Below are 53,977 nucleotides of genomic sequence, written 5' to 3' on the forward strand. Positions count from 1 at the left end.
CGGCAGCCCGGCCGCGGCCAGGACGGTCTTCATGTGGGCCTTGTCCATGCCCACCGCGCTGGCCAGCACGCCGGAGCCGACGTAACGCACGCCGGCCATCTCCAGCAGGCCCTGGATGGTGCCGTCCTCCGCGTACGGGCCGTGCATCACGGGGAACACCACGTCCACCGAGCCGAGCTCCACGGGGATACTGCCGGGGTCGTAGGCCACCAGCGGGCCGCCGCCCGAGGGCAGCGCCAGCGCCGCACCCGTGGTCTCGACGACGGGGAGCTCGCCGGCCTCGATGGCGTAACGCTGGCCGGAGGCCGCGAGCACCCATCTGCCGTCCTGGGCGATCCCGATGGGGACCACCTCGTACTTGCTCCTGTCGATGGCGTCCAGCACGCTGCCCGCGCCCATGAGGGACACGGCATGCTCAGAATTTCGGCCTCCGAAAACGACGGCGACGCGTGGCTTGCTCATGGTGTCCGAATCTACCGGGGTGTCCCGGTCACAGCGAGCCAAGCACGCCGTAGTCAGGTCTTTCTCACACCCCGTAACGCTCCGGCTTGGGCGAACGGGACATGAGCAGCATGCCCGCCTCCGCCGGTGACATGCCGTCGTGTACGACGCCGACGACGACCTCGGTGATCGGCATCTCCACGTCGTGCTTCCTGGCCAGCTCCAGGACGGACTCGCAGGACTTCACGCCCTCGGCGGTCTGCTTGGTGGCGGCGACGACCTCTTCCAGGGTCATGCCCCTGCCCAGGTTTTCCCCGAACGTACGGTTGCGCGACAGCGGCGACGTGCACGTGGCCACCAGGTCGCCCATCCCGGCCAGCCCCGCGAACGTGTGCGGGTCGGCCCCGAGCGCGGCGCCCAGCCGGGAGATTTCGGCCAGCCCTCTGGTGATGAGCATGGCGCTGACGTTGTCGCCCATGCCCATGCCGGCCGAGACGCCCACGGCCAGCGCGATGACGTTCTTCACCGCGCCGCCCAGCTCGACGCCGACCACGTCGGTGTTGGTGTACGGGCGGAACCACGGAGGCAGGTGGCAGGCCGCCTGGAGGCGTTCGGCGACCGATTCGTCCGTACAGGCCACGACCGTGGCGGCGGGCTGGCGGTGGGCGATCTCCTTGGCCAGGTTGGGGCCCGACACGACCGCGACGCGCTCCTCGGGGACCTCCGCGACCTCGCGGATCACCTCGCTCATCCGTTTGGTCGTGCCCAGCTCGATGCCCTTCATCAGGCTGACCAGGACGGCGCCGGGCGGGATGTGCTCGCGCCAGGCGCTCAGATTGGGCCGCAGCTGCTGCGACGGCACCGCGAGCACCACGAAGTCCGCCCCGTCGAGCGCTCGCGCGGGGTCTGTCGTGGCGCGCAGCGCCTCGGGCAGCGTCACGCCGGGCAGGTAGTCGGCGTTCACGTGGTCACGGTCGATCGCCTCGGCCAGCTCCGGCCTGCGCCCCCACAACGTGACCTGATTGCCTGCCTCGGCCAGGATCATGGCGAACGTGGTGCCCCACGAGCCCGTGCCGAAAACGGCGACCTTCGTCATGCCGTCACCTCCCGGCTGGATCGTATGGGGTCTCGGGCGCCTTCTCACCACGGAGCTCGGCGAGCTGTGCGGTGATGGCCGCCATGATGTCGGCCGTCGCGTCGCGCAGCACGTCGCCCTGCGGGTCTTTGCCCGCGTACTTCGACAGGTCCACCGGCGGCCCCACCGTCACGTGGAACGTCTTGCGCGGGAACAGCCTGGGCTTCTTCTCACCGTACGGGAGCAGCTCCTGCGCACCCCAGTGGGCCACCGGGATCACCGGGGCGCCGCTCTCCAGCGCCAGCCGGGCCGCGCCGGTCTTGCCGGCCATCGGCCACAGACCCGGGTCACGCGTGCAGGTGCCCTCCGGGTAGAACAGGATCGCGGCGCCGTCCTCCAGCCGCTGGGCCGACGCGCTCAGCGACCTGGCCGCCTCGCTGCTGCCGCGGTCGACGGGGATGGCCAGCAGGGAGGTCACGGCATGACCGAGGAAGGGGACCCTGAACAGCGCGGACTTGGCCAGGATCACCGGCCAGCGGCCGTTGTTGTAGAGGAAGTGCGAGAGCAGGACCGGGTCGGACCAGGAGAGGTGGTTGGCCGCGATGATCACGCCCCCGGTGCGCGGGATGCGCTCGCCCTGGCGCCAGTCCCGCTTGATGAGGAGCCGGGACAGCGGTTTGACGATCACTACTGCCAGGGTCTCCCAGAAGCGCGATGGTCGCGTGGGGCGGCTCATGATCTCCTCCTCCGGTATGCGCCCCAAGTCTCCCGGTTGCCCGCCTGGGATGTCGAGGCGCGATGCTTAAGCGTATGAGCATCCGCTGGTCACTGGTCATTCCGGTGAAAACGCTGGTCGCGGCGAAGACCCGGCTGGCCGCCGCGACGGGTCCGCACCGTACGAAGTTCGCCGTCGCGGTCGCCAGTGACACCGTGTCCTCGGCCCTCTCCTGCCCTGTGGTGGCCCGGGTGATCGTGGTGACGGCAGATCCCGCCGCGGCGGGGCCGCTGGGCGCGCTGGGCGCCGACGTCGTGCACGACCCGGACCGCGGGCTGAACACGGCGTTGCGCGCGGGCGCCGCCCATGCCGTACGCCTCGCGCCCGGGGACGCGGTGGGGGCGCTGCAGGCCGACCTGCCCGCGCTGCGCCCGGCGGAGCTGGCGGTGGCGCTGGAGGCGGCGGCCGAGTTCGACCAGTCGTTCCTGCCGGACGCGCTCGACGTCGGGACGACCTTCTACGGGGTGCGCCCGGGGACGCCGTTCACGCCCAGGTTCGGCGGCGAGTCGCGGGCCAAGCATCTGGCGGGCGGGGCCAAGGAGCTGTGCGTGCCGGGCGTGGACTCGGTGCGGCGGGACGTGGACACGCCCGACGACCTGCGCGCGGCCATCGCGCTGGGGCTGGGCCGGCACACCGCCGCGGTGGTCGCGGAGCTGTGGCCGGGGTCGTGAGCGTGCCGGACCGGGGGCCGTGGGCGCGGTGGCGGGGTCGTGAGCGTGCTGGACCGGGGGTCGCGGTCGCCCTAGGCTGGTCCGCGTGCAGGCGACGGTACGCAGCTTCGACGAGGCCACTCGCTCGGGCACGGTCTTCCTCGACGACGGGACCGTGCTGGAGTTCGGCGCTCCCGCCTTCGACGCGGGGCCGCTGCTGCTGCTCCGCTCGGGGCAACGGGTCAACCTCGCGATGACAGGTGCGGAAATCACCTACATCACGCTCTCGACTTTCCCCGTTCCGCCCCGGTAAATGCGGACGCCCGGGCCGTGTGGCCCGGGCGCGATGGTCCGCTGGGTTTACTTCTTCTTTCCGATTTTCTTGCCGCCCTCATTGACCAGCTCTTTGAAATCGGAGCCGGGGCGGAACTTGGGCGCCCAGCTCTCCGCGACCTTGATTTCCGCTCCGGTCGACGGATTCCTGGCCGTGCGGGCGGGCTTGTGCACCATCTCGAACGCGCCGAAGCCCGTGATCGAGACCTTGTCGCCGGTGGCCACGGCCTTTTGGATGGCGTCGATGACGGAGTTGACGGCCTCCGTGGCCGTCTTCCTGTCGCCCACCCGATCCGCGATGGCCTCGACGAGTTCTCGCTTGTTCATGAAAGTTCTGCTCCCCCAGTAACGGCTCGGGGTTCCAGCTCACGAGTCCGACGTAGAAACCCCTTACGCGCTCGAAAGTAGGCGGGATTGCGGGGGAACTCAATCACCTAGCGTGTTTTTCTCATTGCGTGGCGTGTCGGCGGCGGGGCCGAGTGCGGCCAGAAAGGCGTCGAGACGGGCGGCGGCCCTTTCCGGATCTCGCTTGGCCAGGTCGCAAATGGTGAGGTAGCGGCGGGCCAGCCGCTCCCTTTCTGTCGCATTCGCACCCGCGGAGAGCATGCGGACGCGGCGGTGCGCCTCGCGCAACCGCCGCGCCAGTTCGTCGTCTTCTAGACGGTCGTCGGCAGCCATGGCTGCCGACCATTCTCGTACGCCGCCACATCCTCGGCATGACGCAGGGTCAGCCCGATGTCGTCGAGGCCCTCCATGAGCCTCCAGCGGGTGTAGTCGTCGATCTCGAAGGCGACGACCTCGTCCGCCCAGCGCACCTGGCGTTCGCCCAGGTCGACGGTGATCTCCAGCTTCGGGTCCGCCTCGACGGCCGACTGCAGGGCCTCGACCTTGTCACCGGGCAGGATGACCGGCAGCAGGCCCATCTTCGTGGAGTTGTTGCGGAAGATGTCGCCGAACCTGGCCGCGATCACGGCACGGAACCCGTACTGCTGCAGCGCCCAGACGGCGTGCTCGCGCGACGAGCCCGTACCGAAGTCGGGGCCGGAGACCAGGATCGAGCCGCCCTCGTACGACGGGTCGTTCAGCACGAACGTCGGGTCCTCGCGCCAGGCCGCGAACAGGCCCTGCTCGAAGCCGGTGCGGCTGACCTGCTTGAGCCAGACGGCCGGGATGATCTGGTCGGTGTCGACGTTGCTGCGGCGCAGCGGCACCGCCGTACCGGTGTGGGTGGTGAAAGCGTCCATCGGTCTTGTCTCTCCTTACAGGTCAGCGGGGGCGGTCAGGCGGCCGGTGACGGCGGTCGCGGCGGCGACCTGCGGCGACACCAGGTGGGTGCGGCCACCCTTGCCCTGGCGGCCCTCGAAGTTGCGGTTGGAGGTGGAGGCGCTGCGTTCGCCCGGCTGGAGCGTGTCGGGGTTCATGCCCAGACACATCGAGCAGCCGGCCTCGCGCCACTCGGCGCCGGCGGCCTTGAACACCTCGTGCAGGCCCTCCTGCTCGGCCTGCAGCTTGACCAGCATCGAGCCGGGCACGATCAGCGTGCGCGTCTTGACGTGACGGCCGCGCAGGATCTCGGCGGCCGAGCGCAGGTCCTCGATGCGGCCGTTGGTGCACGAGCCGACGAACACCGTGTCGACCTCGATCTCGCGCAGCGGGGTGCCGGCGGTCAGGCCCATGTACTCCAGCGCGCGCTCGGCGGCCGAGCGGGCCACCGGGTCGTCGAAGGACTCGGGGCTCGGCACGGCGTCACCCAGCGGCAGACCCTGGCCCGGGTTGGTGCCCCAGGTGACGTACGGGGTCAGCGTCGTGGCGTCGATCTCCACGACCTTGTCGAACACGGCGTCGTCGTCGGTGCGCAGCGACTTCCAGTATTCGACGGCCTGGTCCCACGCGTCGCCCTCGGGGGCGTGCTGGCGGCCCTTGAGGTAGTCGAACGTGGTCTCGTCCGGCGCGATCATGCCGGCGCGGGCGCCCGCCTCGATCGACATGTTGCAGACGGTCATGCGGCCCTCCATGGAGAGCTTGCGCACGGCCTCGCCGCGGTATTCGACGATGTAGCCCTGGCCGCCGCCGGTGCCGATCTGGGCGATGATCGCGAGGATCAGGTCCTTGGCGGTGACGCCCGCGGGCAGCTCGCCGGAGACCTCGATGGCCATCGTCTTCGGCCGGTAGGCGGGCAGCGTCTGCGTGGCCAGCACGTGCTCGACCTCGGAGGTGCCGATGCCGAACGCGATGCCGCCGAACGCGCCGTGCGTCGAGGTGTGGGAGTCGCCGCAGACGATCGTCATGCCCGGCTGGGTCAGGCCGAACTGCGGGCCGATGATGTGCACCACGCCCTGCCCGGCGTCGCCCATGGGATAGAGCCTGACGCCGAACTCGGCCGCGTTCTTGCGCAGCGTCTCGACCTGTTTCTTGGACACGGGGTCGGAGATCGGGCCGAGCACGGTCGGCACGTTGTGGTCTTCCGTGGCGATCGTGAGATCGGGCCGCCGCACCTTCCGGCCGGCGAGACGGAGCCCGTCGAACGCCTGCGGACTGGTCACCTCGTGGATGAGGTGCAGGTCGATGTAGAGCAGGTCCGGCTCACCCTCGGCGCGCCGGACTACGTGCTGCTCCCAGACCTTCTCGGCCAGTGTGCGGCCCATGATCTCCTCCTTGAGATTGCCTCCGACTTGCTTCTCATATGTCGAGACGGCAGTATCGGTGTATGGACAACTCTAGCGGAGTCGGAGTACTCGACAAGGCAGTTCTTGTACTCAATGCCCTCGAAGCGGGGCCCGCTTCACTGGCGCAGCTCGTCCAGGCCACCGGCCTGGCCCGCCCCACGGCCCACCGGCTGGCCGTCGCTCTGGAGCATCACCGCATCGTGACCCGCGACACACAGGGCAGGTTCGTCCTGGGACCGAGGCTTTCCGAGTTGTCCACCGCGGCCGGTGAGGACCGGCTGCTGGCGGTGGCCTCGCCCGTGCTGATGCAGCTCAGGGATCTGACCGGGGAGAGTGCCCAACTCTACCGGCGCCAGGGTGACGAACGGGTCTGCGTGGCGGCCGCGGAACGATCGAGCGGTTTGCGTGACACGGTCCCGGTGGGTTCGGCGCTGCCCATGACGGCAGGCTCGGCGGCGCAGATCCTTTTGGCATGGGAGGAGCCGGACAGATTGCACCGGGGATTGCGCGGCGCCAAGTTCACCGCCGCCACATTGGCCTCAGTACGGCGCAGGGGCTGGGCCCACAGTGTCGGCGAGCGCGAGCAGGGGGTGGCGAGTGTTTCCGCTCCTATAAGGGGCAGCGGCGGCAAGGTCATCGCGGCGGTTTCCGTCTCCGGACCCATCGAACGGCTGACCAGGGCGCCTGGTCGGCTGCACGCGGTGCCCGTGATGGCGGCCGCGGAACGCATCACAGAAGCCATGCGACGTACGTCATGATCAGCAAAAGGATGTATTTGGGGAGCCGACTGCCTCGCAGGCGCACTAGCCTGAGTGCGTGACAGATCGCATCGAGGTAGCCGCCACTGAGCTGCGACCCCTGCTCGAAGAGTTCATCATGTGGGCGCGCGTGAACGCCCCTGGGAGCGACCCCGAGCTCGTGGGGCCTGCCGCTCTGTGGCACCGTCTCGCCTTCTCGCAGGATCTCGGCACGTGGAAGCGCGCCGACCTGCGTAACCTGCTGCTCGACCGTATGCCCAAGGTCTTGGAGGATCCAGACGCCGCCGCGGACGGGATGCTCCCGGCCGTGGACGCGTACCTGACGTTCCTCTCGCAGACCGGCAGGCTGGCCGAGGGCTCGGACTCCCTCGCCGATCTGCAGGCCGAGCTCGACGACGTCGAAGACGAGTTCGTCGATCTCATGGAAGACCTGCTGGAGGATGCCGAAGGCGACGACGACGAGGAAGAGGCCGGCGACCTCGGCGATTTCGAGCCGTTCGCGGACGAGCTGGCCGAGCTCGACACGATCAGGCTGCGGCCCGACTCGGAGCTGGCCGCGGCCGCCCGCGCGGTGCCGCTGGTCGCCAAGGCCCGCGATCTGGCCCTGTGGGTCGGCTCCGGCCGCCGGGTGGGCGAGGACACGCTGCTCACCGACGAGGAGGTCGAAGAGGCGCTGACGGCCGTCGGGCTGCCCAGGCCGCAGGCCGACGGCCCGCTCGCCGAAGCTGTCCCCCAGCTCTGGAACATCTGGAACCTGGCCGTCGACCTCGAGTTCCTGGAGCCCGGCGACGCCAACACCGTGGCCGTGCAGGACGACACCTCGGAGTGGCCGTTCGACGACGACGAGGACGTTCTCGACGCCTGGATGCTCGGGCTGCACTCGGTCGACTACGGCGACCCCGAGCTGGCCGACGACGACCTGACGATGGCCCTGGCGGGCCTGACCCGCGGCGTCCTGGTCAGGCTGCTGCTGGGGGGCGGCTCGCGCGACCTGGAGGAGCTGGGGCAGGAGCTGGCCGAGGCCGCCGCCGATCTCGACGAGCTGGGCTCGGACGCGTGGGAGGCGGCGGGCGACCCGCTGGCCCCGGCGATCGACTGGCTGACCGGCTACGGCATGGTGGCGGTCGAGGGCAAGACGCTCAGCCTCACGCCGCTCGGCACCGAAGGGGTCGTCCACCTGGTGGACGACGCCGACATCGAGGTGGACGCCAGGCCGGCGATCGAGTCGATGAGCGCTCACGAGCTGCTGGCGCTGAGCGCGGAGCTGCCGGAGGACGAGGCCGACGCCGAGTTCGCGGCCTGGATGCGGCTGCGTGAGCCGGAGAAGGCGGCTGAGGAGCTGCTGGAGGCGGCGGGGGAGGACGAGAGCGACGCGCTGATCAGGGTGCAGGCGGCCAGCGTCGTCGGCACGCTGGGGCAGGCGGCGATCCCGGCCTGGCAGGCGGCGCTCAAGCAGCCGTCGCTGCGCCCTTACGCGGCCACGCATCTGAGCCAGCTGGAGGTCGAGGGCGCGCCTGAGCCCACGCAGGACGACACCCACTGGCTGATCCTGGACATGTGGACGATCTCGGCCGGTCTCGGGCGGTCGGAGTTCGTGAGCAGCCTGCAGGACATCGGGCCCGACATGGTCAACAGCCTGCTGGAGGTGATCTGGAAGATCCCGCACGCGCATGTGGAGGAGCTGCTGGATCTGATCTCGCAGGTGCACCCGGACAAGCAGGTGGGCAAGGCGGCGCGCCGCGCGCTCTTCAAGGCCCGCTCGGCGTGATCCGCCGAAAGCCCCCGCCGTTGCTCGGCGGGGGCTTTCGCGTCTTCTTTCTCTTTTACGCTCCCGACCGGGACGTCCTCCTTTTTCGTTACGCTCACGACCGGGAGGACCCACCCGCCGCACGGGGCCGGGCTCTGTCCAGGGAAACGCTCCTGAGGTTCACGGGGCCGGCCACCGCGACGTGCGCTCTGCCGGCCGTTCGCGGGGAGAGTCGTCAACCACCGAAGACGGGACAGCCGCCAGCCGCTGGAGACGGAAGAGTCGTCGGCCGCTGGAGAAATCGCTCAGAAACCGCTCGGAAAACGCGAAACGCTCCGGGCTGAGAGCACCGGAGCGGTTGTTGCAGATGTAGTCCCGACCGGATTCGAACCGGCGCTACCGCCTTGAGAGGGCGGCGTCCTGGGCCACTAGACGACGGGACCTTCGCGGGCTTGTGACAGTGGTAGTCCCGACCGGATTCGAACCGGCGCTACCGCCTTGAGAGGGCGGCGTCCTGGGCCACTAGACGACGGGACCTTCGCGGGCTTGTGACAGTGGTAGTCCCGACCGGATTCGAACCGGCGCTACCGCCTTGAGAGGGCGGCGTCCTGGGCCACTAGACGACGGGACCCTGTCCACAAGCTGCTGTGCCGGGTCTCCCCGGCAACGCAGGTAACTCTACCGCACCCCGCAGACCACAACCAAACCGCTTATCGGCCCATCAGATCGGGTCTGTGGCGCCGGACCCAGTCGCCCATCGGGCCTCGCTCCCACAACGGGTCGAACTCGCCCAGCGGAATCGCCACCTCCGGGCGGCCCGTGGCCGGGTCCACCGGTACGCGGGCCAGGCGGTCCCGCATCCAGCCCGGGACGCGGGACGGCACCGTCCGTTCACCCCAGCCGATGAGCCCGACCGAGCGCAGGGCCTGTGCCCGCACCTGTACGCCGCCGGGGCGGCCGATGCGCCTCGGGTTCGCGAGCTGGGTGTCCACGACGTCGATCCTGGTGATGTCCGGCCAGCGGAGGCGGGTGCGGAAGCCGTACGAGTCGGAGAGCTCAACCCCGTCCGGGGCGAAGCGGACGACGGTGCCCGAGGCCAGACGGCGGTGCTTGCCCACGAGGACGGCGAGCAGGGCGGCGGTGGCCAGCGCGCCGATGAGGACGCCGAGCGGGGTGCTGTTGGTGAAGATGGCGCCCAGGAGGAGGCAGACGGCGAAGAAGAGCACGAGTGGGGCGGCGAACGGAGCGGCGAAGCGCGGGAAGCTGCCCGCGCGGATACGAAATTCATCCATAAGTCGGGCGGACTCTACCCTCCACCCCCGTCCAACCGCACGTCACCAGGGCACCCGCCCAACCTCGGACGCCCGCCGCCACGGCACCCTGGACTCGGACGCACGGAGCGGCGGCACCGCCCAGACCCGGACGCACGTAGCGGCGGCACCACCCGGGCCCGGACACACCATCAGGGCACCGCCCAACTCCGACCACACATCACCACGGCACCACCCGGACCCAGACGCCCCGGAGCGGCACCGCCCAAACCGGACGCACGGAGGCGAACCGGACGCACGGAGGCGGAGGCGCCGTGGGGCGGGCGGCTGCCAGGCCCGGGGGCGTCAGTCGATCAGGCCGCGGCGGTAGGCCTCGCCGACGGCGGCGGCGCGGTCGCGGACGTCGAGTTTGGCGTAGACGTGCAGCAGGTGCGTCTTGATGCTGGCCTCGCTGATGAACAGGGCGGCCGCCGCCTCCCGGTTGGTGGCTCCTCCGGCCACCAGGCGCAGCACCTCCAGCTCGCGTTTGCTCAGCTGCCCCCTCGCGGGTCTGCGGAGGTGGTCGGCCAGGCGGGTGGCCACGGCCGGGGCCAGGACGGTCTCACCGCGGTGGGTGGCGCGGACGGCGCGGACGAGCTCCTCCGGGGGCGCGTCCTTCAGCAGGTAGCCGCTGGCTCCCGCTTCGAGCGCGGGCAGCACGTCGGTGTCGAACGTGGTGAGCACCAGCACCCTCGGACCCGTGCCGCTCAGCCCTGTCCGATCCAGCCCTGGGCCGCTCAGCTCGCGGATCGCGGCGACGCCGCCCATGCCGGGCATGCGCAGGTCCATGAGGACGATGTCGGGGTGGAGCTCGGCGGCCAGGCGTACGGCTTCCGCCCCGTCGGCGGCCTCTCCGACGATCTCGAAGTCGGGCTCGCTCCCGAGGGCCGCGCGCAGGCCGTCGCGCACGATGGGGTGATCGTCGGCTATCAGCAGCCTGAGCCGCATCGGTCCCCCTCCCCCGGATGATCGCCTGCCATCAGGGTCTCACCCCTCGCCCGAAGCCCGGAAGCGGCCGGGGCCGCCTTCACCGAGGGTGCCGTCCTCCTCATGAGCGGCGTCTCCCTCAGCGTCGGCGTCCCCCGCAGCGCCGGCGTCTCCGGCAGAGTCGACGTCTCCGGCAGGGTCGGCGTCGCCCATTGAGCCGGTGACCCCCGCAGGGCCGGCAGCTCCGGCAGTGGCGTCGCCGCCCGCAGGACCAGCGTCTCCCTCAAAGCCGGTGATCCCCGCAGAACCATCGTCCCCCGCAGGACCGGTGGCCCCCGCAGGACCGGTGGCCCCCGCAGGACCGGTGGCCCCCGCGGCTGCAGTGTCCCCCGCTGAGGCTGCGGGGGACGCCGGGGCAGCGTCAGTGGTAGGGGGTGTGTTCGGTGCGGGGATGGCGGGGACGGCGGCGGCAATCGCGGTGCCCTGGCCGGGCTCGGACTCGATCTCCAGGGTGCCGCCTACGCCGCGTACCCGGTGCCGCATGCTGTGCAGGCCGAAGCCGTCAGCGGGCCGCTGCGGGTCGAAACCGGTCCCGTCGTCGCGGACGTCGAGGAGAACGGTTTCGTCCGTGTAGGAGAGGGTGAGGCCCGTCCTGGAGGCCGTGGCGTGCTTCGCGACGTTCGCCAGCGACTCCTGGGCGATGCGGAACAGGGTGGCCTCCACATCCGCGGCCAGGGCGACGGGGGTGCCGGTGATCTCAAGCGTGAGCGGTACGCCGGCCGTCTCCGACCATGAGCGGGCCATTCGGCTGATGGCCTCGGGCAGGCGGGAGTCTTCCAGCGGCTCGGGGCGCAGCGCGCGTACGGATCGCCGGGCCTCCGAGAGGCTCTGGCGGGCGAGCTCGGCGGCCTGGTCGAGGTGGCGGCGGCGGGCGGCTTCCTGGGAGGTCCTGTCGGCGGCGTTGAGCTGGCCGATCAGGGCGATGAGGTCCTGGGCGACCGTGTCGTGGATCTCGCCCGCCATCCGGTGCCGCTCGTCCAGCACGCCCGCCCGCCTGGCCTGGTCGAGGAGCCTGGCGTGCAGGCCGGCGTTCTCGGTCATGGCGGCGCGCAGCCGTTCGACCAGGTGGCGGCGTTTGTCGTGCTCGGCTGAGACGTACCAGCCGGCCGCCACCAGGGGGACGGCCACGCCGGCGATCACGGTGAGGAGGGTGGCCTGGGCTCCCGGGCCGGCCTGGACCGCCACGTTGACGAGGGCGGTGAGCGTCACGCCCGCCATGATCAGCCGGGCGGGCAGCATGGCGATGGCGATCGGGTAGCCGGCCGAGGTGAACACCACGAAAGCGGTGCTCTTGAACGCCAGCGCGCCGGCGAGGGCGATGAGGATCAGGAAGTGGCCCACGACGAGCGGGCGGTGGGTGTCGCGGCGCGGGTGGAGCCAGGCGATCGGGGCCAGCCAGAGTGCGGCGGCCAGCGCCAGGACCGGCCATCCTGAGCCGCCGGCCGTCGGGCCCAGCTCCGCCAGCCAGGCCACCGCCGGTCCCGCGAGCCGGCGCACGGCCGTCCACGGTGCGACGCCCTCCGGAGCTTGCGCGAGAGCCGCCGCGGTCGCTGAGACGGCGAGCAGTCCGTAGGCGAGCGTCAGGTAGACCCAGCGCTCGCGTCCGTCGAGCCAGCTCATGGGGTCCACCCTGGCACGTCTCCCGGTGATCGGCAGAGCCCACGTGCGGTGTGGAGGCCGCCGGCACCGCACCGGCGGCATGCGGATTGCGGGGGGGTGGTGCGAGGGCGGGGTGGTGCGGAGGCGGGGTGGTGCCGGGGCCAGGCGGCCGGTGGGCAGGTGGTGGCGGGGCCAGGCGGTGCGGGAACGAGTATCAGCCGATTGGTGGATGGTGGGTGTCAGCCGGATGGCGAGCCGCTCGGGCGATGTGGAGCGGCGCTGAGCTGGGCGAGCATCGGGGCATGACCGAAACGAGCAGGAGAGCGATGTTCCAGCTGGCCGCCGCGGCAGGCGCGGGCACCTACACGGCCTCGGCCGCCGTCAAGCCCAAGAAGGTGACCACGTACGTCTTCGTGACCGGCGCGAACGGCGTCGCGTCGGCCGATCAGGGGCTGGCCCTGCGCGGGCACCGCACCGTGGGTGTGGAGCTCCCCGGGCACGGCCCCGCCGAGCAGTTCCAGTATGCCTACCAGGCTCCCCAGGACCTGGCGAAGCTGGCCACGGCTCCGTCGGCGGTGGCCGGGGTGAAGCTGGACGACTACGTCGAGGCCACGGTGGACGTCGTGCGCAAGGTCTCCGGCTACGGCCCGGTGATCCTGGTGGGCGGCAGCCTGGGTGGCGCGGCGATCACGAAGGCGGCCGACGAGGTGCCCGACCTGATCGACCGGCTGGTGTACGACGCGGCGTTCTGCTGCACGAAGCTGCGCTCGCCGGCGGACTACCTCCAGACGCCGGAAGGGCGCGAGAGCCTCGGGGCGAGCCTGGCGGCGGGCGTCATCGCCGACCCGGCGGCGATCGGGGCGATGCGGATCAACTGGCGGACGAACGACAGGAAGTTCCTGGCGGCGGCCAAGGCGGCGTTCATGGCGGAGGCGAGCGACGGCGAGTTCCTCGCGATGCTCAACGGGCTCCTGCCGGACGAGAGCATGCAGGTGTCGGGGGCCGACGCGCGCGGGCGCAAGGAGGCGTGGGGGCGGGTGCCCCGGGTGTACATCAGGCACGCGCGCGACCGGATGATCCCGCTCGCGCTGCAGAATCGGATGATCAAGGAGGCGGACGCGGCGACGCCGGGCAACGAGTTCGGGGTGTTCACGGTGGATTCGCCGCACGCGCCGACGGTCAAGGCGTTGGAGCAGATCCGGGAGATCCTGCACCGGCTCGCGAAATGAAAAAACGGACGTCTCCCGATGGAGACATCCGTTAAATGCTGGGGTACCAGGACTCGAACCTAGACTAACTGAACCAGAATCAGTCGTGCTGCCAATTACACCATACCCCACCGCAGCGCACTCCTTGCGGAGCGCGTTGGCGACGTCCGAAAGAATAGCCCAGCTCGGGGGGTAAGACCAAAACGTTTGGCAGACCGGTCCTTCGCCGCCCACAGCACAGGCTCGGTCGTGCCAAGCTGAAGGGGACAAAACACCACGTGGAGGAGCCCGAGCGTTGGCCGAGAATCCGTTCTTCGCCCCTAGCAATCTGCCGTACCAGTTGCCGCCCTTCGCGGACGTACGCGAGGAGCACTACCTGCCCGCGTTCGAGCGCGGCATGGCCGAGCACCTGGCCGAGGTCGACGCGATCGCGGGCAGCACAGAGCCGCCGACCTTCGACAACACGATCGCCGCACTCGAGCGATCGGGACGGATCCTCGAACGCACGGCCACGATCTTCTTCACCGTCGCCGCGTCCAACTCCACCGACGGCATCATGGAGATCGAGAAGCAGATCTCTCCCGAGCTGACCAAGCACAGCGACGCGATCCGGCTCAACAGGGCCCTGTGGGCGCGGATCAAGCAGATCACCACGGCGGACGCCGAGGAGTCCTGGCTGCTGGAGAAGTACCGCGACGACTTCATCAGGGCGGGCGCCGACCTGTCGGAGGTGGAGCAGGGCCGGCTGCGCGAGCTCAACGAGGAGCTGTCGAAGCTCTCGACGGGGTTCGCCCAGAGCCTGCTGAAGGCTTCGACCGAGTCCGCCCTGGTGGTCGAGGACCCCAAGGAGCTCGACGGCTTCGACGATGCCAGGATCGAGTCGCTGCGCAAGGACGGCAAGTACGTCCTGCCGCTGCTGAACTTCACCGCCCAGCCGGGGCTGGCCCAGCTCACCGACCGCGACGTGCGCCGCAGGCTCTACGAGCTGAGCATCCGCAGGGCGCCGGGCAACTTCCAGGTGGCGGCCAGGATGGCGGCGCTGCGGGCCGAGCGGGCGGCGCTGCTCGGGTTCCCCAGCCACGCCGCGTACTCGGTGGCCGACCAGACCGCCAAGTCCGTCGAGGCGGTCGAGGAGATGCTCGGCCAGCTCGTCGGCCCGGCCGTGCGCAACGCGGGCAAGGAGGCCGAGGCGCTGGCGGAGCAGGCCGGGTTCGAGATCGAGCCGTGGGACTGGTCCTACTACTCGGAGAAGGTGCGCCAGGCGCGCTACGAGTTCGACGGCGCCGCGATGCGGCCCTACTTCGAGCTCAACCGCGTCTACCGCGACGGCGTGTTCTTCGCGGCCACGAAACTGTACGGGGTCACCTTCACCGAGCGGACCGACCTGGGCGGATACCACCCTGATGTGACCGTCTTCGAGGTGTTCAACGAGGACGGGAGCCGGCTGGGGCTGTTCGTGCTCGACCCGTACGCGCGGGAGACCAAGCGCGGCGGCGCGTGGATGAACAACCTGGTCGACCAGTCGTTCCTGTTCGGCCAGCTCCCCGTGGTGATCAACAACCTCAACATCACCAAGCCCGCCTCCGGCCCGACGCTGCTGACGCACGACGAGGTGAACACGGCCTTCCACGAGTTCGGGCACGCGCTGCACGGGCTGTTCTCGCAGGTACGCTTCCCGCGCGTGTCGGGCACCAGCGTGCCGCGCGACTTCGTCGAGTACCCGTCGCAGGTCAACGAGATGTGGGCGACCTGGCCCGAGGTGCTGGCCAACTACGCCAAGCACCACGAGACGGGCGAGCCGATGCCGGCCGAGCTGGTGGAGAAGCTGACGGCGTCGGAGAAGTTCAACCAGGGCTTCACGACCGTCGAATATCTGGCCGCCACGCTGCTCGACTGGGCCTGGCACAAGCTGGCGCCCGGGGAGACGGTGGACGACGCGGAGGCGTTCGAGTCGGCGGCCCTGGAAGCCGCCCAGATCGCCGTCCCGCAGGTCAGGCCGCGCTACCGGACCAACTACTTCGCGCACATCTTCGCCGGCGGCTACAGCGCCGGCTACTACTCCTACATCTGGAGCGAGGTGCTCGACGCGGAGAGCGTGGAGTGGTTCAAGGAGAACGGCGGCCTCACCAGGGCGAACGGCGACCACTTCCGCCAGGAGCTGCTGTCCCGCGGCGGGAGCCTCGACCCGCTGACCGCGTTCCGCAACTTCCGCGGACGTGAGCCGAGCATCCAGCCGCTGCTCGCCCGCCGGGGCCTCGACTGATCGGTTCCACCGGAAGACGGATTGAGCGGCCCACCGCGCGAACGTGCGCGGTGGGCCGCTCCGCTGTCGCCCCGGCTACGCCTCCAGCTCCTCGATCCGGCGGCGCAGCCATTCGCGTTCGGCCTGGCTCGACGCGCGGGCGATCAGCAGCATGCCGCGGCGGTAGGGGTCGGGCTCGTCCTTGGCCCTGACGGGTTTGCCACCCTCGTAGAAGAAGCTCGCCGGAGCCTCCAGGAAGGCCAGCCGCCTGGCCAGCACCTTCGCCTGGTCGGCGGGGTCGGGCAGCGCCGACAGGAACGTCAGCAGCGCGAAGAACCTGGTCTGGTCGCTGACGTCCAGGTCGGCGGGCTCGCGCAGCCGTAGGAGCAGCTCCTCGCGCCCGGCGTCCGTGATCGTCAGCACCTGACGGCGCGCGGCGGCCGCGCCCGCCTCCTCGTGCCGCTCGACCAGGCCCTTCGCCTCAAGCCTGGAGATGGCGGGATAGAGCGCGCCGTCGCTGACCGGGCGCAGGTGGCCGGTGAGCGCGGCCAGGCGCGACTTGAGCTCGTAGCCGTGCATCGGCCGTTCGTTCAGGAATCCCAGGATGGTGAGGCTCAGGTCACCGCCGCTTGCCATGGGGTGCATCGTAACGCTATACCTCTAAACGATATATATCGAAGCGAGGTAATGACGATGCTCCGGCTGGCGCTGCCCATCTACGTGGAATTGCTCACCGCCGTGGTCGCGGTCGGCGTGATCGACCTGCTCTGGGTCTCCGGGCTCGGCGAGGCGGCGATCGCGGCCGTCACGGTGGGCACCACGGTCGAATACCTGGCCTACGGGCTGTTCCTGGCGGTTCCGACAGGGGTCACGGTGCTGATCGGGCGGCGCGACGGCACCGCGCCGCTGGCTCCCGTGATCAGGACGGGCTGGGCGCTGTGGGCGGTGCTCTCGCTCGCCATCGCCGTGCCCGGCGTGCTGCTGCGCGAGCCGCTGGCGGCGCTGTTCACCGACTCCCCCGCGCCGACCGCGGACTTCTTCCTGGTCTCGCTCGCGGGACTGCCGGTGTTCTTCGCCCAGACGGTCGTGGACGGCGTGCTGAAGGGCCTGGGGAACACGACGACCCCCATGCGCAACGCCCTCATCTGCAACGGCCTGGTGATCGCCCTGGACCCGCTGTTCATCTACGGCCTCGATCTGGGCGTCCAGGGCGCCGCGCTGGCCACGGTGCTGGCGCGCCTGATCACGCTGCTGATCGCCCTGCTGTCCGTCGTACGGCTCCGCTCCCCCGGCCAGGGCCTGGTCGCGGGCGAGGTGATCCGGACGGGGCTTCCGATGTCCGGAGATTTCCTGGCACGTTCGCTGGTGGGCATGGCGCTGGTGGCGATCGTGGCCGGGTTCGGGACGGCGGAGGTGGCCGGCTACGGGATCGGGCAGAAGATCATGCTGGCCGGGGTCATGGTCTTCTACGCACTGCGCCAGGCGGCGATGATCCGTACCGCTCGCTCGGAGACCGTCAGGTCGCCGCTCCTGCTCGGGCTCGGGTCAGGCGCGGTCGTGGCGATCGTCCTCAACGTGGCCGCGACGCCCGCCGCCGGGTGGTTCACCGGCGATCCGGGGGCGGCGGTGGAGTTTCTGCGCTGGATGACGCTGTATCTGGTGCCGTTCGGCGGGCTGATCGCCGTCGGCGGGGTGCTCCAGGCGAGCGAAAGGGGCAGCCGCCTGCTCGCCGCCACGCTGGCGGGCTTCGCCGTGCAACTGCCCCTCGCCTGTCTGCTGAGCTCGTGGCTCGGTGTCACCGGGGTGTGGCTGTCGATGGCCGCGGGGGCCTCGATCAGCCTCGCAGGCGCGCTAGTGCCGCGCGCAGGCGCTCCTGGGCGCGCTCGCGGCCGAGCACCTCGATCGACTCGAACAGCGGCAGGCCCACCGTCCGGCCGGTGACCGCCACGCGTACGGGGGCCTGGGCCTTGCCGAGCTTGAGCCCGTGGGCCGTGCCGACCTCCTCCAGCGCCTGCTTGAGCGACTCGGGGTCCCAGCTCACCGACTCCAGCCGGTCGAGGTAGCCGGTGAGGATCTCCTCAGGGGAGTTTTTCATCGCCTTGTCCCACGACACCTGGTCGAAGACCGGCTCGTCGAGGAAGAGGAAGTCGACGTTCTGCCGGATCTCGGACAGCACCGCGATACGGGTCTGCGCCAGCGACGCGACCTTGCTGAACAGCTCACGGTCCCAGGACGGGTCGAGGTAGGGCGCGCAGCGCTCCTCGAACGTCTCCAGCGGCAGCGCCCGGATGTACTCGCCGTTGAACGCGCGCAGCTTCTTCTCGTCGAAGAACGCGTTGGACGGATTGACGTCGTCCAGCCTGAACAGCGGGACCATGTCCGACCACGGCATGATCTCGCGGTCCTCGCCGGGGCCCCAGCCGAGCAGCATGAGGTAGTTGACCATCGCCTCGGGGAGGTAGCCCTCCTCGCGGTAGTCCTCCAGCGCCACCTTGTCGCGGCGCTTGGAGAGCTTTTTCCGCTGCTCGTTGACGATCACCGGCAGGTGCGCCCAGACCGGCGGCCGCGCGCCCAGCGCGGGCCAGAGCAGCTCCTGCCTGACGGCGTTGGGCAGGTGCTCCTCGCCGCGGGCCACGTGGGTGACGCCCTGCGTGATGTCGTCGACGGCGTTGGCCAGCACGTAGAGGGGCGAGCCGTCGGTACGCGCGATGACGAAGTCTTCCTGCGCGTTGTTGGGGAACTCCACCCGGCCGCGGATCACGTCGTCGACCACCGTGACGCCCTCGTCGGGCGTGCGGAAGCGGACCGCGCCGGCGCTCAGCCCGCGCTCGCGGCAGTGGCCGTCGTAGCCCTTGTCCTTGGAGCCGGTGCGCTCCTGGACCTGCTCGCGCGTGCAGTCGCAGTAGTAGGCCTTGCCGTCGGCCAGCAGCTTGGCCACGGCCTCGCGGTGCTGCGGCTCGTAGGCCGACTGGAAGTAGGGGCCCTCGAAGACCGGGTTGGTGCCGTTGACGCCGATCCAGTCGAGCGCCGAGATGATGCCCTCGGTCCACTCCGGGCGGTTGCGCGTGGCGTCGGTGTCTTCGATGCGCAGGATGAACCGCCCGCCGGTCTGCTCGGCGACGGCCCAGTTGAACAGCGCCGCGCGGGCGCTGCCCACGTGGAACATGCCGGTAGGAGACGGCGCGAACCGCACCCGTACGTCAGTCACGGGAGACCACCTTGTTCGTGAGTGTGCCGATGCCTTCGATGCCGACGCTGACCTCGTCGCCGATCTCCAGCGGGCCGACGCCCGCCGGGGTGCCGGTCAGGATGACGTCGCCGGGGATCAGCGTCATGACGGCGCTGACGTAGGCCACCAGCGCGGGGATGTCGTTGATGAGCTGGCTGGTGCGCCCGCTCTGGCGGATCTCGCCGTTGACCGTGGTCGTGAGCGCCAGGTCGCTCGCGTCGAGGTCGGTCTGGATCCACGGCCCGAGCGGGCAGAACGTGTCGAACCCCTTGGCCCGGGTGAACTGGACGTCCTTCTTCTGCAGGTCGCGCGCGGTGACGTCGTTGGCGCACGTGTAGCCGAAGATGACGTCCTTGACCCGCTCGACCGGCACCTCGCGGCACAGCCGGCCGATCACCACGGCCAGCTCCCCTTCGTAGTCGACGCGGTCGGACAGCGTCGTGGGGTAGGCGATGTGCTCGCCGTGACCGATCACCGTGGTGGACGGCTTGAGGAAGATGAGCGGCTCGTCGGGCACCTCGTTGCCCAGCTCGGCCGCGTGCTCGGCGTAGTTTCTGCCGATGGCGACCACCTTCGTCGGCAGCATCGGGGCCAGCAGCTTCACCTGGGACAGCGGATACCGCTCGCCGGTGAACTGCACTTGGCCGAACGGATGACCGGAGACGCCGGAGATGAACTCCTCCCCCGGGCCGCCTTCGACCACGCCGAACGACACGCCTTCGCCTGTGGAGAACCTCGCTATACGCACCTGACAAGGCTATCGCCGCCGCCGGAGGGGTCCGCCCACCCGCGCCGCCCGCCACGGAAGAGTCATTAATGCCCCTAAAGTCCGTTTTGTTGTGCATTAGGCGTGTCACAGCGGTTAGCTCTGTTTCTTAGCGAAGAGACGCAGAGGGGGGTGACGGATCATGTCGGACACGATGTCCAACCAGGCCACCGCGACTGGTCAGACCGGGACCGTACCGCGGGCCAGGACGCAGGACGGCGGCTCGGGGACCGCGCTGGTCACCGACAAGGGGACCACCAGCATCGACGACGGGGTCGTCGCCAAGATCGCCGGGCTCGCGGCCCGTGAGGTGTCCGGTGTGTACGCCATGGGCGGAGGCGCGGCACGCGCGCTCGGGAGCGTGCGCGGCATGGTCGGCGGGGATCGGAACCTCACGCAGGGCGTGTCCGTGGAGGTCGGCGAACGGCAGTCCGCCGTCGACCTCGACCTGGTGGCCGAGTACGGCACCGCGATCCCCGACCTGGCGGCGGCGGTGCGCAGGAACGTGATCGAGGCGGTCGAGCGGATGTGCGGGCTTGAGGTGACCGAGGTCAACATCAGGGTCGACGACGTGCACCTGCCCGACCAGGACCGCGACCGTGATCGGGATCGGGGTCAGGACGGGCACCGGCAGGACGCGGACGAGGAGCCCAGGGTCCGATGACCGGCGAGGCGGGCACCGCCACGTCGGAGGCGCAGGCGATCGCCGATCGGGTGCTGGCCTGCGCCGGGGTGGCCGGGCTCTCCGGCGGCCGCTTCGGGACGGTGGCCACCTATCTCCCGGGCGAGCGGCTGCTGGGGGTCTTGGTGAACGGCGCGGCGATCGAGATCGCCATCGTCGCCACGCTGGACCGGCCGCTGTTCGAGACGGCCGACGAGGTACGGCGATCCGTGCTGGACGTGGCCGGGGACCGGCGGGTCGACGTGCGCATCGACGACATCCGCGTCGACGACGCGCATACAGACGGCTCCGGCGCCGAGGACGTCCAAAGCCGCTGACGTACGAGCGCCCTTGCGACGAGAGCCCTTGCGACGAGAGCCGTTTCGACGAGAGCTAGGAGAGGCCATGAACAACACGCACTGGATGCCGATCGTCGGCATGGCGGCCGGCATCGTACTCGGGCTGGCGGGGGCGTTCGGCGGGCTGGGCGCGTTCCTGCTCGTCCTCGTGCTCGGAGCCGTCGGCTTCCTGGTCGGGCGGATCGCCGAGACCGGCGAGGTGAACCTGTCCGGCCTGACCGTGAGGCGCAAATGACCGCCGTCGGCTCCGAGCGCGAGGCAGGCGCGACGACGGTGCCCGCGCAGCGTCGCACGCCGCGGGAGCGGGGGCGTACCGAGGTCTCCGACCGGGTGGTCGTGAAGATCGCGAGCTGTGCCGCCAAGGAGGTGCCCGAGGTGCGCGGCGTGCGGATGGGCGGGCTGCCGTGGACGCGCTCGTCCGGGGCCGAGGTCCACGGGGACCAGGCCACGGTCAAGCTGAACGTGAGCATCGTCTACCCGTCGCCGGTGCACGCCGTGGCGGCGCGGCTCAGGGAGCACGTGATCCGCCGCGTCGCGTACCAGACCGGGTTGACCGTCACCCGCGTGGACCTGTCCGTCACCGACCTCGGGAGCGGCGATATGGACGGGGACCTGTCATGACGGCCGGCGAGCGTGCCGGTGAGGCCGAGGTGTGCGCCGTTCCCGCCGACGGCGGTGGCGGCGCGCATCGGGCGGGCGCCCGGCCGCCCCGCGACCGGTCCGCCGACCGGGCGGCGATGCGGGCGTTCCGTCCGCAGCGCAGGATTCCGGCCATCGTGGTCGCCCTGCTGCTCACGCTCCTGAGCCTGCTCGTGGCCGCGGAGACGATCTCGGCGCTGGTGGGGCGGCCGCTGCGGTGGCTCCCCTACGACAGGATGCTCGCCTGGGCGTCCTCCACGCTGTGGTCGAACCCGGTGTTCCTGCTCGGCTCGGCGATCGTGACGCTGCTCGGGCTGGCGCTGCTGGTCACCGCTCTGGTGCCGGGACGGCCGAGCATGGTGCCCGTACGCAGCGGCGACCGCGATGTGATCATCGGCCTGCGCCCCAAGAGCGTCACCAGGGCGCTGGCCCACGCGGCCGAGAAGGTGCCCGGGGTGCGCTCGGCCCGCGTCAGGATGCGCGGCCGCACTGTGGCCGTCACCTCCACGGGCGGCACAGGCGAAGAGCTCGGCGAGGCGGTACGCGGGGCCGTGCTCGGCAGGCTGGCGGCGCTGGACCTCGTGGAGCCGTACCGGGTGGCCGTGAACGTGAAGGAGCGCAGGTGAACAGGAAGACCGGGCGGGGCAACCGATGGGGGCTGGCGCTGGTCGGCCTGGCCCTGACGATCCTGGGCGGCGTCGCGCTGGCCAGAGGGCTGGGCGCGTTCTCGCAGAACTTCGCCGCGGCGCGGACGCCGATCGTGGACGGCAACGTGCGCGACTTCTTCGCCCGTACGAGTCCGTGGATCTGGTGGGCCCTGGCCCTGCTGTCGATCGTCGTCGCGCTGCTCGCCCTGCGCTGGCTGCTCGTACAGGGCCGCAGGGAGACGCACGGATCGTTGCGACTGGAGAGCGCCCCGACCGGCGTCACCGAGGTGTCGGCGGGCGGGATGGCGAACGCCGTCGCCGCCGACGTCGAGTCGAGCCCTGCCGTGCTGAGCGCCGACGCCGACCTGGTGGGCGGTCGCGGGCACCCAGAGGTACGGCTGCGCCTGGTCGCCGACGAGTCGGCCCCGATGAGCGAGCTGAGCGGCCACCTGTCGGGGGTGGCACTGCCGCACATGCGCGACGCGCTGGACCGGGATCACGTGCCGGCGGTGGCCCGCGTTAGCCTGGAGCCCTCACCTGCGCCGCACCGCGTGGTGCGCTGAGGCGCGTTCACGAGAGGGGTCCCTGTTGTCCGTCGTGAAGATCAACGTGCTGACCGTGCCCGCCGACATGCGCGAGGAGCTCGAACGGCGCTTCGCCAAGCGCGCGGGGATGGTGGACTCGGCCGACGGCTTCGAGTGGTTCGAGCTGCTGCGGCCGGTGGACGGCACCGAGCGCTACCTCGTCTACACGCGCTGGCGCAGCGAGGAGGACTTCCAGACCTGGCAGCAGAGTCAGGCGTTCCAGCGCGGGCACGCGCAGGCCGCTCAGGACGCCCAAGCTCAGGGGCAGGGACACGGGCACGGCCAGGGACACGGGCACGGCCAGGGACCCGCTTCGACGGGCTCGGAGGTGTGGTCCTTCGAGGTCGCGGAGAGCGCGGGCCCGGCTTCCTAGCCGTCCCCACGTGGGTCAGGCGTCCAGCGGGTTGCGGGCGATGCGGTCCGCGATCCCGCCCCGGACGAACTGGCCGGCGAAGCTCGACGGCTTGCGCGCCCCCTGCTCGGAGATGCACACGCCGAACTCCTTGGCGATCTCCAGCCGCGGATAGCGCTCCAGGACGTCCTTGCGCACCTCCGCGGGGATCTCGTCGGTACGCCGGCCCGAGATGTCCATGCCGGTCGAGAGCTCGAGCAGGTGCCCCTCCGGGTCCTGCTCCACCGGCACCTCCTCCCACATGTGCCGGATGATCACCTCGCAGGCGCGCAGCCTGCGCTCGGGTGACCATCCGGCCCCGGCGCAGAAGACCCAGGCCACGTGCCCGCCCGCCTCCTCGTACGGCACCGTGTGGCTGTCGAACTCGGCCACCAGCCCGATGTCGTGCAGCATGGACGACACGTAGAGCAGCTCCGCGTCGAACGCGATGCCGCTGTCCTGGGCGTAGGCCGCCGCCCACAGGTAGGCGCGGATCGAGTGGTTGAGCAGCGAGGGCGAGTGGTAGCGGGTCGCCACTTCGAGCGCGCCCCTGCAGGCGGGTGTGTCGGGGATCGCGAGATCGTCGAATTTCACGTACGTAAGCATGTCCCGAACGTACGGTCCCCGCCATCCCAAGGTGCCGGCGACGCATCGGGCGGCTAACGAATCCGGCACGCGGCTTGACCACTTGATCGCAAGTCGGAAAGCATGTCCCGCCCTCATCTTTTTTGTCCGGAAGGAACTGGCGTGCGCCGGCTCGCGATACCTCTTGCCCTCACGCTCGCAATCGGCGGGTTCGTGAGCCCCGCGCAGGCCGACAAGGTCACCCGCACCGCGGCGTGCCAAGGCGACTGGCTGCCCGGCACTCCGACGGCCGACGACGTCATGCGCGGTGAGATCTCGCTGGTCGGGCTGCCCGCGTACACGCTGGGCAAGAAGATCAACTGGAGTGCGAGCCCGTACAAGAACCGGTCGTGGGAGTTCGTCTTCCAGTCGTTGCGCTGGATGGGCACGCTGGTCGTCCAGTACGAGAACAGCGGCGAGCAGCGCTACCTGGATCGTGCCACCGAGATCGCCAAGGACTGGGTCGCGAGCAACAAGCGCGGGGCCGCCGGGACGAAGTCGTACGTGTGGAAGGACCACCCCGTCTCGCTGCGCACGCAGCCGCTGCTGTGCCTGAGCATGCACGTCAAGGACGCCTGGCTGAAGGACAGCCTGGCCGGCCACGCCAGGCTCCTGTCGGACTCGCGGCTCTACAAGAAGGGCCACAACCACGGCATCGACCAGGACATCGCGCTCATGGGCATCGGCTGCAGGTACGGCCGCAAGGACTGGTCGGCCCTGGCCTCCAAGCGCCTCACCGGCACGGTCAAGCTCGACGTCGACTCCCAGGGCGCGCTCATGGAGCAGGCCCCCCGGTACGCGGTCTATGTCTACGGCCGGCTGCAGGTGGCCATCACCAACATGAAGGCGTGCGGCAGGAAGGTGCCCGGCGACATCGCCGAGCGGGCCGAGGCGCTGAAGGACTTCATCGCCCACTCCACCATGCCGAACGGCTACATGGTGCCCATCGGGGACGGCAGCGCCGAGACCGAGCCCAAGATGGAGACCGGGACGCCGAAGCAGGAGGTCAAGGCGTACCGGGCCGGGTACGTCTTCGGGCGCACGGCCTGGGGCAAGCCCGACTCGGCGTACTACTCGATCAGGTACGGGCCGGGGATGAAGTTCCACGGCCACGAGGACCACCTGGGCGTCACCTATTACGCGCAGGGCCGCGACATCCTCGTGGACGGCGGGTTCCACTCCTACGAGAAGAGCTCCTACCGGTATTGGACGCTCTCCCCCGAGGCGCACAACGTCCCGACGGTGGAGGGCGCCCGGTTCAGGCCGAAGACGTCCAGCTCGCTCGTCAAGTCCGACTACGGCAAGGACCGGCAGTCGTTCAAGGTGACGGACAAGGCGTATGGCGTGAGCCGTACCAGGTCGGTGCTGGTGAACCACGGCGAGGACCTGATGGCGGTGCTGGACACGGCCTCCGGTGGCAAGGAGGTCAGGAACGTGTGGCGCTTCGACCCGTCGCTGAAGGTGCTCTCCGACAGCGGCGGCAAGGTGGTCCTGGGCGACGGCAAGTTCAAGGTCACGCTGGTGCAGCTCTCCTCGTGCGACCGGGCCGGGGGGCAGAAGGTGGAGCGCGGCGGGAAGCTGGGCTGGGTGTCGCCGACGTACCTGTCGAAGCAGGCGACGAACGTCGTCGTCTCCCCGGCGGCCAAGTCGCTGCTGACGGTGATCGTGCCGGGCACGGACTCGCCCAAGGTGTCGTGCTCGGGCGGGAAGGTCACCGTCGAGGGCGTCTCCTTCTCCGCCGACCTGTTCTGACCCGGCTCGGCGTCACAGGCGGCAGCTGATCTCCATCCCGTCCTCGACGGGGAAGGTCACGCTCTGGTAGCCGTTCTCCGGCGCGCGCACGTAGCTCAGATACGGCTGCAGGCCGGCCAGCTCGACGTCGTCGGCCACGACGAGGGTGCCCGGCTTCAGCCGCGGTTCGAGCAGGCGCAGCACCGGCAGGCACAGGTCCTTCCAGCCGTCGAGCAGCACGAAATCGGCTGAGCCGAGGTCCTTGAGTGTCTCGCGGGCGTCGCCCTCCAGCACGATGATCACGTCGTCCAGCCCGGTCTCGGCGAACGTGCGGCGGGCCGCGTCGATCTTGGACTTGCTGAGCTCCGTGGTGACGACGTGCCCGGTCCCGTTGTCGCGCACGGCGGCGGCCAGGTACAGCGTGGAGATCCCGAACGACGTGCCGAACTCGACGACGGTGCCCGGCCGGATGGCCCGGACCAGGTTGTACAGCAACTGCCCGCCCGCGGCGGAGATCGGCATGTAGATCTCCGCCGCGGCGTCGGCCTGCGCCTGCGGGGTCGCGAGGTCCCAGGTCTCGTACGCGCCGCGCCGTGCGGCCGTCTCGTCGTCGTGGGCCGCGTTCCCGAACATCTGGTTGAGCGCCGCCTCGACCCTGGGGTCGGAAAGAGTGTGTGTCATGACCGCTAGAGTAGACGGGACGTTGCGTCGAATCTAGAGCTACAGGCAGGCGGAATGTCTGGAAGGCTGGCGCTTGGACGAGGAGGCGACATGGGACCTGCCGGCGAGAACGCCACTGACCGGCCCGTACGAGCCCATCGCGGCAACCGGCACGGACGCAGCGAGGAGGCCCGGCAGGCGATCCTGGAGGCGGCCGACGACCTGCTGGCCGAGAAGGGCTTCGCGGGCGTCACGATGGAGGGCATCGCGGCGCGGGCCGGGGTCGCCAAGCAGACCATCTACCGCTGGTGGAAGGCCAAGACCGACGTTCTCATGGACGCGTTCCTGCAGGACGTGGCCGAGGAGCCGACCCCGCCCGATCACGGCGATCTCGCCCTCGATCTGCGTGCTTACCTGCGTGACCTGGCCCTTTTCCTCAGTCAGTCGGATGCGGGAGCCGTCTTCAAGGCGCTGATCGCGCAGGCGCAGCACGATCCGGCGTTCGGCGCGGAGTTCCGGGCCAGGTACCTCGATGAGCAGCGCCGCCGGGACCGCGTGCCGCTTGAGCGCGCCGTACGCCGGGGGCAGCTCCCGGCCGGGCTCGACCTGGCGAGCGAGACCGACCAGCTGGTGGGGCCGCTGTACTACCGCGTGCTGGTCACGAACGAGCCGATCGACGAGCAGTTCACCGACCGGCTCGCCGACGCGTTCCTGCGCCGCAGGCGCTGACGCGACCGGGGGCGTTTTCCCGCGGGGCTTTCCTTTGGGGCTTTTCCCGCAGGGCTTTCGCGCGGAGCTTTTCGCCGCCGCGCTCAGAACATCCCGTTCGGGATCTCCTCGGGCTCGGGCACGGGCTGCACCACGTCCCAGTGCTCGACGATCTGCCCGTCCTCCAGCCGCCACACGTCCACGACCGCCTGCCCGCGCCCGTCCCCGGGCGGAACCATGTGATAGTGCATCACCACGTAGTCGTCCTCGGCGATCACCCGCTTGAGGTCGAGCCGGGCCGCGGCGACCGGGGAGCTCGCGATGTACTCGATGAACGCCTCCCGCCCCGACGGGTTCCCCGGGCTGTGCTCGACGAAATCCTCCCTGATCAAGGTGCGCAGGATGTCGATGTTGCCTGCCGCGAACTCCGCGAAGCCGCGCAGGGCGAGCTCTTTGTTGCTGTTGTTCTCCGTCATGGGACCACCATCGCGGCGGCGGGCCCGGCTCGTCGATTACATGCGATGTAATGGACAGGCCGCCGGTCAGCCGGATATCCCAGGCCGGTACAAAGGGAAGGTGCATCGTGATCCCCCGGTCGGCGAGCTGCTGCGCGAGTGGCGCAGGCGTCGCCGGCTGAGCCAGCTCGACCTGGCCATCCAGGCGGACGTCTCCAGCCGGCATGTCAGCTTCGTCGAGACGGGACGGACGATCCCGAGCCGCGCCATGCTGCTCCACCTGGCCGAGAGCCTGGACGTCCCGCTGCGCGAACGCAACCGCCTCCTGGTCGCGGCCGGGTACGCCCCCGCCTACGACCGGCGTCCGCTGGAGGACCCGGACCTGGCCCAGGCGTACGAGGCCGTCCGGGGCGTGCTGAGTGGGCACGAGCCGTTCCCGGCCGTCGCCGTGGACCGCCGCTGGAACGTGGTGCTCGCCAACTCGGCCATGGAGGTCTTCCTGGACGGGGTGGCTCCGGTGCTGCTGGAGCCGCCGGTCAACATGATGCGGCTCGGCCTGGATCCGCGCGGGTTCGCGCCCCGGCTGCGGAACCTGGGGCAGGTGCGGGCGTACCTGCTGCCCCGGCTCGCCCGCCAGGCGGCCCGCACGGGGGATCCCGAGCTGAGCGCGTTGTACGAGGAGCTGCGGTCGTACGGGACCGAGGAAGACCCGCCCACCGCGGGGCCCGCCGACATCGCCATGCCCATCCGGCTCCTGCACGACGGGGCCGAGCTGTGCTTCTTCAGCACGATCACGACGTTCGGGGCGGCCTTCGACATCACGCTCGACGAGATCGCCGTCGAGTCCTTCTTCCCTGCCGACGCCGCCACCACCGACCACCTGCGGCGATCGTCGACGCGTGGCCGGCGGGCGCGCTCCTGACCGACCGGCCCGCGAGGTCAGCGATGAGTTCCGGGTGCGGGGATCGTCTTCATCGGCACAGACGCGACGACAGATGGAGCACGATGATGAGGATCACCCTGGCGACGTTCCTGTCCTTGGACGGGGTCATGCAGGGGCCGGGAGCGCCCCGCGAGGACACCAGCGACGGGTTCGGGCACGGCGGCTGGCAGTTCCCCTACGCCGACCAGGAGCTCGGGACCTACGGCACCACGTGGTTCGCCGAGGCGGACGGATTCCTCCTGGGCCGGAAGACCTATGAGATCTTCGCGAACTACTGGCCGACCGTCACCGACGAGAACGACCCGATCGCGAGCTCGCTCAACACCCTTCCCAAGTACGTCGTCTCGACGACCCTGGACCAGGCCGAATGGCGGAACACGACCATCATCAAGTCCGACGTCCTCAAGGAGATCGCCGAGCTGAAGGCCCGTCCCGGCCGGGAGCTCCAGATCCACGGCAGCGGTGTGCTCGCGCAGTCGCTGCTGGACCACGGCCTGATCGACGAGCTGCGGCTGTGGACCTACCCGGTCGTCCTGGGCAGCGGCAAACGCCTGTTCGAGCCGGGACGCACGGCGACGGCGCTGCGCCTGATCGAGTCGAGGACGACCAGCAGCGGCTGCGTGCTCAGCGTCTACCGGCCCGCGGGCGAGCCGACGTACGGCGACTTCACCCAGGAAGGCTAGGCCGGTCCTGGGCCACCGCAGCGGCGGGTCTCTTGTGCTGCCGGTCGCCGAGGCCCACCGGGGAACTGGTCCACGGTGGGCGACAGCGGGTTTTGGGGGTTCGAAAGGGGGCGGCAGCCCCCCTGGGAGGCGCTGCCCGGAGCTCCCGTCGCGCCCCCGAGGCGGAGGGCCGTGCTTCAGGCGGTCTCGTGGCCGGCCCGGAGCAGGCCGTACGTGACCGCCTGCTCCAGCGCCTGCCAAGAAGCGTCGATGATGTTCTCCGCCACCCCGACCGTCGCCCACTCGGCCGTGTCGTCGCTGGAGGTGATCAGGACGCGCGTTATGGCGTCCGACCCGTGCGCGCCCTCCAGGATGCGGACCTTGAAGTCCACCAGCTCCAGCTTCGCCAGGTCAGGGTAGAGCTGCTCCAGCGCCTGGCGTACCGCCTTGTCCAGGGCGTTCACGGGGCCGTTGCCCTCGCCCGTGGCCACGATGCGCTCGCCCTTGGCGTGCACCTTGACGGTGGCCTCGCTGACCAGCTCGCCGCCCTTCGTGCGCTCGACGATCACGCGCCAGGACTCGACCTCGAAGTGGCGGCGGCGCTGTCCGTGGACGGTGTCGCGCAGCAGCAGCTCGAAGGAGGCGTCCGCGGCCTCGAACGTGTAGCCCTTCGACTCCAGGTCCTTGACCCGCTCGACCAGGGTCTTGGTGTGCTCGGGCGTGAGCTCGTAGCCCAGCTCGCGGCCCTTGAGCTCGACCGAGGCGCGGCCGGCCATGTCGGAGACGAGCATGCGCATGTCGTTGCCGACCTGGGCGGGGTCGATGTGCTGGTAGAGGTTGGGGTCCACCTTGATGGCGCTGGCGTGCAGGCCGGCCTTGTGGGCGAAGGCGGACATCCCGACGTAGGGGGCGTGCGAGTTGGGGGTGACGTTGGTGACCTCGGTGATCGCGTGCGCGATGCGGGTCATGTCGCCGAGCGCCTCCTGCGGCACGAGGTCGAAGCCGCGCTTGAGCTGGAGGTTCGCGACGACGGTGAAGAGGTTGGCGTTGCCGGAGCGCTCGCCGTAGCCGTTGGCGCAGCCCTGTACGTGCGTGGCGCCCGCCTTCACGGCGGCCAGGGTGTTGGCGACCGCGCAGCCGGTGTCGTCGTGGCAGTGGATGCCGACCCGGGCGCTGGTCTGCACGGCGTTGTGGACGATGTCGGCCAGTTCGTCGGGGAGCATGCCGCCGTTCGTGTCGCACAGGGCGATGACGTCGGCCCCGGCCTCCGCGGCGGTCCTGAGGACCTCCAGCGCGTAGGCTGGGTTGGACTTGTAACCGTCGAAGAAGTGCTCGGCGTCGAGGAAGACTCGCTGTCCCTCCGCACGGAGGTGGGAGACCGTGTCGCGGATCATCGCGAGGTTCTCCTGGAGAGTCGTGCGGAGGGCCAGCTCCACGTGCCGGTCGTGGCTCTTGGCGACAAGGGTCACGACCGGCGCGCCGGATTCGCGCAAAGCGGCCACCAATGGGTCGTCGGCTGCCTTCACACCGGCCCGGCGGGTCGCGCCGAACGCGGCTAGTTGCGCGTGCTTCAGATCGAGCTCTGTTCGAGCCTGCCTGAAGAACTCTGTGTCCTTGGGGTTGGCGCCCGGCCAGCCCCCTTCGATGAAACCAACGCCCAGGCTGTCCAGGTGGCGCGCTACGGCGAGCTTGTCGGCGACTGTGAGGTTGAGGCCCTCCTGTTGTGCGCCGTCACGCAGCGTCGTGTCGTATACGTGGAAGCGGTCGTCGGCCATGAGTCTCTCTTCTCCGGGAGGTCTCTCTAAGACGGAAAACAAAAAGACCCCTCACGGACGTGAGAGGTCTGCGCGCTGGCGGTGTCCCTTTGTCAGCCAGCGCGCCTGCCGATAATGAGCAGACCGTAGAACATGGTGCCACCCAGTCTGCCATACGAATTCACCATCCGGCACACGGGTCTCACTCCTCGGGACACGGCTCCGTCAAGAAGGCCCAGCTCCGTCAAGAAGGCGCGGCTCCGTTACGTCACACCACGACGCCGGCGCCGCCGCCCGTGATGGCGCGTTCGAGCGCCTGCGGGTCGAACACCTCGTTGCCCAGCAGCTGCCCGTCGAGCAGCACGGTCGGCGTGCCTTCGAGGCGTACTTTGGCGGTCTCCGTCAGGTGCTGCTCGGCGTACGACTGCGAGGTGACGCATTCGTCCACCGACGCGCCGGCCTTCCTGGCCGCCTGCACCAGCTCGGCGACGGTGAAGCCGGACGCCTCGCCGTGCGGGGCGGGCTGGAGGTCGTACAGCTGATCCCTGAACGCCAGCCAGTTCTCCTCGGGAACGCAGCGTGCCGCGGCGGCGGCGCGGATGGAGTTCGAGCGCATGGGCTCGTCCTGGAAGATCGTCACCGGGTGGAAGACGATTTTAACTTTGCCGTCTTTTGCCAGCCGCTGGATCGTGCTGTCCACCTTGGTATGCATGTCCTTGCAGACGGGGCAGTCGAAATCCTCGTACACGTCCAGCACAGGGGCATCGCTCCCCCGGGCGCCGAGCACCATCGAGCCGTCAACCTGCCTGGCCAATCGCACCCCTTCCGAGGACGCCCCCGGCTCCGAGAACGCCAGCACCCCGAGCACGACGATCGCCGCACACGCGATCGCGACCGCCACCCATCGCTTCATCATTCGCCCACTCTCGCCTCATCGATCGCGCAGACCTTACCTGAAGCGGAAACAATGACCGTATGAAGGCATACCTCCTGGATCCCGCCGTAGCCGAGTACGTCGCCGCCCACTCCACCCCGCCCGACCCCCTGCTGGCCGAGCTGGCGAAGGAGACGGCCGCGGCCACCGGCGGCGCCGCGAACATGCAGATCTCTCCCGACCAGGGCAGCTTCCTGACGATGATCACCCAGCTCATGGCGCCGTCGGTGGCCGTGGAGGTGGGGACGTTCACCGGCTACTCGTCCTTGTGCATCGCCCGGGGACTGTCCGGCGGGAAGCTGCACTGTTTCGACGTCAGCGAGGAGTGGACGTCCATCGCGCGCCGCTACTGGCGCGAAGGCGGGGTGGAGGACCGGGTGACGCTCACGCTGGGTCCGGCGCTGGACACGCTCGCGGCCTTCGACCAGACCATCGACCTCGCGTTCCTCGACGCCGACAAGGGCAACTACCCCGGCTACTACGAGCTGCTCATGGAGCGCCTGCGGCCGGGCGGGCTGCTGGTGGCGGACAACACGCTGCGCAGAGGGTTCGTGGCCGATCCCGCGCACGACGAGACCACGACCGTGGAGATCCGCCAGTTCAACGACCTGGTGATCGAGGATCCGCGGGTGACCGTGCTCCTGCTGCCGGTCGCGGACGGCATGACCATGATCAGGAAGAACTAGGGCGCGTCCCCCTGCCGCCGGCCCGTATGGCCGGCCGGGAGGGGGGCAGTCTCGGACTGAGGCCTATCGGTGAGGGGGAGACATGCAATATCGCACTCTCGGAGGGCGCGGCCCGACCGTGTCGGTGCTGGGGTTCGGCGCGATGACGCTGGCGCCGAACGTGTACGCCTACGTGGACGAGCGTGAGGCCGCGGAGACGCTGCAGGCGGCGCTGGACGCGGGCATCACGTTCATCGACACCGCCGACATCTACGGCGCCGGCTACAGCGAGAGCATGATCGGACGGGTGCTGCGCGGGCGGCGCGAGGAGTTCGTGCTGGCCACCAAGTTCGGCGGCAACCAGGACAAGGAGCGGCGGCTGGTGCCGGGGCTGGGCCGGCCCGAGTACGTGCGGACCGCGATCGACGCCAGCCTCGGCCGTCTGGGCACCGACCACGTGGACCTGTACTACCTGCACCGGCTCGATCCGAGCACGCCCGTCGAGGACACCGTGGGCGCGCTCGCCGAGCTGATCCAGGCCGGGAAGATCGGGCACATCGGACTGTCGGAGGTGTCCGCGCAGACGATCAGGCGGGCCTGCGCCGTTCACCAGGTGACGGCGGTGCAGACCGAGTACTCGCTGTTCAACCGGGCTCCTGAGCAGGAGGTGCTGCCGGTCTGCGCGGAGCTGGGGGTCGGCTTCGTGGCCTACAGCCCGCTGGGCAGGGGCCTGCTCGGCGGCGCGATCCGCGGTCAAGGGGAGCTGGGGCCGCGCGACTGGCGCAGGGGGAATCCGCGCTTCCAGGAGGGCAACCTCGACCACAACGTGGCGCTGGCCGACTCCGTGGCGACCCTGGCGGCCGAGCAGGACCTGACGGTGGCGCAGCTCGCGCTGGCCTGGCTCACGCACCAGAACGCCGTGCCGATCCCCGGGACCAGCCGGGTGGCGAACGTGCGGGCCAACGCGGCGGCGGGCGACGTGACGCTGGACAAGGAGGTGCTGCTGCGGCTGGAGGAGCTGGTGCCGCCAGGAGCGGCGGCCGGCGCCCAGGGCGATGCCGCCTACCTGGGCAACATCGACCGCTGAGAGCACGAGCCGAGAGGACGCCGGCGCCTCGGGGTGTGGGGCCCCGAGGCACCGAGTGCGGGTCAGACGATCTTGTGGACCCAGTTGTGGGCGTCGGGGCGGGCGCCGTACTGGATGCCCACCAGCTCCTCACGCACCCGCATCGTCACCGGCCCGGGGGTGCCGTCGGCCACGGTCCAGGAGCGGTCCGCGCCCTTGACCGTGCCCACCGGCGTCACCACGGCGGCCGTCCCGCACGCGAACACCTCCGTGAGCTCGCCCGACTCCGACGCCGCCTGCCACTCCTCGACCGAGATGAGGCGCTCCTCCGTCTCCAGGCCCAGGTCCCCGGCCAGCTCCAGGATCGACTCCCTGGTGATGCCGGGCAGCAGGGTGCCGGTCAGCTCCGGGGTGACGAGCTTGTTGCCGAAGACGAAGAACAGGTTCATCCCGCCCATCTCCTCGACGTACTTGTGCTCGCCCGCGTCCAGCCACACCACCTGGTCGCAGCCGTTCTCCACGGCCTGCCGCTGCGCGACGAACGCGGCCGCGTAGTTGCCGCCGCACTTCGCGAAGCCGGTGCCGCCGGGGGCGGCGCGCGTGTACTCCGTGGACAGCCACACCGAGACCGGCTTGATGCCGCCGGTGAAGTACGAGGCCGCCGGCGAGGCGATGACCATGTACTTGTAGGTCCTCGACGGGTAGTTGACCCCCAGCCCCGCCTGGGTGGCGATCATGAAGGGGCGCAGGTAGAGGCTGTGCCCCTCGGTGGTCGGCACCCACTCCTTGTCGGTCTCGACGAGCAGCTCCAGCGAGTCGACGAACGTCTCCTCCGGCAGCTCCGGCATGGCCATGCGGAGCGCGGAGCGGTTGAACCGGCCGGCGTTCGCGTACGGGCGGAAAGTCACGATCGACCCGGTGGTCTGGCGATACGCCTTCAAGCCCTCGAACAGCTCCTGGGCGTAGTGGAAGACCGAGGTGGCCGGGTCGAGCGAGAGCGGCCCGTACGGCATCAGCCTGGCGTCGTGCCACCCCTCGCCCTCGGTGTAGTCGATCGAGATCATGTGATCCGTGAAGGTCTGCCCGAAACCGGGGTTCGCCAGTACCTGCTCCCGCTCGGCCGCGGTGCGAGCGTGGTCGGATAGCTGCACGTCGAAGCTGAGCTTCTGAGCGATGGTCATGACGGCGGTCCTTCTCTCTGCGACTCTACGAAAACCTAACGAAGCTGCGAAATCTACGAACCTGCGGAGCGGCGCTGCCCGCGCGAGGCGGTCCGTACTTCCTATTGTCTCGCTATATGGGATGGCAAGCGGCCAATGGGGTGGTTCGACCGTTTGGACGCGAAAAAGCGCCTGGCAGTCCTCTTCGGACCACCAGGCGCGTTCGGGGCTAGGCGGTCCTAGCCGGATACTCGCGCGGTGATGTCGTCACCGATCTCGTGGGTGGTGCGGCCCGCCCAGCCGGCCAGCCGGTCCACGATGTCGTCGGCCACCGCCTGCTCGACCCTGGCCGACTCGGCGTGCAGGCCGAGGTGGTCGAGGAGCATGGCGACGGAGAGAATGGTCGCGGTGGGGTCGGCCTTGCCCTGCCCGGCGATGTCGGGCGCGCTGCCGTGCACCGGCTCGAACATGCTGGGCGTGCTGCGCTCAGGGTTGATGTTACCGCTGGCCGCCAGGCCGATGCCGCCCGCGATGGCCGCGCCGAGGTCGGTGATGATGTCGCCGAACAGGTTGTCGGTGACGACCACGTCGAACCGCTCGGGCTGGCTGACGAAGAACATCGAGGCCGCGTCGATGTGGCTGTAGTCGGTCGTGACCTCGGGGAACTCCTCGGCCACGCGGTTGACCGTGCGCTGCCACAGGTCGCCGGCGTAGGTGAGCACGTTCGTCTTGTGGACGAGCGTCAGCTTCTTGCGGGGCCGCGACTTGGCCTTCTCGAACGCGTAGCGCACCACGCGCTCAACGCCGTAGGCGGTGTTGAGCGACTCCTGGGTGGCGATCTCGTGCGGGGTGCCGCGCCGCATGACGCCGCCGGTGCCCGCGTAGAGGCCCTCGGTGCCCTCGCGGACGACGATCATGTCGATGTTCTCGGCGGGCGTGTCGGCCAGCGGGGTCGCCACCCCGGGGAACAGCTTGACCGGCCGCAGGTTGACGTAGTGGTCGAACTCGAACCGCAGGCGCAGCAGCAGGTCGCGCTCAAGGACGCCGGGCGGCACGCTGGGGTCGCCGACCGCGCCGAGCAGAATCGCGTCATAGCCGCGCAGCTCCTCCAGCACCGCGTCCGGCAGCGTCTCGCCGGTACGGTGGTAGCGGGCGGCTCCCAGGTCGTAGTGAGTGGGCTCGATCTTCGTGCCCACCGCCTCCAGGACCTTGAGTCCTTCGGCTACGACCTCGGTGCCGATGCCGTCTCCAGGGATGACGGCCAGGCGGATGTTACGCGACTCCATGGGCGGTACCTTACCGGCTCGTCTCGACTGACGAACACACCATCTCATTTTTCGGACGTCCAGTTTTGCCCGATTTGCGGCCTTTTGACCATTTCGTTAGAGTCCGTCGGGCCTAATCCACGCAGCCGCTGCGTGGAGCCGGGGACCCACTTTCCCCCCAAGGGGCGAATCGGCCGCTCACCTGCGCCGTAGGGCTACTTCCAGGCCCGAGCCCGTCAGCTAACCCGGTCGGCCTCGTGGAAGGACAGTCCTCTGTCTCCCATCGCATTGCCACGCGTCGCCCTGGTTCTGGCGGCAGGCATCACCGGGCTCGCCCTGAGCACTCCAGCCCAGGCGGCCACCCCGAAGAACGACTCGGCCGGCACTCCGCAGGACAGCTCGGCCATCACCCTCACGGGCGCCGACATCAAACGCATCCGGCTGCAGAACGCGCCCAAGCCCGCCTGGAAGACCGCCCTGGGATTCGCCATGCAGAAGCGCGGCATCCCGTACGTCTGGGGCGGCACCAGCGACCGAGGATACGACTGCTCGGGACTCATGCTCCGGGCCTATGAGGACGCGGGCATCGAGCTGCCGCGCACGGCCAGAGAGCAGTACGGCGCGTTCTCGAAGAAGATCGCCTGGAAGGATCTCAAGCCAGGCGATCTGGTCTTCTTCAGCAACCTGGGACATGTCGGGATGATCTCCCGCCCCGGTTACATGGTGCACGCGCCGCACACCGGCGACGTGGTCAAGGAAGAACAGCTCTCCGAATGGCGCAGAACCGCCTTCGTGGGCGGCGTACGGCCCGATCCCAAGGGCGTGCGGCGATGGACGGAGCTCAAGGAGCAGCGTGACGCTCCGGCGCCGGCCAGACTGACCGCCACCCTGTAAAGGACTACCCGGCGTGGGCGGCCCGGCGCGGGGCGGCCCACGCCGGGTGGGGTGCTAACGACCGGAGTTTTGCGGCGCGCCACCGTTGTCCCGGCGGTCCAGCGCGGTCTGAACGGCCTCCGCGGCCTCGTCCTCGTGCTCTTCTGTGCGATTCCAGGCATACATCTCGTACATGTGGACTCATCTCATTTCGCGGGCGCGTTCCAACGGAAGAAGTCGGACCCCGGTCGCGAATCCGAACCGGGCCTGATCTCGTGGTCCGGGTCACGGACCGGACGAAAGGGGCTTATTGGCCGACACAACGCCGCTCACCGCGGCGAGTCGTCGACCTGCCCTAACAGGCCCCGCCGCGGCAGGTAATAAGTACGAGAACCTGGCGCATTTCCAGCAACAGTACCCCAGCAATCTCGTTGGATGTCCTAGTATCTCGCATGCTGAGACAACAGAAAGGGCCGCCACCCGGGAACGATCCGGGTGGCGGCCCTCAAGCGACGGCGGGAGGAGGTCAGCCCTCCAGGTCCACCGAGCGGCCGCTCTCGCCGCCGATCTCGGTGACGATCTGGTCGACCACGTCGGCCGGGATCGCGGAGTCGACCGTCAGCGCGATGAGCGCCTTGCCGCCCTTGACGTCACGGGCCACCTGCATCGAGGCGATGTTGATGCCGTGCTCGCCGAGGAGGCGGCCGACGACGCCGACGATGCCCGGACGGTCGGCGTAGGTGAAGAAGCACAGGTGAGCCGTCGGCTCGATCTCCATCTCGTAGCCGTTGACCTCGACGATCTTGGTGATCTGCCGCGGCCCGGAGAGCGTGCCGGAGACCGAGACCCGGCGGCCGTCGGCGAGCACGCCGCGCACGGTCACCACGTTGCGCCAGTCAGGGCTGTCGGAGCTGGTGACCAGCTCGACGGTGATGCCGCGGTCCTTGGCCAGCAGCGGGGCGTTGACGTAGGTGACCTGCTCCTCGATCACGTCGGTGAACACGCCCTTGAGCGCGGCCAGCTCGATCACCCGCACGTCCTGGGAGGCGATCTCGCCGCGGACCTCGATGTCGAGCTTGGTGGCGACCTCACCGGCCAGGGCGGTGAACACCCGGCCCAGCTTCTCGGCCAGCGGCAGGCCCGGCTTGACGTCCTCGGCCACCACGCCGCCCTGGACGTTGACGGCATCCGGCACGAACTCGCCCGCGAGCGCCAGCTTCACGCTGCGCGCGACCTGGGTGCCGGCCTTCTCCTGGGCCTCGTGCGTGGAGGCGCCCAGGTGCGGGGTGGCGACGACCTGGTCGAGCTCGAACAGCGGGCTGTCGGTGCAGGGCTCCTTGGAGAAGACGTCCAGGCCCGCGCCCGCGACCCGGCCCTCCTTGATCGCCGAGTAGAGGGCGCCCTCGTCCACGATGCCGCCGCGGGCCACGTTGATGATCCGCACCGACGGCTTGACCTCGTGCAGCTCCTTGTCACCGATGAGCCCGAGCGTCTCCTTGGACTTGGGCAGGTGGACGGTGATGAAGTCGGCCTGCTTGAGGACCTCTTCGAGGCTGAGCAGCTTGACGCCCATCTGCGCGGCGCGGGCCGGCGGCAGGTAGGGGTCGTAGGCGATCAGCTCGACGCCGAACGGCTGCAGCCGCTGAGCCACGAGCTGGCCGATCTTGCCGAGGCCGAGGATGCCGACGACCTTCTCGTCCAGCTCGACACCGGTGTATTTCGAGCGCTTCCACTCTCCGTTCTTCAGCGCGGCGTGCGCCTGGGCCGTGTTGCGCGCGCTGGCCAGGATGAGGGCGATGGTCTGCTCGGCGGCGCTGGTGATGTTGGAGGTCGGGGCGTTGACCACCATGACACCGGCCTTGGTGGCGGCCTCGACGTCGACGTTGTCGAGACCGACGCCGGCGCGGGCGACCACGCGCAGCTTGGGCGCGGCGGCGATGGCCTCGGCGTCGACCTGCGTGGCGGAGCGGACGATCAGCGCGTCCACGTCGGCGAGGGCCGGCAGCAGCTTGGAACGGTCGGCGCCGTCGGTGTGGCGGACCTCGAAATCGGCTCCGAGCACGGCGAGGCCGGCCTCGGACAGCTCCTCTGCGACCAGAACGACGGGCTTGTTCACTGGTGTGGATCCTTCGCGGCATGCGGCGGGCTTCGGGGGACACGTCCACGGATCCCCCGGCGGTCCCACAGAGTCTATCCGCCGCTTGTGAACGCGTTCACGAGGGACCCACGATGTGAGACGGGTCCGCCGTACCCAGCGCGGCGAAAACTCATCCACTCTGAACGCATCTTTGTCTTGATCGGGAGATTTATTCGCCATTAGCCTGATAAGCCGTGGCCGACTACCTATGGTTCGTCATATGAGCATCGGGAATCCTGCGCTTGCCGACGTGCTCGCCCAGCATGGCACGCCCCATCGCCTGCTGAGCGCTCTCGCCGACGGTGGAATCCTGGTGGCAGTGCGACCAGATCGTTCGGTCGTCCTAGGGACGACCCAAGCCGGTGACCGAGTGCTTCTCGGTTACACCGGTCCTGCTACCTATGCCAGGCACCGCGGCAGTCATTCCCTGTCGGCGTGCGATGCCGACACCATCCTGGACATCCAGCGCGTCACCGGCGTGCGGGAGATCGTCATCGACGCGGCCGGACCAGCCGCCGCGGCTGTGCCGATCGACGATCTCCAGCGCTTCCTCACCTCGACGCGTTCGGGGCCGCATCCCGTCCTCTCGGGGGCGGTGCCGGCCGCGTACGCGACGGGTGCGATGGCGACCGTGTCACGCGGTGCCGCGCTGGCCCAGGTGGCGCCGCCGAGCCCGGAGGCCCCGGCGCTGCCGTGGGTGCCCGCGCCCAGGCCGCATCTGTCGGGGCCGATGCAGCAGGTGGATCCGGGATATCGGCGGTGCACGCACCCGATCCTGCCCGCGCTGCGGCAGGCCATCTCGTACCTGCTCATGGACTTCCCGCTGGTGCACCACGTCTGGATCTCCGAGGCCCGCACGGCGTCGGGGGCCCCGGGGATCATGCTGCACGTGAAGGTGCACATGTCCGCCGCCGAGGACGTCGTACGCGACCTGCACCGCCTGGTCCGCGCCCGCCTGCCGCAGTTCGCGGCCTCCGGGGCGCCGATCCTCATGGCCAGAGTGGCGGACGCGCGCAGCGAGCGCCGGATGATCGAGATCGGCGCGCACGTCGTGTGCGCCGACGTCTCCGACTGAGGCGACGCGGGAGGGCCGGGAAACTGGGCCCTCCCAAACAAGCCCTCGCTCGGCTTCAATGAGGGCATGATCGCACCGGTGGTGAGTGCGCCCACGGTTTCCCGGGGTGTGCGCCTCGGCTATGGCGTCGGCTCCTTCTGCACGGCCACGGTCAACGCCGTCCCTGGCCTGCTCCTGCTCTACTACATGACCAATTTCCTGGCGGTGCCCGCGTGGCTGGCCGGGGTGGTGGTGACCGCGCCCAAGGCATGGGACCTGATCATCAACCCGCTGGTCGGGCGCTGGTCGGACCGGACCAGGTCGCGCATGGGCCCGCGGCGGCCGTGGCTGCTGGCCGGGGCCTGCACACTGCCGATCGCGTTCTTCCTGGTGTTCGCGGGGCCGCCGCTGACGGGGGTCCCCGCCGCCCTGTACGTGGGGGCCTGCTTCATGGCGACGGCGACCGCGTACGCGCTGTTCGAGGTGCCGTACAAGGCGATGCCCGGCGAGATGACGCACGACTACCACGAGCGCACCTCGCTGCTGCAGTGGCGGATGATCTTCATCGGCGCGGCCACCGCGATCAGCGGCGTGCTCGCCCCCGCCATCGTCTCCAGCCAGGGCGCGAACGGCACGGTGGGCAGCTACCGGCTGATGGCGGCCACGATCGCGGTCATCCTGCTGGTCGCGATGTTCGGCTCCTTCTTCGGCACCGCCCGCGCCCCGATGACCGGCGCCCCCGAGGCCGACCGCGGCGGCTGGCGCGAGCAGTTCGCGGCGATCAAGGGGAACTCGGCGTTCATCTGGATCACGGCGCTGGCCTGCACGCAGATGCTCGCCGTGAGCATGATGCTGGCCGCGGCGCCGTACTTCGCCGCCTACACCATCGGCACGCCCGCGGCCACGCAGACGCTGTTCGCGGCACTGGTGGGCCCGATGCTGCTGACGATGCCGCTTTGGGTGCGGCTCTCCAAGCGGTTCGGCAAGCGCGGGGCGATGGTCCTGGCCGCGCTGCTGTTCGGCGGCGGCACGGCGGCGGCCGTCGCCACCCCGCTGTTCGGCCCCCTCTACGCGCACCTCACGATCCTGGTGGTCGGCGTCGGCATCGCGGGGGTGCAGCTGCTGTTGTTCTCGATGCTCGCGGACGTGATCGCGGCGGACGCGGCACGGACGGGCAAGCGGCGGGCCGGCGTGCTGACCGGGCTGTGGACGGCGATCGAGAGCGGGGTCAGCTCGTTCGGCGCACTGATCTTCGGCGTGATCCTGTCGCTGGGCGGTTTCATCGAGTCGGAGCCGAGCACGCCGGTCCAGCAGCCGGACAGCGCGGTGACCGCGGTCCTCATCGGACAGACCGCGGTCCCGGCTGTGATCATCTTCGCGTCGGTGCTGATGACGCTGAAGTACCGCCTCACGCCACCCGTCGGGCCAGGACCGGACGAGTCCGGGTGAGCAGCCCGGCCACCAGGGAGGCCAGCAGCGGCAATCCCAGCACAACCCCCGCCAGGAACAGCCACGGGATGGAGATCGTGGTGGGCCCGGGAGTGCTGAACATCTCCTGCCCGATCGCGGTGTACCTGCGCGTCAGCGGCCGGCTCAGCGCGATGCCGCTGACCGCGCCGCCGGCCAGGCCGACGAGCGCGCCCAGGAGCGCGATGTAACCGGCCTGGGCCGCGACCACCAGCCTGCGCGTCCGCGACGGCCCGCCGACGGCGGACAGGGTGTCGAGGTCCTGGCGCATGTCGGCCGCGGCCAGCCCGGTGGCCGCGAACGTGCCGCCGAGCACCACGATCAGCGCCGCGCCGAGCAGCACCAGGAGCGTTTGGAGCAGGCCGTCGCCGTGGCCTTCGTTCGCGTGGAGGTAGGCGATGCCGCTCACCGCCCTGAGGTCGCGGCCCAGGCGGTCAAGGTCGCCGGGGGGCCGGTTGGTGTAGACGACGCGCTCGGCCACCTGCAGGCCGGCCGCCCGCACGGCCGAGGCCGGGATCAGCGCGCCGGTCTGGGTGGGCTCGGCGCCACTCGACACCACGGCCGGCACCTTGAACACCTTGGCGGGCTTGGTCGCGCCGGCGTCCCAGTTCCTGGCGTCCAGCTCGATCATGCCGTCGCGCACCACCTCGGCGTTGAACGCCACGGCCTTGCCCGCCGCCAGCGCCGCGGCGGCCTGCGGGTCATGGCGGCCCTGGAGGAAGGCGAGCAGCCGCTCGTCGCCGATCGGCAGGAAGAGGAAGGTGTACTGTTCCGGCGCGCAGCGCCGCCGGCAGTCCAGACGAGGCCCGACCGGGCGCAGGAGCAGGCTCCTGCCCCGCGCGTCCGACACCTCCTGTCCCGGGACCAGGGCGGCTCCCGGCAGTTGCCGTTCGATCTCCGCCCGCAGCCCGGCCCACTTCTGATCGTCGAGGCCCCGGCCGCTGATCGCCATGGTCCCCACCGGCTCCACCGAGGTGCGCTCGTCCGCTCGCTGCGCGTACGAGCTGCTGACGCCGATGCCGATGGTGACCGCCACCATGGTGGCCGCCATGACGGCCGCGGCGGCGGAGGCCGTACGGACGCGGTGGCGGGAGGCGTCGCGGACGGACAGGCGCAGGGGCAGCGGCAGCCGCCTGGCCGGCCGCGCCGAGACCTGGATCAGCCATGGCATCAGCGCCACCAGCCCGAGCACGAGCACCACGGCGGACGCGGCGACGTACAGCGAGTCGCGCCGCAGCGCGAAAAAGGTCGCCCCGAGCCCGAGCAGCACCAGTACGAGCCCCAGCAGCGGGCGCCCCGCACGCTTGCGCGCGTCCGCGCCGGCTCGTCCGGCGAGCACCTGGGCGGGGCTCTGCCTGGCGGCCTGGATCGCCGGGACGATCGCCGCGGTCAGGCCGCTGACCACGCCCAGCGCGGCCACGCCGAGCACCGGCGGCCACGGCACCTCCACGGGGCCGTGGGTCCAGTCCATCGAGCGGGCCAGGAGCCACTCCATCAGCACACCCGTGCCGATCCCCAAGGCGACGCCGAGCAGGGCCGCGGCACCGCCGAGCACGAGCCCGTCCGCCAGCACGATGGTCCTGAGCTGCCGGCCGGAGGCCCCCTGCGCCGCGAGCACGGCGAGCTCCCTGCGGCGTCGCCGCAGCCCGACGGCGAAGGCGGGCCCGGCCAGCAGGACGGTCTCCATGACGATGAGGACGACCATGATGCCGAGCATGGCCAGGTTGCGCAGCCCGTCCGGCCGGTAGGTGTTGTCGTCGAGCTCGGCCTGCGTCGGGCTCTCGATCACGAAACGGGAGCTGACGGCCAGTCCGGCCTGGTTCAGCCGCTTGATCTCCGCCCGGTCGACGGGGCCGGGGGTCTCGGCGAGCCAGCCGCTGCTGTCGCCGTCGTTCTGGTGCGACAGGGCGCCTTCCGGCAAGCCGGCCAGCTCCGGGAGCCCCGGCCGGTTCGGGTTCTCGATGACGCCGACCACCAGGACCGGCCGGTCCTTGCGCGTCACCTTGACCGTGCCGCCGATCCGCGCGCCGCGGTCGAGCAGCGCCTGGGTAACCGCGGCCTCGCCGGGGGCGGCGGCGTACCGGCCGGTCACCAGCGGGCGCATCCCCCGGGCCATCGGGTCGCGCAGGTCCACTTCGAGCACGTCGATCCGGTCGTACCGGTCGGTGACGCGGACTTCCACGGCGTTGTTCTGCCAGCGCAGGAAGCGGCCCTGGAGCAGGGTGCCGAGCTCGGCGGCCGTCCACTGACGCTGCGGGCCCTTGGCTGAGCGCGCGCCGAAGCTCTGGCCGCTGTAGTCCTGCTCGACCGGGTCACGGGACGGGAGCGTGGTCAGGCGCGCGTCGGCGGATCCCAGCAGCGAGGGCAGCCTCTCCTGCGGGGTGAGGTCCGTGATGGCGGAGCCGGTGAGCAGCGCCGTGATGGCCAGGACGGGCAGGCCGATCAGCACCATGACCAGCGCGCTGCGCCCCTTCGCGCGCCAGGCGTCCCTGCGGGAGAGCCGCAGCGCGGCGCGGAACGCGCTCATCGGGAGCTCTCCAGCCGCACCGCGTTCGACTCCACGATCAGGCCGTCACGCAGGTAGACCACCCGGTCGGCCCAGGCCGCGTACCGGGGCTCGTGGGTGACCAGCAGCACCGCCGCGCCCGCGTCGCAGCGGGCACGCAGCAATTGCAGGATCTCGTCGCCCGTGGCGGTGTCGAGCGCTCCGGTCGGCTCGTCCGCCAGCACTAACCGTCGGTCCCCGACCAGCGCCCTGGCGATGGCCACGCGCTGGCGCTGCCCGCCCGACAGCTCCTCGGGGAAGCGGTCCGCGACGGCCTCCGCCCCCACCTCGGCGAGTACGGCCAGCGCCTCCGACCTGGCCCGGCCGGTCCTGACGCCGTCCAGCTCCCTGGGCAGCATCACGTTCTCGGCCGCCGTCAGCGACGGGATCAGGTTCAGATCCTGGAAGACGTAGCCGACGCTGTTGCGCCTGAGCCCGGCCAGGTCCTTCACCCGTGCGAGGTCCTCGCCCTCGATCGTCACGCTGCCGGACGTGGGCCTGTCGAGGCCGCCGGCCAGGTTGAGCAGCGTGGACTTGCCCGAGCCCGACGGGCCCATGACCGCCACCAGCTCCCCCGCCGAGACCTCCAGGCTGACGCCCCTCAGCGCGTGCACCTGGCCGTGCTCGCGGGTGACCTCTCGCAACCTCACCACAGTCATGCCTTCTTCTCCTTGGAGGTGTCCTGGGACACGGCCTCGCAGTGATCGAGCCAGCGCTGCTCCGCCTCGGCCTTGAAGATGGACGAGTCGATGACGAGCCGCTGGGCGAGCCCGTCGGCCGCGGCCCGCTTGGCGCGGGTGAGCTCCTGCAGCGCGCGCATGGTGGCCTCGCGCTGGGTCTGGATGACCGCGGCCACGTCGACGTCCGCGCCGGCCACGGCCATCGCGATCTTGATGGCCAGCTCGTCCCGAGGCCGGTCGTTCTGCGCGACGGGGGTGCTGAACCATCGCCGCAGCTCTTCGCGACCGGCCTCGGTGATCGTGTAGACGGCTCTGCCCTGGTCGTCGGCGCCGCCGGGGGCGACCAGGCCGTCGCGTTCGAGCCGGGAGAGCGTCGTGTAGACCTGGCCGATGTTGAGCGGCCAGGTCGCCCCTGTGGACGCCTCGAACTCCACCCGCAACTGGTATCCGTACCGCGGTCCGCCGTTCAGCAGGGCGAGCAGTCCGTGTCTAATCGACATAGATACTGAGTATGCATACTGAGTATGCTTATCGCAACTGATCCGCGTATTCTGGACACGGACCGAGGTTCAGGCCGATACTCGCTACATGAGCTCCACGCATCCGCCCTTTCGCGCCTCCGATGGGGAACGTGACCGTGCGATCGGAGAGCTCAGAGATCGCGCCGTAGAGGGACGGATCTCCCACGACACGTTCGTCGGCCGGGTCGACCAGGCGCTACGCGCCCGCAGCCGTCATGAGCTGGACGAACTCGTCGCCGACCTGCCGCAGCGGCAGACGTTCAGGCAGCGGCTGACCGACGCCGTCGCGTCGGCGTCGGAGTTCACCATCAGGGTGCGGTCGGCGTGGCGGAAGCCCAGGCTGCCCCGGCTGGCCCTGCCGGACGACGAGCGGCTGCGTTACGTGGTGGGCAGGGGGTCGGCGTGCGATCTCGTGCTGTCCGACCTGACGGTCTCCCGGGTGCACGCCGAGTTGCGGCGCGAGGGTGACGAGGGCTGGCTGCTGGTGGATCTGGGCTCGCTCAACGGCACCAGGCTCAACGGCTGGCGGCTGGTGGGCCCGGCCAAGGTCCGGTCGGGTGACGAGATCTCCTTCGGCGACTGCGGCTTCCTGCTGTCCTCGGGCCAGCCGTCCCTGTAAGGACCGCACCGGCCGTCCCTCTGAGGACGGCCCCAGACCCCCATAAATACGGATATTTGCGGATTACAGGCTGACTGCGCTGATTCATGCTCTCATGCGATCCCCCAGTCTTTGGAGACCCCATGCGGCGCACCTCAGCCTCCCTCGTCGCGGGCGCGCTCGTCGCGGCCCTCGCGTGGGCGTCCAGCCCTTCCTCACCGGCCATCGCGCTCGATCCCTCCGCGGGCGTGGCCGACCTGACCCAGGACATCAACCAGATTCTCAGCGACTCGCGGCTCACGATCGCCAGGGCGGGCGTCGTGGTCAAGAGCGCCACGACCGGCGAGGAGCTGTACGCCACCGACGCCGGCAAGCTCCTGACCCCGGCGTCCAACACCAAGCTGTTCACCTCCGCCGCGGCCGTGGAGACGCTCGGGCTCGGCTACCGCTTCCCGACCACCGTGCTGAACGGCGGCCGCAAGGTCGGCTCGGTGCTGACCGGCGACCTGGTGCTGCGCGGCACCGGCGACCCGACCATGCTGGCCGAGGACTACGACGCGCTGGCCGCCGAGGTCGCCGCCGCCGGCATCAAGGTCGTCACGGGCAAGCTGGTGGCCGACGACACCTGGTTCGACGGGCAGCGGCTCGGCAACGACTGGTCGTGGGACGACGAGAGCGCCTACTACGCGGCGCCGATCTCGGCACTGACCGCCTCGCCCGACCGTGACTACGACGCCGGCTCGGTGATCGTCTCGGTGGCGGCCGACGGCGACAAGGTCAAGGTGTCCACCACGCCGGAGACCGACTACCTGAAGATCGTCAACAAGGCCACCGCGGGCGCCGAGACCGACGTGCTCATCGAGCGGCAGCACGGCACGCGCACGGTCGTGATCACCGGCACGGTGGCGGATCCGTACCAGGAGTGGGTGGCCGTGGACGATCCCACGGCGTACGTGTCGGCGTTGTTCCGCAAGTCGCTGGCCAAGCACGGCGTCAAGGTGCTCGGGCCGAGCGTCGCGGGTGCGGCGCCGTCCGGCGCGAAGGAGCTGGCCAAGCACGAGTCGATGACGCTGGGCGAGCTGCTGGTGCCGTTCATGAAGCTGAGCAACAACATCCACGCCGAGATCCTCACCAAGGCCATGGGCCGCAAGGCCGCGAACCAGGGCACCTGGTCGGCCGGGCTCAAGGTCAGCACCGACTTCGCCAAGGCCAACGGGGTGCAGCTGATCAACATGCGCGACGGCTCCGGCCTCTCGCGCCGTGACGGCTTCTCGCCGAGCTCGATCGTGCAGCTCCTGTCCGCCGTACGCGGCAAGCCGTGGTTCACCACCTGGTACGAGTCCCTGCCCATCGCGGGCAACGCCGAGCGCTTCGTGGGCGGCACCCTGCGCAGCCGGATGCGGAACACGCCCGCCGCGAACAACGTGCACGCCAAGACCGGTTCACTGACCGGCGTCACCGCGCTGTCCGGCTACGTCACGAGCGCCGAGGGCGAGCCGCTGATCTTCTCGATCATGCTGAACCAGTACCTGTCGGCCTCGCCGAAGGACATCGAGGACAAGATCGCGGTCCGGCTCGCGCAGTTCTCCCGCGTGACCGCGACCTCCGGATCGGTCCAGCTCCGCGCCACGGACGAAGGTGCGGCGGGCGACCTCGAGTGCTCGTGGCTCAAGCCCGTCCAGTGCTGACGGCTCACTGAGACCCCGGCGGCCCCCTGACGCGCAGGGGGCCGCTATGGTTTACGCGAATCGCGGCGGACCCCATTACGATTCGGCCACTTGGAGCTCCAGGTTACGGGGAGAATTTCCGTACATAGCCCACCCAAGGGGACCAGAATGCGGGTTCGACGCAGTGTCGAGCACCAACCGGAGGACAAGATGCGCAGACCGCTCCAGGCGCTGGCCTGCCTCGGGAGTCTGGCGGCATTGAGCCTCCCCGCCCCCGCCGCCCAGGCCGCGAGCCAGCAGCAGACGACCAGCCAGCTCGCGTGCCGCGTGGTCGCGGTCAAGCCGTTCGTCTCCAAGGGCATGGTGCGCGGCACGGTCTCGCGGGCGGGCTGCGCCGACCAGGCCCGCCTCCGGGTACGCATCACGGTCGCCGTCTCCGGCCCCGACCGCGTCGTCAAGAGCGGCTCGAAGATCGTCGGCAACGGCCGGATCACCGCCGGCGTGCGCTGCACCGCCACCGCCCGCCGCTACTACGTGGTCGCGCTCGACTCGCAGGGCAGGACGAACACGTCACGCTCGGTCAAGCTGTCGTGCGGCCGGCCGGCCTCGAACGGGGGCTTCTCCTCCGCGGCCGAGACGGCCGTCGTCAAGCTCACCAACGAGGCCAGGGCGAAGAAGGGCTGCCGTCCCCTCGTCCACGACGCCAAGCTGCACCTCGCCGCCGAGCGCCACTCGGCGGACATGGCGGCCAACAACTACTTCGACCACAACTCGCGTGACGGGCGCACGTTCGACAAGCGCATCAAGGCGGCCGGGTTCTCCTTCCGCCTGGCCGGCGAGAACATCGCCAAGGGCCAGCCCACCGCCGCCTCCGTGGTCAAGGCCTGGCTGAACAGCCCAGGTCACCGCGCGAACATCATGAACTGCTCGTTCACCCACATCGGCGTCGGACATGCCGCCAAGGGGCCCACCTGGACCCAGGACTTCGCCGCCCACTAGAGCACGAACCCAGAGCACGATCCCCCCAGAGCCAGGGAGCGTCGGGCTTCACCGGCCACACCCCTAGCCGGTATCCCACCGCACGCCCATACGCTCCCCTCCGGGCGGGCCCGGCCGCGCCTCCCCCGCACACAGGACCGCGGCCGGGCCCGCACTTCCTTCAGCTCAAGAGCGCCGGGGCTCGTCCGAGAAGCGGGCCAGCACGAGCGACTCGACCACGCCGACCACCGCGTACGCCAGGATGGACACGGCCGTGACCACCACGATGTCCGCCCACACCTCGTCGTAGCGGAACCCGCCGATCGCCCGCAGGATCTCGGCGCCGATCCCCTGCCCCGTGGCCAGCCACTCGGCGATGAGCGCGCCGATGATCGAGGCGGGCACGGAGATCCTGGCCGAGGCGAAGACCGAGGGCATCGCCGTCGGCACCGCGACCTTGCGCAGGACGGTCAGGCGGCTGCCGCCGTACGCCATGATCAGGTCCGTCGCCTGCGGTGAGGCCGATCTCAGCCCGAAGGCGATGTTCACCAGCGCGGGGAAGAACACCACGATGCCGCCGATGACGGCCACGCCCATCAGGTCCCTGCCGAAGATCAGCGTGATCAGCGGCGTCATGACCACGAGCGGCACCGACCGCAGCAGCATCGCGACCGGCATGAACGTCTGCTCGACGGTCCTGAACAGCACGAACGTGACGGCCACCGCCATCGCCGCGATCATCCCGGTGGTGAACCCGATGGCCGCGTCCCTGATCGTGATGCCCAGCGCGCCGAACACGGCCTCGCGGTGCTCCGCCGAGGCGGTCAGGTAGTCCCAGACCTGCGGCGGGCGCTTGCCCACGAGCGGGCTGATCCCGAACGCCTCCAGCAGCAGCCACCACGCGGCCACGACGATGACCACGGAGGGGACGAGCGGCCCGACGATCCTCAGCACGGTGCGGCCGATCACAGCGATTCCCCTCTCGACCACGGGGTGACCAGGCGGGCGACGAGCGCCACGATCGCGTACCCGAGACCGGCGATCAGGCCGGCCACGAGCGCGAGCCCCCAGGTGCGCGGCACCTGGAACTGCTGCTGGGAGATCATCAGCGAGACGCCGAGCCCCTGGTCGTTGCTGCCCAGGTACTCGCCGATGATCGCGCCGAGCAGCGCGGAAGGAGCGGAGATCTTCAGCCCGGCGAAGGTGCTGGGCAGGGCCGAGATCACCTGTACGTACCGGAGCCTGGCCAGGCGGCCGCCGCCGTACACGGTGATGAGGTCGAGGCTGGCCCGGTCGGCCGAGCGCAGCCCGAGCAGCGCGCCGATGAGCGTGGTGAAGAAGACGGAGATGGCGGCGAGGAACACCACGGTGGCGTCGCCGCCGAGCACGACCAGCACGATGGGGCCGATGGCGAGCAGCGGGACGCAGTAACTGATCACGGCGAGCTGGGTGGCGACGGCCTCCAGCCGGGGCACGAGCAGCACCAGCAGGGCCACGCCGATGGCCAGCCCGTTGCCCCAGAGGAAGCCCTGGACCGCGGCCGACAGGGTGACGGCGGCATTCGGGCCGTAGAAGGCCCAGCCGTCGTGGCCCATGGACTCCAGCACCGTCCAAGGGGTCGGCACCGCGCCGCCGTCGGCGAACACGGTCACGGCGAGCAGCCACCAGAGCCCGATCAGGGCGACGACGCCGATCAGCCCCTGGACACGTCTCATGAGCCGTGCCCGAACAGCAGGTCGCTGAGGTGGTCGTGGATCGCGTGGAACTCGGGGGTGCGCATCATGTCCGGCGTGCGCGGGCGCGGCAGGCCGATCTCCACCATCTCGACCACCCGCCCGGGGCGCGGGCTCATGACGGCGACCACGTCGGACAGGAAGATCGCCTCGCCGATGCCGTGGGTGACCATCAGCGTCGTGGCGGGCTTCTCCGTCCAGATGCGCAGCAGCTCCAGGTTGAGCCGCTGGCGGGTCATGTCGTCCAGGGCGCCGAACGGCTCGTCGAGCAGCAGCACGCTGGGCTTGACCACCAGCGCGCGGGCGATGGACACCCGCTGGCGCATGCCGCCGGACAGCTCGGACGGCCTGGCCTTCTCGAAGCCTTCGAGGCCGACCAGCTTGATCAGGTCGTCGATCACCCGCGGGTCCGGCTTGATCCCGGCGACCTCCAGCGGCAGCCGGATGTTGGCCGCGACGCTGCGCCAGGCCAGCAGCGCCGAGTCCTGGAAGGCGATCCCGAGGTGGTGGCTCCTGCGCAGCTCCTCGGGCGTCTCGCCGTTCACCCGGATCTCGCCGCTGGTGGGCGCCTCAAGACCGGCGAGAATGCGCAGCACCGTGGACTTGCCGCAGCCCGAGGGGCCGAGCAGGGACAGGAAGGAGCCCTTCGGCGTCTGGAGGTCCACACCCTCGACGGCGGTCAGGCCCTTGCCGAACGTCTTGCTCAGCCCCGTGATGCTGATGCCGGTCATGAGAGCTTGAGGCTCGGGTCGGCCTTGTAGACCTCGTCCAGGATCGTCATGTCGAAGAGCTGCTCGGCCTTGATGGCCAGGCCGGCCTTGGCCAGCGAGGCGATGTTCTGCTCGATCAGCTCGGGCGTCATCGTGAACAGGCCGTTGGCCTTGGCGTCGGGGGTGACGACGAGCTCGTTCTGCATCTTGGCCTCCTCGGTCTGCTCCTTGACGTCGAGGTTCTGGTCCTTGCCGTAGACGGTGGCGGCCAGCTCGGCGGCCTTGGCCGGATCGGCGACGGCGTCCTTCCAGCCCTTGATCTCGGCGGTCAGGAACGCCTTGAGCTTGTCGCGCTCCTTGTCGATGGTGTCCTGCGTCACCGTGAACGTCTCGGCGACCAGCGGCAGGCCGGCGTCGGCGAGGAGCAGGTAGGTGGCGTCGTGGCCCTGCATCTTCAGGCGTACGGGCCCGCTGGTGACGAAGCCGACGTAGCCGTCGAGCTGCCCTGAGGTGAGCATCGACGGGTCGGACTGGAACGGCACCCGGGTCACCTGGGCGGCGTCGAGGCCGTTGGCCTTGAGCAGCGCGTTCCAGACCAGCTCGTTGGAGTCCTGGACGCCGATCTTCTTGCCGACCAGGTCCTTGGCGTCCTCGATCGGGTTCTTGCTCAGGGAGATGATGGCGAACGGGTTCTTCTGGAAGGTGGCGCCGACGATCTTCAGCGGCGCGCCCTGCAGGATGGCGGGCGCGGTGATGGTGGGCGCCGACAGGCCCGCCCAGCAGCGGCCGGTGGCCAGGCCGGACTCGACCGAGGTCCCGGAGCCGCCGCCCGACAGCAGCTCGACCTGCGAGAACCCGGCGGCCTTGAAGTAGCCCTTGCTGTCGGCGAAGTACTCGCCGGCGAACTCGACGTTCTTCTTCCAGGAGAGCTGCAGCTTGACCGACCCGAAGCCGCTCGACGAGGTGCCCGATGACCCCGACGTCGTCGTGCCGCTGTCGCCGCAGGCGGCCAGACCGAGCGCCAGACCGGCCAGACCTGATGTCCGCATGAACGCGCGGCGGTCGAGGGTAGCCATAATTCTCCTTGAGCGGCGATGAACATGCAGGTCAGGAAGGTATCTATCGATTATTACCATCGTGTGACGGTGCTTTCGGACGCTGAGCCCCGTTCGCGGTCTCTGACCGGCAACCCCGGAAAACCCCTGGCCACCCCTGTAGGTCCCTACGAGAGGGCCGGGTGAGGACCGTAGATCCCTCCAGCCGCCCTGGGGCTCGGGTAGCGTCGTCCCTGAAATGAGACTCGACGGAATCCCGCTTTGGGACGGTACCGAATTCCGCGGCCCGGTCGATCTGAGCTGGGAGCCCGACCGGATCACCGGCGTGAGCCCGGCCGCGCCGCGCCATGACGGCCTGTGCGTCATCCCCGGCCTGGTGGACACGCACGTGCACCTGGTCGGCTACGCCGGCCACGGCACGCCGCCCGACTTCGCGACCTGGCCGCTGACCACCACGCGGGACGAGCAGGTGCTGCACGGCGTCGCGCACGCCCAGCGGGCCATGCGCCACGGCGTGACGACGCTGCGCGACCTGGCGGGCGACGAGGCCCAGATCGCGCTGCGCCGGGCGTTCGACGCCGGCGTGCTGCCGGGGCCGCGCATCCAGGTGCACGGCGTGGTGGGGATGACGGCCGGGCACAATGACCTGTTCGTGCCGCCCGCCTCCCCGCTCAGGAAGCCGACGGCCGACGGTCCCGACGAGTGCCGCAAGCTCGTACGCACCTGGGCCCGCGCCGACATGGACGGCATCAAGCTCACCACCAGCGGCGGCGTCCTGTCGATCGGCGACAAGAACGGCTGGCGCAACTACACCCGCGACGAGATCAGGGCCGTCGTGGACGAGGCGCACGCGCTCGGCATGCTGGTGGCCTCGCACGCCCACTCGGAAGAGGGCATCCGCGTGGCCGTCGAGGAGGGCGTCGACTCGATCGAGCACGGCACGCTCATGAGCACCGACCTGGCCGAGACCCTGGCCGCCCGCCACACCCCGGTGGCGCCGACGCTGCTGATCAACGAGGCCATCGCCGACGGCCGCGTCCCCGTCACGGACGAGGCCAGGGCCAAGGCCGCCGAGCTGGTCGCCACCCGCAACGTGCTGCTGGCCCAGGCCGCCGCGCTGGGCGTGCGGTTCGTGCTCGGCACCGACGCGAACGGCCACCACGTGCAGTTCGGCGACCAGCTCGCCGAGGTCGTGCACATGACGAGGATCCTCGGCATGGACGCGGAGGCGGCGCTGCGCGCGGCCACCTCGGACGCGGCCGACTCGATCGGCGTGCCGGTGGGCCGGATCGCCCCCGGGCTGGGCGCCGACCTCGTCGTGCTGCGCGGGCGTCCATGGGAGCGCATCGAGGACCTGGCCACGGAGAACATCGTGGCCGTGGTCTCACGGGGCCAGGTCGTCGCGGGCGACCTGCCCTGAGCGCAGCGCCAGGTACAGGTCCGTACGGTCGCGCATCGACGACATCCGCCGCCCGGTCAGCTCCTCGATCCGCTGCATCCGATAGCGCAACGTGTTGACGTGCACGTACAGCTCGTCGGCCGTGCGCTGCCAGGAGCCGCACGTCTCCAGGAAGACGTCGAGCGTGCGCAGCAGCTCCGAGCCGTGCCGCGCGTCGTAGTCCGCCACGGGCCCGAGCAGGTGATCGCGGAACGACCTGCGCACGCTCGACGGCAGCGTGGCCAGCAGCAGGTCGAAGCTGTCGATGTCGGCCACCGACATGATCGAGACCGGCCCCTGCCCGTGCCTGGCCGACTCCATGCCGCGCCTGGCCGTCTCCATCGCCTCGCCGAGCTGTGACACGCTGGCCGTCATCTCGCTGATCCCGGCCGCGATGCTCAGGCCCGGCCGCCCGGCGACCAGGCCGCGCAGCTCGTCGGCCAGGCTCTTGCGCGACGCCCTGCCGTTGACCAGGGCGACCGCCTCCCGTGGCGTGCCGCCGACGATCAGGTGCCGGCCCTTCCTCGCCAGGCCCTCGTGCAGCACCTCCGGCAGGTCGTACGCGATCTGCCCGCCGGTCAGGGTGACCGCGATGGCGGCGGTCGGCAGCCCAGGATCGGCCCCGAGCAGCCGCAGGTGCGCCGACACCTCGCCGGGCGGGATCTGGCCCAGCACGTCCAGCAGCGTCTGCGCCCTGCCCCGCTCGCCCCTGCGCTGCTCGGCGGCGAACCCCTCCACGGTCACGACCTCGGTGATCGCGCCGAACGACTGGTCGGGAGCGGCCAGGACGAGCGGCAGCCGCCTGTGCTCGCACGCCTTGACCAGCT

At 70.2% G+C, this 53,977-nt stretch carries 56 protein-coding genes, 4 tRNA genes and 1 riboswitch (2 of these 61 running past the window's edge); of the genes, 27 read left to right on the forward strand and 33 right to left on the reverse strand.

Annotated features, from left to right (window positions below):
• The 3 genes from ABEA43_RS25325 to ABEA43_RS25335 form a co-directional block, all read right to left on the reverse strand.
• A protein-coding gene (locus tag ABEA43_RS25325; protein WP_345565472.1) for a D-alanine--D-alanine ligase family protein crosses the window boundary here: on the reverse strand, positions 1-462 show its start. It extends 633 nt beyond the left edge of the window; 462 of the gene's 1,095 nt are visible here — the first part of the coding sequence; the start codon lies at positions 460-462; its stop codon lies off the left edge, out of view.
• Between the two features lie 64 nt (positions 463-526).
• Positions 527-1,537 carry an NAD(P)H-dependent glycerol-3-phosphate dehydrogenase gene (locus tag ABEA43_RS25330; RefSeq protein ID WP_345565473.1) on the reverse strand — a complete coding sequence of 337 codons (1,011 nt, stop codon included), beginning with the start codon at positions 1,535-1,537 and terminating at the stop codon, positions 527-529.
• A 4-nt stretch (positions 1,538-1,541) separates the two neighbouring features.
• Positions 1,542-2,252 (reverse strand): lysophospholipid acyltransferase family protein, encoded by a 711-nt coding sequence (locus tag ABEA43_RS25335; RefSeq protein ID WP_345565475.1) that lies wholly within the window; start codon positions 2,250-2,252, stop codon positions 1,542-1,544.
• Between the two features lie 74 nt (positions 2,253-2,326).
• Here ABEA43_RS25335 and cofC point away from each other — a divergent pair, with 74 nt between their 5' ends.
• Together cofC and ABEA43_RS25345 are read left to right on the forward strand one after the other, a co-directional pair.
• Positions 2,327-2,962: a 2-phospho-L-lactate guanylyltransferase gene (gene cofC / locus ABEA43_RS25340; RefSeq protein ID WP_345565477.1), complete on the forward strand. Its 636-nt coding sequence runs from the start codon at positions 2,327-2,329 to the stop codon at positions 2,960-2,962.
• 85 nt (positions 2,963-3,047) lie between these two features.
• A complete protein-coding gene (locus ABEA43_RS25345; RefSeq protein ID WP_345565479.1) occupies positions 3,048-3,254 on the forward strand; it encodes a hypothetical protein in 207 nt (68 codons plus the stop codon).
• A 47-nt stretch (positions 3,255-3,301) separates the two neighbouring features.
• Here the strand turns inward: ABEA43_RS25345 and ABEA43_RS25350 are convergent, their stop codons facing one another.
• The 4 genes from ABEA43_RS25350 to leuC form a co-directional block, all read right to left on the reverse strand.
• Positions 3,302-3,601, reverse strand: coding sequence for an HU family DNA-binding protein (locus ABEA43_RS25350; protein ID WP_345565481.1), 300 nt, complete (start codon positions 3,599-3,601; stop codon positions 3,302-3,304).
• Between the two features lie 99 nt (positions 3,602-3,700).
• A complete protein-coding gene (locus ABEA43_RS25355) occupies positions 3,701-3,952 on the reverse strand; it encodes an SCO5555 family protein (RefSeq protein ID WP_345565483.1) in 252 nt (83 codons plus the stop codon).
• Entirely contained in the window at positions 3,931-4,518 is a 588-nt protein-coding gene (gene leuD, locus ABEA43_RS25360) for a 3-isopropylmalate dehydratase small subunit (protein ID WP_345565486.1), read from the reverse strand. The genes ABEA43_RS25355 and leuD overlap by 22 nt, the downstream gene beginning before the upstream one ends.
• 15 nt (positions 4,519-4,533) lie before the next feature.
• Entirely contained in the window at positions 4,534-5,919 is a 1,386-nt protein-coding gene (leuC, locus tag ABEA43_RS25365; RefSeq protein ID WP_345565488.1) for a 3-isopropylmalate dehydratase large subunit, read from the reverse strand.
• A 62-nt stretch (positions 5,920-5,981) separates the two neighbouring features.
• Between leuC and ABEA43_RS25370 the strand changes: the two genes are divergently transcribed.
• Together ABEA43_RS25370 and ABEA43_RS25375 are read left to right on the forward strand one after the other, a co-directional pair.
• Positions 5,982-6,698, forward strand: a complete 717-nt coding sequence (locus tag ABEA43_RS25370; RefSeq protein ID WP_345565489.1) for an IclR family transcriptional regulator — start codon at positions 5,982-5,984, stop codon at positions 6,696-6,698.
• Positions 6,699-6,756: 58 nt separating this feature from the next.
• Positions 6,757-8,466, forward strand: a complete 1,710-nt coding sequence (locus ABEA43_RS25375) for a hypothetical protein (RefSeq protein WP_345565491.1) — start codon at positions 6,757-6,759, stop codon at positions 8,464-8,466.
• 349 nt (positions 8,467-8,815) lie between these two features.
• On the opposite strand, the gene ABEA43_RS25380 is transcribed toward ABEA43_RS25375, so the two are convergent.
• The 6 genes from ABEA43_RS25380 to ABEA43_RS25405 all read right to left on the reverse strand — a co-directional run bounded on the left by ABEA43_RS25380 (position 8,816) and on the right by ABEA43_RS25405 (position 12,362).
• A tRNA-Glu gene (locus ABEA43_RS25380) sits at positions 8,816-8,888 on the reverse strand.
• Between the two features lie 18 nt (positions 8,889-8,906).
• Positions 8,907-8,982: transfer RNA gene (locus ABEA43_RS25385), tRNA-Glu, on the reverse strand.
• A gap of 18 nt (positions 8,983-9,000) precedes the next feature.
• Positions 9,001-9,076, reverse strand: a tRNA-Glu gene (locus ABEA43_RS25390).
• A gap of 79 nt (positions 9,077-9,155) precedes the next feature.
• Positions 9,156-9,737, reverse strand: coding sequence for a hypothetical protein (locus ABEA43_RS25395; RefSeq protein ID WP_345565492.1), 582 nt, complete (start codon positions 9,735-9,737; stop codon positions 9,156-9,158).
• A gap of 324 nt (positions 9,738-10,061) precedes the next feature.
• Positions 10,062-10,703: a response regulator gene (locus tag ABEA43_RS25400; protein ID WP_345565494.1), complete on the reverse strand. Its 642-nt coding sequence runs from the start codon at positions 10,701-10,703 to the stop codon at positions 10,062-10,064.
• A 39-nt stretch (positions 10,704-10,742) separates the two neighbouring features.
• A complete protein-coding gene (locus tag ABEA43_RS25405) occupies positions 10,743-12,362 on the reverse strand; it encodes a sensor histidine kinase (protein ID WP_345565496.1) in 1,620 nt (539 codons plus the stop codon).
• A 281-nt stretch (positions 12,363-12,643) separates the two neighbouring features.
• On the opposite strand from ABEA43_RS25405, the gene ABEA43_RS25410 reads away from it, so the two are divergent.
• Positions 12,644-13,570 carry an alpha/beta fold hydrolase gene (locus ABEA43_RS25410; RefSeq protein WP_345565498.1) on the forward strand — a complete coding sequence of 309 codons (927 nt, stop codon included), beginning with the start codon at positions 12,644-12,646 and terminating at the stop codon, positions 13,568-13,570.
• Between the two features lie 38 nt (positions 13,571-13,608).
• On the opposite strand, the gene ABEA43_RS25415 is transcribed toward ABEA43_RS25410, so the two are convergent.
• A tRNA-Gln gene (locus ABEA43_RS25415) sits at positions 13,609-13,680 on the reverse strand.
• A 164-nt stretch (positions 13,681-13,844) separates the two neighbouring features.
• Here ABEA43_RS25415 and ABEA43_RS25420 point away from each other — a divergent pair.
• Positions 13,845-15,812, forward strand: coding sequence for a M3 family metallopeptidase (locus tag ABEA43_RS25420; RefSeq protein ID WP_345565500.1), 1,968 nt, complete (start codon positions 13,845-13,847; stop codon positions 15,810-15,812).
• Between the two features lie 75 nt (positions 15,813-15,887).
• Here ABEA43_RS25420 and ABEA43_RS25425 read toward each other — a convergent pair whose 3' ends face one another.
• The gene (locus ABEA43_RS25425; protein ID WP_345565501.1) at positions 15,888-16,427 is read right to left on the reverse strand and encodes a PadR family transcriptional regulator; all 540 of its coding nucleotides are present in this window, start codon (positions 16,425-16,427) and stop codon (positions 15,888-15,890) included.
• A gap of 57 nt (positions 16,428-16,484) precedes the next feature.
• Between ABEA43_RS25425 and ABEA43_RS25430 the strand changes: the two genes are divergently transcribed.
• Positions 16,485-17,732, forward strand: a complete 1,248-nt coding sequence (locus ABEA43_RS25430; protein WP_345565503.1) for an MATE family efflux transporter — start codon at positions 16,485-16,487, stop codon at positions 17,730-17,732.
• Here the strand turns inward: ABEA43_RS25430 and gltX are convergent.
• Both gltX and ABEA43_RS25440 read right to left on the reverse strand, forming a co-directional pair.
• Positions 17,626-18,957 (reverse strand): glutamate--tRNA ligase, encoded by a 1,332-nt coding sequence (gene gltX / locus ABEA43_RS25435; RefSeq protein ID WP_425570370.1) that lies wholly within the window; start codon positions 18,955-18,957, stop codon positions 17,626-17,628. The genes ABEA43_RS25430 and gltX overlap by 107 nt on opposite strands.
• Before the next feature lie 34 nt (positions 18,958-18,991).
• Entirely contained in the window at positions 18,992-19,768 is a 777-nt protein-coding gene (locus tag ABEA43_RS25440; RefSeq protein ID WP_345565507.1) for a fumarylacetoacetate hydrolase family protein, read from the reverse strand.
• Between the two features lie 160 nt (positions 19,769-19,928).
• Between ABEA43_RS25440 and ABEA43_RS25445 the strand changes: the two genes are divergently transcribed.
• The 7 genes from ABEA43_RS25445 (at position 19,929) to ABEA43_RS25475 (ending at position 23,049) form a co-directional block, all read left to right on the forward strand.
• Entirely contained in the window at positions 19,929-20,450 is a 522-nt protein-coding gene (locus tag ABEA43_RS25445; protein WP_345565508.1) for an Asp23/Gls24 family envelope stress response protein, read from the forward strand.
• Positions 20,447-20,785 carry an Asp23/Gls24 family envelope stress response protein gene (locus tag ABEA43_RS25450; protein WP_345565510.1) on the forward strand — a complete coding sequence of 113 codons (339 nt, stop codon included), beginning with the start codon at positions 20,447-20,449 and terminating at the stop codon, positions 20,783-20,785. The genes ABEA43_RS25445 and ABEA43_RS25450 overlap by 4 nt, the downstream gene beginning before the upstream one ends.
• A 67-nt stretch (positions 20,786-20,852) precedes the next feature.
• On the forward strand, positions 20,853-21,041 hold the full coding sequence (locus ABEA43_RS25455; RefSeq protein WP_345565511.1) for a DUF2273 domain-containing protein: 189 nt from the start codon (positions 20,853-20,855) through the stop codon (positions 21,039-21,041).
• Positions 21,038-21,427 carry an Asp23/Gls24 family envelope stress response protein gene (locus ABEA43_RS25460; RefSeq protein WP_345565512.1) on the forward strand — a complete coding sequence of 130 codons (390 nt, stop codon included), beginning with the start codon at positions 21,038-21,040 and terminating at the stop codon, positions 21,425-21,427. Before ABEA43_RS25455 ends, ABEA43_RS25460 begins: the two co-directional genes overlap by 4 nt.
• Complete coding sequence (locus tag ABEA43_RS25465) at positions 21,424-22,071, forward strand: DUF6286 domain-containing protein (RefSeq protein WP_345565513.1); 648 nt, start codon at positions 21,424-21,426, stop codon at positions 22,069-22,071. Before ABEA43_RS25460 ends, ABEA43_RS25465 begins: the two co-directional genes overlap by 4 nt.
• Positions 22,068-22,655, forward strand: a complete 588-nt coding sequence (locus tag ABEA43_RS25470; RefSeq protein ID WP_345565514.1) for an Asp23/Gls24 family envelope stress response protein — start codon at positions 22,068-22,070, stop codon at positions 22,653-22,655. The genes ABEA43_RS25465 and ABEA43_RS25470 overlap by 4 nt, the downstream gene beginning before the upstream one ends.
• A gap of 25 nt (positions 22,656-22,680) precedes the next feature.
• Positions 22,681-23,049: an antibiotic biosynthesis monooxygenase family protein gene (locus ABEA43_RS25475; protein ID WP_345565515.1), complete on the forward strand. Its 369-nt coding sequence runs from the start codon at positions 22,681-22,683 to the stop codon at positions 23,047-23,049.
• A gap of 15 nt (positions 23,050-23,064) precedes the next feature.
• On the opposite strand, the gene ABEA43_RS25480 is transcribed toward ABEA43_RS25475, so the two are convergent.
• The gene (locus ABEA43_RS25480; RefSeq protein ID WP_345565517.1) at positions 23,065-23,661 is read right to left on the reverse strand and encodes an HD domain-containing protein; all 597 of its coding nucleotides are present in this window, start codon (positions 23,659-23,661) and stop codon (positions 23,065-23,067) included.
• Positions 23,662-23,814: 153 nt separating this feature from the next.
• On the opposite strand from ABEA43_RS25480, the gene ABEA43_RS25485 reads away from it, so the two are divergent.
• On the forward strand, positions 23,815-25,443 hold the full coding sequence (locus ABEA43_RS25485) for a heparinase II/III family protein (protein ID WP_345565519.1): 1,629 nt from the start codon (positions 23,815-23,817) through the stop codon (positions 25,441-25,443).
• Positions 25,444-25,455: 12 nt separating this feature from the next.
• Here the strand turns inward: ABEA43_RS25485 and ABEA43_RS25490 are convergent, their stop codons facing one another.
• Positions 25,456-26,103: an O-methyltransferase gene (locus tag ABEA43_RS25490; RefSeq protein ID WP_345565521.1), complete on the reverse strand. Its 648-nt coding sequence runs from the start codon at positions 26,101-26,103 to the stop codon at positions 25,456-25,458.
• Between the two features lie 90 nt (positions 26,104-26,193).
• On the opposite strand from ABEA43_RS25490, the gene ABEA43_RS25495 reads away from it, so the two are divergent.
• Positions 26,194-26,811, forward strand: coding sequence for a TetR/AcrR family transcriptional regulator (locus ABEA43_RS25495; protein WP_345565522.1), 618 nt, complete (start codon positions 26,194-26,196; stop codon positions 26,809-26,811).
• Between the two features lie 83 nt (positions 26,812-26,894).
• On the opposite strand, the gene ABEA43_RS25500 is transcribed toward ABEA43_RS25495, so the two are convergent.
• Positions 26,895-27,266, reverse strand: a complete 372-nt coding sequence (locus tag ABEA43_RS25500; protein ID WP_345565523.1) for a nuclear transport factor 2 family protein — start codon at positions 27,264-27,266, stop codon at positions 26,895-26,897.
• A 100-nt stretch (positions 27,267-27,366) separates the two neighbouring features.
• Here ABEA43_RS25500 and ABEA43_RS25505 point away from each other — a divergent pair, with 100 nt between their 5' ends.
• Together ABEA43_RS25505 and ABEA43_RS25510 are read left to right on the forward strand one after the other, a co-directional pair.
• Positions 27,367-28,167 carry a helix-turn-helix domain-containing protein gene (locus ABEA43_RS25505; protein WP_345565524.1) on the forward strand — a complete coding sequence of 267 codons (801 nt, stop codon included), beginning with the start codon at positions 27,367-27,369 and terminating at the stop codon, positions 28,165-28,167.
• 83 nt (positions 28,168-28,250) lie between these two features.
• Positions 28,251-28,871, forward strand: coding sequence for a dihydrofolate reductase family protein (locus ABEA43_RS25510; RefSeq protein WP_345565525.1), 621 nt, complete (start codon positions 28,251-28,253; stop codon positions 28,869-28,871).
• Positions 28,872-29,047: 176 nt separating this feature from the next.
• Here the strand turns inward: ABEA43_RS25510 and cimA are convergent, their stop codons facing one another.
• Together cimA and ABEA43_RS25520 are read right to left on the reverse strand one after the other, a co-directional pair.
• The gene (gene cimA, locus ABEA43_RS25515) at positions 29,048-30,625 is read right to left on the reverse strand and encodes a citramalate synthase (RefSeq protein WP_345565527.1); all 1,578 of its coding nucleotides are present in this window, start codon (positions 30,623-30,625) and stop codon (positions 29,048-29,050) included.
• A gap of 247 nt (positions 30,626-30,872) precedes the next feature.
• On the reverse strand, positions 30,873-31,520 hold the full coding sequence (locus ABEA43_RS25520; RefSeq protein WP_345565528.1) for a DsbA family protein: 648 nt from the start codon (positions 31,518-31,520) through the stop codon (positions 30,873-30,875).
• A gap of 59 nt (positions 31,521-31,579) precedes the next feature.
• Between ABEA43_RS25520 and ABEA43_RS25525 the strand changes: the two genes are divergently transcribed.
• Positions 31,580-32,224: an O-methyltransferase gene (locus tag ABEA43_RS25525; protein ID WP_345565530.1), complete on the forward strand. Its 645-nt coding sequence runs from the start codon at positions 31,580-31,582 to the stop codon at positions 32,222-32,224.
• 82 nt (positions 32,225-32,306) lie between these two features.
• A complete protein-coding gene (locus ABEA43_RS25530) occupies positions 32,307-33,290 on the forward strand; it encodes an aldo/keto reductase (RefSeq protein ID WP_345565532.1) in 984 nt (327 codons plus the stop codon).
• Positions 33,291-33,352: 62 nt separating this feature from the next.
• Here the strand turns inward: ABEA43_RS25530 and ABEA43_RS25535 are convergent, their stop codons facing one another.
• The gene (locus ABEA43_RS25535) at positions 33,353-34,450 is read right to left on the reverse strand and encodes a branched-chain amino acid aminotransferase (protein ID WP_345565533.1); all 1,098 of its coding nucleotides are present in this window, start codon (positions 34,448-34,450) and stop codon (positions 33,353-33,355) included.
• Between the two features lie 218 nt (positions 34,451-34,668).
• The gene (locus tag ABEA43_RS25540) at positions 34,669-35,715 is read right to left on the reverse strand and encodes a 3-isopropylmalate dehydrogenase (protein WP_345565535.1); all 1,047 of its coding nucleotides are present in this window, start codon (positions 35,713-35,715) and stop codon (positions 34,669-34,671) included.
• A 99-nt stretch (positions 35,716-35,814) separates the two neighbouring features.
• Positions 35,815-35,964, forward strand: a riboswitch (cyclic di-AMP (ydaO/yuaA leader).
• Positions 35,965-35,982: 18 nt separating this feature from the next.
• Between ABEA43_RS25540 and ABEA43_RS25545 the strand changes: the two genes are divergently transcribed.
• Positions 35,983-36,588 carry a C40 family peptidase gene (locus tag ABEA43_RS25545; protein ID WP_345565537.1) on the forward strand — a complete coding sequence of 202 codons (606 nt, stop codon included), beginning with the start codon at positions 35,983-35,985 and terminating at the stop codon, positions 36,586-36,588.
• Positions 36,589-37,093: 505 nt separating this feature from the next.
• On the opposite strand, the gene serA is transcribed toward ABEA43_RS25545, so the two are convergent.
• A complete protein-coding gene (serA, locus tag ABEA43_RS25550; protein WP_345565539.1) occupies positions 37,094-38,683 on the reverse strand; it encodes a phosphoglycerate dehydrogenase in 1,590 nt (529 codons plus the stop codon).
• Between the two features lie 241 nt (positions 38,684-38,924).
• On the opposite strand from serA, the gene ABEA43_RS25555 reads away from it, so the two are divergent.
• Together ABEA43_RS25555 and ABEA43_RS25560 are read left to right on the forward strand one after the other, a co-directional pair.
• Positions 38,925-39,779 (forward strand): hypothetical protein, encoded by an 855-nt coding sequence (locus tag ABEA43_RS25555; protein ID WP_345565540.1) that lies wholly within the window; start codon positions 38,925-38,927, stop codon positions 39,777-39,779.
• A 66-nt stretch (positions 39,780-39,845) separates the two neighbouring features.
• Entirely contained in the window at positions 39,846-41,207 is a 1,362-nt protein-coding gene (locus tag ABEA43_RS25560; protein ID WP_345565541.1) for an MFS transporter, read from the forward strand.
• On the opposite strand, the gene ABEA43_RS25565 is transcribed toward ABEA43_RS25560, so the two are convergent.
• From ABEA43_RS25565 to ABEA43_RS25575, 3 genes are read right to left on the reverse strand one after another with little or no spacing between them, the layout of a single operon-like run.
• Positions 41,167-43,752 carry an ABC transporter permease gene (locus ABEA43_RS25565; RefSeq protein WP_345565543.1) on the reverse strand — a complete coding sequence of 862 codons (2,586 nt, stop codon included), beginning with the start codon at positions 43,750-43,752 and terminating at the stop codon, positions 41,167-41,169. The genes ABEA43_RS25560 and ABEA43_RS25565 overlap by 41 nt on opposite strands.
• Entirely contained in the window at positions 43,749-44,429 is a 681-nt protein-coding gene (locus ABEA43_RS25570) for an ABC transporter ATP-binding protein (protein WP_345565545.1), read from the reverse strand. The genes ABEA43_RS25565 and ABEA43_RS25570 overlap by 4 nt, the downstream gene beginning before the upstream one ends.
• Positions 44,426-44,950 carry a PadR family transcriptional regulator gene (locus tag ABEA43_RS25575; RefSeq protein WP_345565546.1) on the reverse strand — a complete coding sequence of 175 codons (525 nt, stop codon included), beginning with the start codon at positions 44,948-44,950 and terminating at the stop codon, positions 44,426-44,428. Before ABEA43_RS25575 ends, ABEA43_RS25570 begins: the two co-directional genes overlap by 4 nt.
• An 88-nt stretch (positions 44,951-45,038) precedes the next feature.
• On the opposite strand from ABEA43_RS25575, the gene ABEA43_RS25580 reads away from it, so the two are divergent.
• The 3 genes from ABEA43_RS25580 (at position 45,039) to ABEA43_RS25590 (ending at position 48,235) form a co-directional block, all read left to right on the forward strand.
• Positions 45,039-45,590, forward strand: coding sequence for an FHA domain-containing protein (locus ABEA43_RS25580; RefSeq protein ID WP_345565547.1), 552 nt, complete (start codon positions 45,039-45,041; stop codon positions 45,588-45,590).
• 122 nt (positions 45,591-45,712) lie between these two features.
• On the forward strand, positions 45,713-47,257 hold the full coding sequence (dacB, locus tag ABEA43_RS25585; protein WP_345565548.1) for a D-alanyl-D-alanine carboxypeptidase/D-alanyl-D-alanine endopeptidase: 1,545 nt from the start codon (positions 45,713-45,715) through the stop codon (positions 47,255-47,257).
• A 189-nt stretch (positions 47,258-47,446) separates the two neighbouring features.
• Complete coding sequence (locus ABEA43_RS25590) at positions 47,447-48,235, forward strand: CAP domain-containing protein (protein ID WP_345565549.1); 789 nt, start codon at positions 47,447-47,449, stop codon at positions 48,233-48,235.
• Positions 48,236-48,400: 165 nt separating this feature from the next.
• Here ABEA43_RS25590 and ABEA43_RS25595 read toward each other — a convergent pair whose 3' ends face one another.
• From ABEA43_RS25595 to ABEA43_RS25610, 4 genes are read right to left on the reverse strand one after another with little or no spacing between them, the layout of a single operon-like run.
• A complete protein-coding gene (locus ABEA43_RS25595; protein WP_345565550.1) occupies positions 48,401-49,183 on the reverse strand; it encodes an ABC transporter permease in 783 nt (260 codons plus the stop codon).
• Positions 49,180-49,929, reverse strand: coding sequence for an ABC transporter permease (locus ABEA43_RS25600; protein ID WP_345565551.1), 750 nt, complete (start codon positions 49,927-49,929; stop codon positions 49,180-49,182). The genes ABEA43_RS25595 and ABEA43_RS25600 overlap by 4 nt, the downstream gene beginning before the upstream one ends.
• Positions 49,926-50,678, reverse strand: coding sequence for an ABC transporter ATP-binding protein (locus ABEA43_RS25605; RefSeq protein ID WP_345565552.1), 753 nt, complete (start codon positions 50,676-50,678; stop codon positions 49,926-49,928). Before ABEA43_RS25605 ends, ABEA43_RS25600 begins: the two co-directional genes overlap by 4 nt.
• The gene (locus ABEA43_RS25610) at positions 50,675-51,733 is read right to left on the reverse strand and encodes an ABC transporter substrate-binding protein (protein WP_345565553.1); all 1,059 of its coding nucleotides are present in this window, start codon (positions 51,731-51,733) and stop codon (positions 50,675-50,677) included. Before ABEA43_RS25610 ends, ABEA43_RS25605 begins: the two co-directional genes overlap by 4 nt.
• A gap of 217 nt (positions 51,734-51,950) precedes the next feature.
• Between ABEA43_RS25610 and ABEA43_RS25615 the strand changes: the two genes are divergently transcribed.
• Positions 51,951-53,132, forward strand: a complete 1,182-nt coding sequence (locus tag ABEA43_RS25615) for an amidohydrolase family protein (RefSeq protein ID WP_345565555.1) — start codon at positions 51,951-51,953, stop codon at positions 53,130-53,132.
• Here ABEA43_RS25615 and ABEA43_RS25620 read toward each other — a convergent pair.
• On the reverse strand, positions 53,097-53,977 hold the 3' portion of the coding sequence (locus ABEA43_RS25620) for a PucR family transcriptional regulator (RefSeq protein ID WP_345565556.1). Its footprint extends 265 nt past the window's final position; 881 of the gene's 1,146 nt are visible here — the last part of the coding sequence; its start codon lies beyond the right edge, outside the window; it ends in the stop codon at positions 53,097-53,099. The two genes, ABEA43_RS25615 and ABEA43_RS25620, sit on opposite strands and share 36 nt — an antisense overlap.

This window comes from Nonomuraea rosea (genome assembly GCF_039539705.1).
Classification (GTDB): domain Bacteria; phylum Actinomycetota; class Actinomycetes; order Streptosporangiales; family Streptosporangiaceae; genus Nonomuraea; species Nonomuraea rosea.

What these genes read in the sequence shown, in the direction of transcription:
- ABEA43_RS25600 (WP_345565551.1), bottom strand. Translation starts at nt 49,929, where the DNA reads ATGAGACGTGTCCAGGGGCTGATCGGCGTCGTCGCCCTGATCGGGCTC.
- dacB (WP_345565548.1), top strand. Translation starts at nt 45,713, where the DNA reads ATGCGGCGCACCTCAGCCTCCCTCGTCGCGGGCGCGCTCGTCGCGGCC.
- ABEA43_RS25400 (WP_345565494.1), bottom strand. Translation starts at nt 10,703, where the DNA reads ATGCGGCTCAGGCTGCTGATAGCCGACGATCACCCCATCGTGCGCGAC.
- leuC (WP_345565488.1), bottom strand. Translation starts at nt 5,919, where the DNA reads ATGGGCCGCACACTGGCCGAGAAGGTCTGGGAGCAGCACGTAGTCCGG.
- ABEA43_RS25530 (WP_345565532.1), top strand. Translation starts at nt 32,307, where the DNA reads ATGCAATATCGCACTCTCGGAGGGCGCGGCCCGACCGTGTCGGTGCTG.
- ABEA43_RS25520 (WP_345565528.1), bottom strand. Translation starts at nt 31,520, where the DNA reads ATGATGAAGCGATGGGTGGCGGTCGCGATCGCGTGTGCGGCGATCGTC.
- ABEA43_RS25510 (WP_345565525.1), top strand. Translation starts at nt 28,251, where the DNA reads ATGATGAGGATCACCCTGGCGACGTTCCTGTCCTTGGACGGGGTCATG.
- ABEA43_RS25450 (WP_345565510.1), top strand. Translation starts at nt 20,447, where the DNA reads ATGACCGGCGAGGCGGGCACCGCCACGTCGGAGGCGCAGGCGATCGCC.
- ABEA43_RS25590 (WP_345565549.1), top strand. Translation starts at nt 47,447, where the DNA reads ATGCGCAGACCGCTCCAGGCGCTGGCCTGCCTCGGGAGTCTGGCGGCA.
- ABEA43_RS25430 (WP_345565503.1), top strand. Translation starts at nt 16,485, where the DNA reads ATGCTCCGGCTGGCGCTGCCCATCTACGTGGAATTGCTCACCGCCGTG.
- ABEA43_RS25350 (WP_345565481.1), bottom strand. Translation starts at nt 3,601, where the DNA reads ATGAACAAGCGAGAACTCGTCGAGGCCATCGCGGATCGGGTGGGCGAC.
- ABEA43_RS25445 (WP_345565508.1), top strand. Translation starts at nt 19,929, where the DNA reads ATGTCGGACACGATGTCCAACCAGGCCACCGCGACTGGTCAGACCGGG.
- ABEA43_RS25425 (WP_345565501.1), bottom strand. Translation starts at nt 16,427, where the DNA reads ATGGCAAGCGGCGGTGACCTGAGCCTCACCATCCTGGGATTCCTGAAC.
- ABEA43_RS25465 (WP_345565513.1), top strand. Translation starts at nt 21,424, where the DNA reads ATGACGGCCGGCGAGCGTGCCGGTGAGGCCGAGGTGTGCGCCGTTCCC.
- ABEA43_RS25615 (WP_345565555.1), top strand. Translation starts at nt 51,951, where the DNA reads ATGAGACTCGACGGAATCCCGCTTTGGGACGGTACCGAATTCCGCGGC.
- ABEA43_RS25395 (WP_345565492.1), bottom strand. Translation starts at nt 9,737, where the DNA reads ATGGATGAATTTCGTATCCGCGCGGGCAGCTTCCCGCGCTTCGCCGCT.
- ABEA43_RS25565 (WP_345565543.1), bottom strand. Translation starts at nt 43,752, where the DNA reads ATGAGCGCGTTCCGCGCCGCGCTGCGGCTCTCCCGCAGGGACGCCTGG.
- leuD (WP_345565486.1), bottom strand. Translation starts at nt 4,518, where the DNA reads ATGGACGCTTTCACCACCCACACCGGTACGGCGGTGCCGCTGCGCCGC.
- ABEA43_RS25575 (WP_345565546.1), bottom strand. Translation starts at nt 44,950, where the DNA reads ATGTCGATTAGACACGGACTGCTCGCCCTGCTGAACGGCGGACCGCGG.
- ABEA43_RS25405 (WP_345565496.1), bottom strand. Translation starts at nt 12,362, where the DNA reads ATGAGCTGGCTCGACGGACGCGAGCGCTGGGTCTACCTGACGCTCGCC.
- ABEA43_RS25540 (WP_345565535.1), bottom strand. Translation starts at nt 35,715, where the DNA reads ATGGAGTCGCGTAACATCCGCCTGGCCGTCATCCCTGGAGACGGCATC.
- ABEA43_RS25605 (WP_345565552.1), bottom strand. Translation starts at nt 50,678, where the DNA reads ATGACCGGCATCAGCATCACGGGGCTGAGCAAGACGTTCGGCAAGGGC.
- ABEA43_RS25580 (WP_345565547.1), top strand. Translation starts at nt 45,039, where the DNA reads ATGAGCTCCACGCATCCGCCCTTTCGCGCCTCCGATGGGGAACGTGAC.
- ABEA43_RS25525 (WP_345565530.1), top strand. Translation starts at nt 31,580, where the DNA reads ATGAAGGCATACCTCCTGGATCCCGCCGTAGCCGAGTACGTCGCCGCC.
- ABEA43_RS25490 (WP_345565521.1), bottom strand. Translation starts at nt 26,103, where the DNA reads ATGACACACACTCTTTCCGACCCCAGGGTCGAGGCGGCGCTCAACCAG.
- ABEA43_RS25555 (WP_345565540.1), top strand. Translation starts at nt 38,925, where the DNA reads ATGAGCATCGGGAATCCTGCGCTTGCCGACGTGCTCGCCCAGCATGGC.
- ABEA43_RS25570 (WP_345565545.1), bottom strand. Translation starts at nt 44,429, where the DNA reads ATGACTGTGGTGAGGTTGCGAGAGGTCACCCGCGAGCACGGCCAGGTG.
- ABEA43_RS25410 (WP_345565498.1), top strand. Translation starts at nt 12,644, where the DNA reads ATGACCGAAACGAGCAGGAGAGCGATGTTCCAGCTGGCCGCCGCGGCA.
- ABEA43_RS25495 (WP_345565522.1), top strand. Translation starts at nt 26,194, where the DNA reads ATGGGACCTGCCGGCGAGAACGCCACTGACCGGCCCGTACGAGCCCAT.
- ABEA43_RS25355 (WP_345565483.1), bottom strand. Translation starts at nt 3,952, where the DNA reads ATGGCTGCCGACGACCGTCTAGAAGACGACGAACTGGCGCGGCGGTTG.
- ABEA43_RS25330 (WP_345565473.1), bottom strand. Translation starts at nt 1,537, where the DNA reads ATGACGAAGGTCGCCGTTTTCGGCACGGGCTCGTGGGGCACCACGTTC.
- cimA (WP_345565527.1), bottom strand. Translation starts at nt 30,625, where the DNA reads ATGGCCGACGACCGCTTCCACGTATACGACACGACGCTGCGTGACGGC.
- ABEA43_RS25455 (WP_345565511.1), top strand. Translation starts at nt 20,853, where the DNA reads ATGAACAACACGCACTGGATGCCGATCGTCGGCATGGCGGCCGGCATC.
- ABEA43_RS25560 (WP_345565541.1), top strand. Translation starts at nt 39,846, where the DNA reads ATGATCGCACCGGTGGTGAGTGCGCCCACGGTTTCCCGGGGTGTGCGC.
- ABEA43_RS25535 (WP_345565533.1), bottom strand. Translation starts at nt 34,450, where the DNA reads ATGACCATCGCTCAGAAGCTCAGCTTCGACGTGCAGCTATCCGACCAC.
- cofC (WP_345565477.1), top strand. Translation starts at nt 2,327, where the DNA reads ATGAGCATCCGCTGGTCACTGGTCATTCCGGTGAAAACGCTGGTCGCG.
- ABEA43_RS25370 (WP_345565489.1), top strand. Translation starts at nt 5,982, where the DNA reads ATGGACAACTCTAGCGGAGTCGGAGTACTCGACAAGGCAGTTCTTGTA.
- gltX (WP_425570370.1), bottom strand. Translation starts at nt 18,957, where the DNA reads ATGTTCCACGTGGGCAGCGCCCGCGCGGCGCTGTTCAACTGGGCCGTC.
- ABEA43_RS25610 (WP_345565553.1), bottom strand. Translation starts at nt 51,733, where the DNA reads ATGGCTACCCTCGACCGCCGCGCGTTCATGCGGACATCAGGTCTGGCC.
- ABEA43_RS25460 (WP_345565512.1), top strand. Translation starts at nt 21,038, where the DNA reads ATGACCGCCGTCGGCTCCGAGCGCGAGGCAGGCGCGACGACGGTGCCC.
- ABEA43_RS25335 (WP_345565475.1), bottom strand. Translation starts at nt 2,252, where the DNA reads ATGAGCCGCCCCACGCGACCATCGCGCTTCTGGGAGACCCTGGCAGTA.
- ABEA43_RS25500 (WP_345565523.1), bottom strand. Translation starts at nt 27,266, where the DNA reads ATGACGGAGAACAACAGCAACAAAGAGCTCGCCCTGCGCGGCTTCGCG.